Source organism: Baaleninema sp., assembly GCF_049974805.1.
Lineage (GTDB): Bacteria > Cyanobacteriota > Cyanobacteriia > Cyanobacteriales > Geitlerinemataceae > Baaleninema.
The window spans coordinates 1-47,843 of the sequence record NZ_JBNGCO010000026.1 but is presented as its reverse complement, the minus strand read 5'-3'; the positions used below and the strand labels follow the sequence as shown (position 1 = coordinate 47,843).

The 47,843-nt window shown below is 51.3% G+C and carries 39 protein-coding genes; 15 read left to right on the top strand and 24 right to left on the bottom strand.

Translation table 11 applies throughout. The features are described from left to right. The 3 genes from ACP5D4_RS07510 to ACP5D4_RS07500 all read right to left on the bottom strand — a co-directional run. A partial coding sequence (locus ACP5D4_RS07510) for a sulfotransferase family protein (protein ID WP_428011011.1) occupies positions 1-645 on the bottom strand: 645 nt, incomplete at its 3' end. 795 nt (positions 646-1,440) lie between these two features. Continuing rightward, the gene (metK, locus tag ACP5D4_RS07505) at positions 1,441-2,700 is read right to left on the bottom strand and encodes a methionine adenosyltransferase (protein WP_428011010.1); all 1,260 of its coding nucleotides are present in this window, start codon (positions 2,698-2,700) and stop codon (positions 1,441-1,443) included. 269 nt (positions 2,701-2,969) lie between these two features. Next, on the bottom strand, positions 2,970-6,536 hold the full coding sequence (locus tag ACP5D4_RS07500) for a DNA polymerase III subunit alpha (protein WP_428011009.1): 3,567 nt from the start codon (positions 6,534-6,536) through the stop codon (positions 2,970-2,972). A 240-nt stretch (positions 6,537-6,776) separates the two neighbouring features. Between ACP5D4_RS07500 and ACP5D4_RS07495 the strand changes: the two genes are divergently transcribed. Continuing rightward, positions 6,777-7,727 (top strand): lysophospholipid acyltransferase family protein, encoded by a 951-nt coding sequence (locus ACP5D4_RS07495; RefSeq protein WP_428011008.1) that lies wholly within the window; start codon positions 6,777-6,779, stop codon positions 7,725-7,727. A 206-nt stretch (positions 7,728-7,933) separates the two neighbouring features. Here the strand turns inward: ACP5D4_RS07495 and ACP5D4_RS07490 are convergent, their stop codons facing one another. Both ACP5D4_RS07490 and ACP5D4_RS07485 read right to left on the bottom strand, forming a co-directional pair. Continuing rightward, the gene (locus tag ACP5D4_RS07490; RefSeq protein ID WP_428011007.1) at positions 7,934-8,479 is read right to left on the bottom strand and encodes a M10 family metallopeptidase C-terminal domain-containing protein; all 546 of its coding nucleotides are present in this window, start codon (positions 8,477-8,479) and stop codon (positions 7,934-7,936) included. Then, positions 8,476-9,342, bottom strand: a complete 867-nt coding sequence (locus ACP5D4_RS07485) for a hypothetical protein (protein ID WP_428011006.1) — start codon at positions 9,340-9,342, stop codon at positions 8,476-8,478. Before ACP5D4_RS07485 ends, ACP5D4_RS07490 begins: the two co-directional genes overlap by 4 nt. Before the next feature lie 1,477 nt (positions 9,343-10,819). On the opposite strand from ACP5D4_RS07485, the gene ACP5D4_RS07480 reads away from it, so the two are divergent. Both ACP5D4_RS07480 and speA read left to right on the top strand, forming a co-directional pair. Further along, positions 10,820-11,362: a hypothetical protein gene (locus ACP5D4_RS07480; RefSeq protein ID WP_428011005.1), complete on the top strand. Its 543-nt coding sequence runs from the start codon at positions 10,820-10,822 to the stop codon at positions 11,360-11,362. A gap of 162 nt (positions 11,363-11,524) precedes the next feature. Continuing rightward, the gene (speA, locus tag ACP5D4_RS07475; protein WP_428011004.1) at positions 11,525-13,483 is read left to right on the top strand and encodes a biosynthetic arginine decarboxylase; all 1,959 of its coding nucleotides are present in this window, start codon (positions 11,525-11,527) and stop codon (positions 13,481-13,483) included. A gap of 341 nt (positions 13,484-13,824) precedes the next feature. On the opposite strand, the gene ilvN is transcribed toward speA, so the two are convergent. Further along, the gene (gene ilvN, locus ACP5D4_RS07470) at positions 13,825-14,343 is read right to left on the bottom strand and encodes an acetolactate synthase small subunit (RefSeq protein ID WP_428011003.1); all 519 of its coding nucleotides are present in this window, start codon (positions 14,341-14,343) and stop codon (positions 13,825-13,827) included. A gap of 97 nt (positions 14,344-14,440) precedes the next feature. On the opposite strand from ilvN, the gene ACP5D4_RS07465 reads away from it, so the two are divergent. After that, positions 14,441-14,851, top strand: a complete 411-nt coding sequence (locus ACP5D4_RS07465; protein ID WP_428011002.1) for a BON domain-containing protein — start codon at positions 14,441-14,443, stop codon at positions 14,849-14,851. 123 nt (positions 14,852-14,974) lie between these two features. Here the strand turns inward: ACP5D4_RS07465 and ACP5D4_RS07460 are convergent, their stop codons facing one another. Next, entirely contained in the window at positions 14,975-16,372 is a 1,398-nt protein-coding gene (locus ACP5D4_RS07460; protein ID WP_428011001.1) for a cation:proton antiporter, read from the bottom strand. Between the two features lie 262 nt (positions 16,373-16,634). On the opposite strand from ACP5D4_RS07460, the gene ACP5D4_RS07455 reads away from it, so the two are divergent. Next, a complete protein-coding gene (locus ACP5D4_RS07455) occupies positions 16,635-18,782 on the top strand; it encodes a transglycosylase SLT domain-containing protein (RefSeq protein ID WP_428011000.1) in 2,148 nt (715 codons plus the stop codon). 141 nt (positions 18,783-18,923) lie between these two features. Here ACP5D4_RS07455 and ACP5D4_RS07450 read toward each other — a convergent pair whose 3' ends face one another. The 3 genes from ACP5D4_RS07450 to psaK all read right to left on the bottom strand — a co-directional run bounded on the left by ACP5D4_RS07450 (position 18,924) and on the right by psaK (position 21,796). Further along, a complete protein-coding gene (locus tag ACP5D4_RS07450; protein ID WP_428010999.1) occupies positions 18,924-20,039 on the bottom strand; it encodes a hypothetical protein in 1,116 nt (371 codons plus the stop codon). 11 nt (positions 20,040-20,050) lie between these two features. Continuing rightward, positions 20,051-21,280 carry a site-2 protease family protein gene (locus tag ACP5D4_RS07445; RefSeq protein WP_428010998.1) on the bottom strand — a complete coding sequence of 410 codons (1,230 nt, stop codon included), beginning with the start codon at positions 21,278-21,280 and terminating at the stop codon, positions 20,051-20,053. A gap of 249 nt (positions 21,281-21,529) precedes the next feature. After that, entirely contained in the window at positions 21,530-21,796 is a 267-nt protein-coding gene (psaK, locus tag ACP5D4_RS07440; protein ID WP_428010997.1) for a photosystem I reaction center subunit PsaK, read from the bottom strand. A gap of 171 nt (positions 21,797-21,967) precedes the next feature. On the opposite strand from psaK, the gene ACP5D4_RS07435 reads away from it, so the two are divergent. Next, positions 21,968-22,606, top strand: coding sequence for a phosphoribosylanthranilate isomerase (locus tag ACP5D4_RS07435; RefSeq protein WP_428010996.1), 639 nt, complete (start codon positions 21,968-21,970; stop codon positions 22,604-22,606). An 18-nt stretch (positions 22,607-22,624) separates the two neighbouring features. Here ACP5D4_RS07435 and xseB read toward each other — a convergent pair whose 3' ends face one another. Both xseB and xseA read right to left on the bottom strand, forming a co-directional pair. Beyond that, positions 22,625-22,882, bottom strand: a complete 258-nt coding sequence (gene xseB / locus ACP5D4_RS07430; protein ID WP_428010995.1) for an exodeoxyribonuclease VII small subunit — start codon at positions 22,880-22,882, stop codon at positions 22,625-22,627. A gap of 2 nt (positions 22,883-22,884) precedes the next feature. Further along, positions 22,885-24,111, bottom strand: coding sequence for an exodeoxyribonuclease VII large subunit (xseA, locus tag ACP5D4_RS07425; RefSeq protein WP_428010994.1), 1,227 nt, complete (start codon positions 24,109-24,111; stop codon positions 22,885-22,887). 233 nt (positions 24,112-24,344) lie between these two features. Between xseA and recA the strand changes: the two genes are divergently transcribed. Then, on the top strand, positions 24,345-25,433 hold the full coding sequence (recA, locus tag ACP5D4_RS07420; protein ID WP_428010993.1) for a recombinase RecA: 1,089 nt from the start codon (positions 24,345-24,347) through the stop codon (positions 25,431-25,433). A gap of 37 nt (positions 25,434-25,470) precedes the next feature. Here recA and ACP5D4_RS07415 read toward each other — a convergent pair whose 3' ends face one another. Together ACP5D4_RS07415 and ACP5D4_RS07410 are read right to left on the bottom strand one after the other, a co-directional pair. Next, entirely contained in the window at positions 25,471-26,910 is a 1,440-nt protein-coding gene (locus ACP5D4_RS07415; protein WP_428010992.1) for a GTP-binding protein, read from the bottom strand. A gap of 138 nt (positions 26,911-27,048) precedes the next feature. Then, entirely contained in the window at positions 27,049-28,317 is a 1,269-nt protein-coding gene (locus ACP5D4_RS07410; RefSeq protein WP_428010991.1) for a hypothetical protein, read from the bottom strand. A 353-nt stretch (positions 28,318-28,670) separates the two neighbouring features. On the opposite strand from ACP5D4_RS07410, the gene tgt reads away from it, so the two are divergent. From tgt to ACP5D4_RS07395, 3 genes are all read left to right on the top strand, one after another. After that, positions 28,671-29,786, top strand: coding sequence for a tRNA guanosine(34) transglycosylase Tgt (tgt, locus tag ACP5D4_RS07405; protein ID WP_428010990.1), 1,116 nt, complete (start codon positions 28,671-28,673; stop codon positions 29,784-29,786). Between the two features lie 89 nt (positions 29,787-29,875). Beyond that, positions 29,876-30,013 (top strand): photosystem II reaction center protein K, encoded by a 138-nt coding sequence (locus ACP5D4_RS07400; RefSeq protein ID WP_017659909.1) that lies wholly within the window; start codon positions 29,876-29,878, stop codon positions 30,011-30,013. Positions 30,014-30,314: 301 nt separating this feature from the next. Further along, positions 30,315-31,874, top strand: a complete 1,560-nt coding sequence (locus tag ACP5D4_RS07395; protein WP_428010989.1) for a hypothetical protein — start codon at positions 30,315-30,317, stop codon at positions 31,872-31,874. 9 nt (positions 31,875-31,883) lie between these two features. On the opposite strand, the gene ACP5D4_RS07390 is transcribed toward ACP5D4_RS07395, so the two are convergent. Together ACP5D4_RS07390 and ACP5D4_RS07385 are read right to left on the bottom strand one after the other, a co-directional pair. Then, entirely contained in the window at positions 31,884-33,032 is a 1,149-nt protein-coding gene (locus tag ACP5D4_RS07390; protein WP_428010988.1) for a tetratricopeptide repeat protein, read from the bottom strand. Beyond that, positions 33,013-34,446 (bottom strand): ATP-binding protein, encoded by a 1,434-nt coding sequence (locus ACP5D4_RS07385; protein WP_428010987.1) that lies wholly within the window; start codon positions 34,444-34,446, stop codon positions 33,013-33,015. Before ACP5D4_RS07385 ends, ACP5D4_RS07390 begins: the two co-directional genes overlap by 20 nt. A 251-nt stretch (positions 34,447-34,697) precedes the next feature. On the opposite strand from ACP5D4_RS07385, the gene ACP5D4_RS07380 reads away from it, so the two are divergent. Together ACP5D4_RS07380 and ACP5D4_RS07375 are read left to right on the top strand one after the other, a co-directional pair. After that, positions 34,698-34,874: a hypothetical protein gene (locus tag ACP5D4_RS07380; RefSeq protein ID WP_428010986.1), complete on the top strand. Its 177-nt coding sequence runs from the start codon at positions 34,698-34,700 to the stop codon at positions 34,872-34,874. A gap of 105 nt (positions 34,875-34,979) precedes the next feature. After that, positions 34,980-35,180: a hypothetical protein gene (locus ACP5D4_RS07375; RefSeq protein WP_428010985.1), complete on the top strand. Its 201-nt coding sequence runs from the start codon at positions 34,980-34,982 to the stop codon at positions 35,178-35,180. A gap of 145 nt (positions 35,181-35,325) precedes the next feature. Here the strand turns inward: ACP5D4_RS07375 and ACP5D4_RS07370 are convergent, their stop codons facing one another. After that, positions 35,326-35,685, bottom strand: coding sequence for a hypothetical protein (locus tag ACP5D4_RS07370; protein ID WP_428010984.1), 360 nt, complete (start codon positions 35,683-35,685; stop codon positions 35,326-35,328). Positions 35,686-35,723: 38 nt separating this feature from the next. Beyond that, a complete protein-coding gene (locus tag ACP5D4_RS07365) occupies positions 35,724-35,954 on the bottom strand; it encodes a hypothetical protein (RefSeq protein WP_428010983.1) in 231 nt (76 codons plus the stop codon). 390 nt (positions 35,955-36,344) lie between these two features. Between ACP5D4_RS07365 and ACP5D4_RS07360 the strand changes: the two genes are divergently transcribed. Further along, positions 36,345-37,565, top strand: a complete 1,221-nt coding sequence (locus tag ACP5D4_RS07360) for a response regulator (RefSeq protein ID WP_428010982.1) — start codon at positions 36,345-36,347, stop codon at positions 37,563-37,565. Positions 37,566-37,686: 121 nt separating this feature from the next. Here the strand turns inward: ACP5D4_RS07360 and cobS are convergent, their stop codons facing one another. After that, a complete protein-coding gene (gene cobS / locus ACP5D4_RS07355) occupies positions 37,687-38,493 on the bottom strand; it encodes an adenosylcobinamide-GDP ribazoletransferase (RefSeq protein WP_428010981.1) in 807 nt (268 codons plus the stop codon). A gap of 237 nt (positions 38,494-38,730) precedes the next feature. On the opposite strand from cobS, the gene ACP5D4_RS07350 reads away from it, so the two are divergent. Next, the gene (locus tag ACP5D4_RS07350) at positions 38,731-39,189 is read left to right on the top strand and encodes a hypothetical protein (protein WP_428010980.1); all 459 of its coding nucleotides are present in this window, start codon (positions 38,731-38,733) and stop codon (positions 39,187-39,189) included. A 65-nt stretch (positions 39,190-39,254) separates the two neighbouring features. Here the strand turns inward: ACP5D4_RS07350 and dtd are convergent, their stop codons facing one another. The 3 genes from dtd to ACP5D4_RS07335 all read right to left on the bottom strand — a co-directional run bounded on the left by dtd (position 39,255) and on the right by ACP5D4_RS07335 (position 41,450). Continuing rightward, positions 39,255-39,731, bottom strand: a complete 477-nt coding sequence (dtd, locus tag ACP5D4_RS07345) for a D-aminoacyl-tRNA deacylase (protein WP_428010979.1) — start codon at positions 39,729-39,731, stop codon at positions 39,255-39,257. A 233-nt stretch (positions 39,732-39,964) separates the two neighbouring features. Next, positions 39,965-41,074 carry a CobW family GTP-binding protein gene (locus ACP5D4_RS07340; protein WP_428010978.1) on the bottom strand — a complete coding sequence of 370 codons (1,110 nt, stop codon included), beginning with the start codon at positions 41,072-41,074 and terminating at the stop codon, positions 39,965-39,967. Between the two features lie 94 nt (positions 41,075-41,168). Next, the gene (locus ACP5D4_RS07335; RefSeq protein ID WP_428010977.1) at positions 41,169-41,450 is read right to left on the bottom strand and encodes a hypothetical protein; all 282 of its coding nucleotides are present in this window, start codon (positions 41,448-41,450) and stop codon (positions 41,169-41,171) included. Here ACP5D4_RS07335 and ACP5D4_RS07330 point away from each other — a divergent pair. Continuing rightward, complete coding sequence (locus ACP5D4_RS07330; RefSeq protein WP_428010976.1) at positions 41,437-44,001, top strand: HEAT repeat domain-containing protein; 2,565 nt, start codon at positions 41,437-41,439, stop codon at positions 43,999-44,001. The genes ACP5D4_RS07335 and ACP5D4_RS07330 overlap by 14 nt on opposite strands. On the opposite strand, the gene ACP5D4_RS07325 is transcribed toward ACP5D4_RS07330, so the two are convergent. Together ACP5D4_RS07325 and cas6 are read right to left on the bottom strand one after the other, a co-directional pair. After that, positions 43,998-46,076 carry a S8 family serine peptidase gene (locus ACP5D4_RS07325; RefSeq protein WP_428010975.1) on the bottom strand — a complete coding sequence of 693 codons (2,079 nt, stop codon included), beginning with the start codon at positions 46,074-46,076 and terminating at the stop codon, positions 43,998-44,000. The genes ACP5D4_RS07330 and ACP5D4_RS07325 overlap by 4 nt on opposite strands. Before the next feature lie 440 nt (positions 46,077-46,516). After that, complete coding sequence (gene cas6, locus ACP5D4_RS07320; protein ID WP_428010974.1) at positions 46,517-47,605, bottom strand: CRISPR-associated endoribonuclease Cas6; 1,089 nt, start codon at positions 47,603-47,605, stop codon at positions 46,517-46,519. Positions 47,606-47,843: the final 238 nt, after the last annotated feature.

The following is a 47,843-nucleotide window of genomic DNA, read 5'->3' as shown; positions in this document are numbered from 1 at the left end:
GTGTTTTTCCGTCGTCGCCACAGCGCGATTCCACTGTTGGATGCACTTATCCATATCGAGATAGGAGTTGATATGGGTTTGGGTGGCGCCGATATCCTCGCCGAGATACTTCTGTGCGGCGTCGTAGAGCGAAGCGACGACATCGATGCCGTTGCGGACGATGTGAATAAAGCGAGCGTCGGGGAGATAGTGCTGAATGCGATCGATATAGTACAGGTGATACGGCGTTTTTTCGAGCCAGACGCTTTTACCGCGATCGATCGTCACCCGGTCCATTAAGTGAACGAACCCATTCACCCATTCCCGAGACGAGGAAGACTCTCGAGGCATCAACGACAACAAGTCTTCGCGATCGATATCGGCGAGGAACTGTTGCATTCGCTTGGCAACTCGGTGGCGATAGCGTTTCGGCAAGATATCTCTAGCCAGTAGCCAACTGTCACGCCAGTCGGCGACAGTCTCGCGAATCCCCTCGGGAGAAGTTCCAAAAATTCGGTGTTCGACACGACCGAACGCTTTCATGAAAAACAGTGTTTCGGGAAACGAGGTGACGTCAGGATGAGCGGTCATTAACGCCTGTAACAATGTCGTTCCCGAACGGGGGCAGCCGAGTACAAAAACTCGCCCTTGAATGGCTTGGCTCATAGTTTTTTCTTAATTTTTATAGGGTTTTTGTCAAATGAACTGGGGTCAAAATCGGAAAAATACAAGTTGAATTCAAAATTTGACAAGATTTTCCTGGTCTCGAAACGCAACTCTGTTCGAGGGACTTTTTGAAATTTGGTTTTTTCTGAATTGCCAAACACTTGCCAAATATTCTAGCCAATCTCTTCAAAAAAAAGCAAGAGTTTTTTGTTGCAAATTTTTTAAATGCGATTTTCCTTGTTTTTAAATCCCGAAAAACTTCACCCCAAAAACTTAACCCACTTCTGTCGCTTTGGCTGCTAAACCCTTACAAATCCACGACAAACGCTATTTTATGGCGACTCTATAGTGTTTGTCGGTACGGCTTCTAACACCTGTTGTCCAGGTTCGAGACCCCCTCTGAAGGGGGGCATCTCAACAATGTAAATTTATCAGATCGGAGTCTCTGCACTGTCTCTGCACTGAATTGAGCTGTTGTTGGGTTTCGCTATCGCTCCACCCAACCTACGGCAAACTCATATTTTTACAAAAGTGAGATGCACTCCCTCTGAAGTCCCTTTTATGTTATAAAAACTAAAACCCTAAAAAGTTATTAATAACTATAACTTGATAGAGAATCCGCATCTCAAACAGCCGTTTCGCCGAATCCTACAAAAACCTCTGTGTTCTCTGTGCCTCTGTGGTGAGCGCGTGTTCAAACCCAGCTTATCGAAACGATGGGAAACGCCAAAAAAAAATCAGCCTGAAGCAACGCTCCAGACTGACAAAAACCGAAAAATTCAGCGAAATCGGAAATTAGGCAGAGGCCGACACCGCCGGACTGAACGCCTTTTTCAACACCTCGACTTTATCCAAGCGTTCCCAAGGCAGATCGAGATCCGGGCGTCCCATGTGGCCGTAAGCCGCCGTCTCTTGGAAAAAGCGGCCGTTCCGTTCCCCGGGAAGGTTGCGTAAATCGAAGGTTTGGATAATTCCAGCCGGACGCAACTCGAAGTTTTCCTTAACCACTTCGAGCAGTTTATCTTCGTCCACCTTACCCGTACCGAAGGTTTCGATGAAGATGCTCGTCGGTTGCGCGACGCCGATGGCGTAACTGACCTGAACTTCGCATTTTTCCGCCAGTTCAGCCGCGACAATGTTTTTCGCGATATGGCGACAAGCGTAAGCGGCGCTACGATCGACCTTCGTGGGGTCCTTACCGGAGAAGGCACCGCCACCGTGACGGGAGTAACCGCCGTAAGTGTCGATGATAATTTTACGACCCGTTAAGCCGGAATCCCCTTGAGGACCGCCGATGACGAATTTTCCGGTGGGGTTGACCAAGAAACGAGTGCGATCGTCGGGTTTCACGTCGATATCCGAAAATACCGGCTGTACCACCGCCGTCCACAAATCGGCTTGAATTTTCTCCCGCACCGACTTCTCATCGCTAAGATGGTCGATCGTGGGCGTGTGTTGCGTCGAAACCAGAATCGTATCGATACCGATGGGTTTGCCATCTTCGTAAATGACGGTGACTTGGGTTTTCCCGTCCGGACGCAAATAGGACAGTTCCCCAGTTTTGCGAACCGCCGCCAGACGGCGAGACAGACGGTGCGCCAAACTAATCGGCAAAGGCATGAATTCGGGGGTTTCGTCGCAGGCGAACCCGAACATCAACCCTTGATCTCCAGCACCCACTTCGTCGAGTTCGGCGTCGCTGGCTTCTTCCCGGCGTTCGTGGGCAGCGTCCACCCCCTGGGCGATGTCGGACGATTGCTCGTCGAGTGCCACGAGAACCGAGCAGCTATTGGCAGAAAAGCCGTTTTCGGCGTCCGTGTAGCCGATTTCAGCAATTTTCTGCCGTGCGACTTTCACGTAATCCACTTTGGCGTTCGAGGTGATTTCCCCGGTAATTAATACCAAACCGGTGTTGACCACCACTTCCGCCGCGACGCGACTGCTGGGGTCTTGTGCCAACAGCTCGTCGAGAATGGTATCGGAAATTTGGTCGCAGATTTTGTCAGGATGTCCTTCAGTGACGGACTCCGAAGTAAAAAGATAGCGGCGAGACAAGGACTCTTCCTCCTTCCATCGTAATAAGCAGCAAGGCTTTGGGCAGCAGGGCGAACGCTAACCGCACGCTCGATCTGCTATAGTATCAGTTTTATCCGCCCTCTAGGTCTCCACACCACCCTGACCTGGCGTCGTTCTTGGGCATTGATAGGGAACGGGGAACGGGGAACAGTGGTAGGGTGCTGTGACGCGGGCGCCCAAAGGTCGCTGAAAGTCGCTCAATCCCATCTCTTCCTCTCCCTATTTCCCCCTCTCCCCCTCCGTTGAGGTTACGATCGCGCCAACGCATAAGGTCGCGCGGGGAATCCGGCGACGGTTAAGGCTCCAACCGCACGTTCGCAGTCGGGGACTCGGAACTGCGCCCCCAACCGGACGAATTGGCGTTGGTGTCCGCTGGCGATAACGCCGATGACGGGAACTTTGGATTCGGTATTTTCGCCGACTTGGGTGCGAATCACGTCCCGCAGGCGGTTGCGTTCTTGAATGTCTCCGGCTTGTTCCGGGGTTAGCTTCACCATCACCATCTGCACCCGTTCGATGATTTCGGCGTCTTCGATAATTAATTGGGGGCGATCGTCGCGACGCTCGATTTTACCCCAGACGATGAGTCGCGCGTCTTCAGTCAGCATTTGGCCGATGCGTTCGTAGGCTTTGGGGAAGACGACGCCTTCGGCACCTCCGGTGAGGTCTTCGACTTCTACGATCGCCATGCGATCGCCTTTTTTGGTGATAATCGGTTTGAGGCTGCTCAACATGACGATGGCGCTGACGGTGGTTTTTTCCGGTCGATCGCCGAGTTCGTTGAGGCTAATCGGCGCCAGGAGTCGGGAGCTTTTCTGAATCGACTTGAGGGGATGGTCGGAGACGTAGAAGCCGAGAAGTTCTTTTTCCAGTTTGAGTTTTTCCATCGGCTCGAAATCAGGAACCTGGGGCGGTTCGGGGAGTCCGTCGAAACCGTTTTCGTCGCGGGTATGGTTCTCTTCGCCACCGAGTCCGATTTGGTCGAAGAGGTTGAACTGACCCGTCGCCCGGTCTTTGGCCCGGGATTGCGCCCAATCCATGACGGTATCGAGGTATTCCATCAGTTGTTTGCGATTGGGGTTGAGTTTGTCGAAGGCGCCGCATTGGATGAGGGCTTCTAAGGCGCGACGGTTGACGGCGTGGAGATCGACGCGATCGCACAAATCCGCCAGGGATTCAAAGTCGCCGTCTTTGTTTCGGGTTTTGAGGATGCAGTCGATCGCCCCTTGTCCGACGTTTCGCACCGCCGAGAGTCCGAAGAGAATGCGTTTTCCGTCCACGGGGGTAAAATCGACGTTCGATCGATTAATATCGGGCGGTTCCACCTCTATACTCATGTTGGTACAGGTGGCGATATATTTTTGAACTTTGTCTTGGCTGCCGCTGTTGGCGGTTAACAGGGCGGCCATGTATTCGACGGGATAGTTGGCTTTGAGATATGCCGTTTGATAAGTGACATATCCGTAAGCCATTGAGTGGGATTTATTAAAACAATATTCAGCGAACTTCACCATCTGCTCGAAGAGGGCTTCAGCAGTTTTGCGATCGACCCCATTTTTCGCCGAACCGTCGATAAAAATACCGCGATGTTTCTGCATCTCCGCCATCTTTTTCTTACCCATGGCGCGACGCAGCAAATCCGCTTCTCCCAAGGAATACCCCGCCATATCTTGAGCGATTTTCATAATCTGCTCTTGATACACCATAACGGCGTAAGTTTCCTGAAGAATCGACTCCAACATGGGATGGTCGTATTCGATCGCCTCCAAACCATGTTTGCGGTTAATAAACTTAGGAATCAGCCCCGCATCCAGCGGACCGGGACGATACAACGCCAAAATCGAGGAAATATCGTCAATACAAGAGGGTTTCAAATCCCGTACCACCTGACGCATTCCCGAAGATTCCAGTTGGAAAATCCCTTCTAACTTCCCTTCTGCTAACAGTTTGTAGGTCTTTTGAATATCTTTTGGAAGTTTGTGGTCTTCGCTGCGGGCGGCGATCGATTGTGCTTTTCGTTCCTGAGAGGCTAAATCGTCCGGGTCGATGCGATATCCTTGAGTTTGCTCGATGAGATCCAACGTTTTTTGAATCATCGTCAAGTTTTTCAAGCCCAAGAAATCCATTTTCAGCATTCCCATGGATTCCAAATCTTCCATCGGATACTGAGTCGTAACCCCTCCTTCTTTATTATATTGCAACGGCACAATTTCATCAATCGGATCGGCAGAAATAATCACCCCCGCCGCGTGAACTCCAGTCGATTTGTTAGTCCCTTCAATGCGAATTGCCATATCGAGCCAACGCTTCACAATGGGGTCGGTATCGTAGGCTTTTTTAAACTCCGGTTCCGGCGTATCGTCGGAAATCATTACTTTTAATTTCTCCGGCTTACCCCGAGAAACCGGAATCATTTTCGCCATAACATCGGCTTGTTTGTAGGGAATATTCAACACCCGCGCCACGTCTTTTAACACCGCTTTCGAGGTCATGCGGTTAAAAGTAACAATTTGCGCGACCTTTTCTTTTCCGTACTTTTGCGTGACGTACTGAATCATTTCGTCCCGCCGTTCGATACAAAAGTCTGTATCGATATCGGGCATAGACTTCCGTTCTGGGTTCAAAAATCGCTCGAACAGTAAGCCGTGGTGAACCGGATCGATGTTCGTAATTCGTAGCGAATAGGCCACCAACGACCCCGCCGCCGAACCCCGTCCGGGTCCGACGGGGATGTGGTTATCTCTGGCGAATTTAATGTAATCCCAAACCACGAGGAAGTAGGTGGAAAAGCCCATTTGCTGCATCATTTTTAGCTCGTATTCGAGCCGTTCTTTATATTCGGGCTTCAGTTCGGCGTGACTTTTGGCGTTGAGTCGATCGAGCAATCCTTCCCAGGTGACTTTTTCCAGGTAAGTATCGGCGGTATGGCCGGCGGGAATGGGAAAATCGGGAATTCGCGTGTCGCCAAAGAGGTCGTAAGGTTGGACTTTTTCGGCGACTTCTAAGGTGTTGTGGATGGCTTCTTGAATCACCTCGTCGCTGAGGTGATCGCGAAATAGTTGCGCCATCTCTTCGGCGGTTTTTAAATATTCCGTGCCGCTATAGCGAAGGCGTTTGTCTTCCGTGATGAGTTTCCCCGTTTGGATACATAACAGGGCGTCGTGGGCTTCGACGTCGTTGCAGGAAATATAGTGAGAATCGTTGGTGGCGATAATTTTAATGTCCAGTTCTCGGGCGATTTTGACGATTTCCACGTTGACCACGCGGTCTTCTGGAGACCCGTGGTCTTGAATTTCTAGGTAAAAATCCTCTCCGAAAACCTCTTTGTACCACTTGGCAATCCGACGGGCGACGTCGGGTTTGTTTTTGAGGATGGCTTGGGGAATTTCGCCCCCCAAACAGGCACTCGTGACGATGAGTCCTTCTTTATATTGTTCGAGGAAGTCTTTGTTAATGCAAGGACGGGCGAAAATGCCTTTGCCTTGGTATCCTTCGAGGTGGGAAATGGTGGTGAGTTTGACGAGGTTTTTGTAACCCTGGTTGTTTTTGGCGAGAACGACTTGGTGGTAACGAGGGCGTCGTTCTTGTTTGGTGATGTCGCCGTTGATGACGTACATCTCGTTGCCGATGATGGGTTTGATGCCTTTGCCACGACAGAGTTTCACCAGTTGCGCCGCGCCGTACATGACGCCGTGATCGGTGAGGGCGATGGCAGGCATTCCCAATTCTAAGGCGCGATCGATCAGCGGTGACAGTTGACTGGCGCCGTCGAGGAGGCTGTAGTCGCTGTGGATGTGCAAGCCGACGAAAGACATAAGCGGTGGTTCGATGAAACTCGTGAGGGAACGAGATCCTATGGTAACGCTGAGATGGGTTCGATCGTGCCAATGTTGCAACTGTCTGCGAAGGAGGGGGAAAGGAGCGAGATCGCCCGTTTGGGAAGGGTGACACTGGGGCAACTGTGCGAAATTGAGGAGATTGGGGGGGCAAACTCTCGTAATCTAAGGTTGGAATACGCCATTTTAAACAAACCCATCGCCCGAGGAAACTTGCAAATGACCGTTGCGACGAAGCCTAAAGAGCGTTCTTCTGAATCGTTACCGGAATCGTTACCGCCGTTGACGCCGGATACAGTGCAGCGGGCCCGGGAAGGTTGGGAAGCGGCGATCGATCGCGAGGTGCGCCAAGCCACGGAAGAGGCGTTCGATATTACGCAAGAAATCGGTTTAGGGAAACCGCCTCGACGGGCGAACGGACATCTGCGACGCTGGATTTTGCGATGGCTGGTGCGTTTGCTGTTCCGAGTCAAGGTGGAAAACGCCCATTTGTTACCGGAAGGGCCGGTGTTGTTGGTGGCGAACCATCTCAACCATATCGATCCGCTGTTGATTTTAGGGGAAATTCCGGCGTCTCCGTATTGTTACGTTCTCGGCGACGCGCGATCGCTCTACAACGCCCCTTGGAAACGGGCAATTTTGCAGTGGGCGCAAGGAGTGATTCCCCTCAACCGCTGGTGGAAAGAGGAAAAAGCGGTGATTGCTGGGGCGAAATCGGGACGGGAGGATTTGGCAGAGTTGGCGGAGAAGATTCAGCAAGACGTTCCCGATGGGAGTTCGATCGAAATGTTGCGTCAGCTCGATCGATCCGTGCAAGCGGTGTTTAACAACGGCGATTCGCTGTTACTGTTCCCGGAAGGAAAGCTGGGAACCGAAGAAGGAAAACTGCTTCCCCTCAAGCGAGGCGTCGCCACTTACGCCCTGAGATCGGGGGTTCCCATCGTTCCCATTGCTTTAATTGGTACCGAGGATTTATATTTCCGCAAAACCCTGACGCTGCGTTTTGGGGAGGCGATCGCGGTTCCCCAGGCGAAACGGCCGAAATCTCGCCAGGTTCAAGCGGTTATCGAAGCGGTTCGAGAACGGTTAGAAGCACTGCTACCGCCGGATTATCGGGAACCGGACGAGTTGAAGCTGTTTGGGTCTTTTCTCAACCATATGTTTTGGTAGTCGCGGCGATTCTATTGGGATGCGATCGCGAAAAACCCCTTCTGCTTCAGGAATCGTGAAGCCAGAAGGGGGCAAACCTCAAGTGTCGATCGCGCAAGGGTCCGCGACCCGAACGCGATCGACTATCCGGTGCGTTACCACAGGAAATTATCGGGGTTTTCGAGGGTATTGGCGTTCACGCCTGCACCTCGGACAAACAAGGACATTTACCATCCACGGAGACCGGAGCCATCGGGATCGATCGAAACCAAAGTTCCGAAAACTGTATCTGCAAAGCGGAGGTGCGTTTCATCGATTCCGAGATGGCTGAGATCGATGCGATCTCGACCGAGGGCGAAATCCGTGAGAATATCCAATCCATCGTCCGGACTGGTATAAACAAAGCGATCGAAACCTTCGCCTCCCGTCAAAACATCCGTACCTTCCCAGTCAAACAAGTTGTCGTCTCCGTTCGTTTCCGTCAGCCGATCGCTTCCGGAAGTTCCCGTAATATCGGGAGCGATCGAGCGACTTGCGAAGAGCGAACCATCTGCCACTCCTTCACCGCCGTGGATAGTTTCGTGGGTTTCGTCGCCAACGGTCGGCATTTCACCCCCTTCATCGCCACCACCGTTTCCGGGGCTTTCTTCATCGTCGGGGCCTCCAACTCCCGGAGTTTCGCCGACATCGTCTCCACCCGGCTGCGGGTCATCGTTGAGAATGGTTCCGATACCTTGATTATCGTTAAGATCGGCATTCGTGGCATTACTCAAATCGACAAAGAAGGTTTCGTCCGATTCAAAGTCGGTATCGCCGAAGATTTCGATGACGATCTCTTTCGTTGGTCACCCCCTACAAAGGTTAACGTACCACTTTGCGCCGTATAGTCTTCCCCTGCCAACGCGGTATCGTCATCTAAATTTGCCGTGTGAAAGGCTAACTCTGCACCGGGTGCTACGTCGTGAACCAGTTGCAATATTGCCCGACCTTCGTCGCTTCCAGAGGATAAGTCCCTCAGAACGTTTACGGGGGTTGTATTACCGAAAGGGTTGCCCACGCCGGGAAGATCTCCGGAAACAACGTCTTTATCTGCATCGCCTAGAAAGTCGTAGCTATCTGAGAGAGCGCCAACGGTTACACCGCTTCCGTCTACGCCAAAGGTGTTGCGAGCGATATCCGATCGCATGGAAATATCGCCTTGACTGGTGGTCGCGCCGATGTTGGTGACGGGTCGGTAAGCGGGTCGGGCAAATTTTAAGGTATTTAGATTTTCGAGGTTTTCTAGGGCATCGATCGGTAATAAGCCGTTGGCGATTCGCCCAAAGGAAACGGAATTTTGTAATCCTAGGGCTTCGAGATCCCTGATGAGAACCTCTGTTTCTCCTGATGCGACGGCTTCGATCGCCACTACGGGAACATCGGCTGTGTCTTCGATATCGTCGCCGACTTGGATGAGCGGGTTACTCGGCTCGAAATCGTCAGATCCGCCTCCTTCTATAAAGTTTTCGTATTCTTGGGAGAGTTCCGTTAAGTCCGATCCGAGTTTGAAGAGCGATTCGTCTTTCGTCGATAAGGGACGAAACGGACGATCGCTAGAAATCGGACTAAATCGATCTCGTTCTTGGTGAGAATCCATGTTTTTCTCCTACTTTTTATGCGGTTTGAGCTATAGCTGAGAGGTATGATTTTTGGGTTCGATCGACTGCAAGCGCCACAAATTAGCAACGGGAAACTTATTCTCGTCTATTGAGATAGAGGAGAATTCATATTTCGAGTATGGATTTTTTGGGCGAACGCTATCGTCGAGGCTTCTCGGAATCGAACGGTTGGGTTCGAGTCAGACAAACCCCCTCTCTTCTCTTTTCTCAACAAAGAAGATGATAATTTTGGGTTGTATTTGGCAAATCAGGCAATCCTTCAAGAGCTTTTCTCGAGAGTTTAGAGATGAACTCGAGAAAAACGGTAAATAGGGCAGTGAAAGTCAGTCGCTTTAGATAATTCTCCGATTTGGCTGAGTTCGGCGGCGTTCTTGATTCGCACAGTTTATGGCATCGATCGAACCCTTTCACGAGAGCGCTCGAGAATCAAACCTCGCGCTGAATTCGACAAGGCTAAGGCTAGAAAATTACAGAGAAGTTTAATGAATTGTGATTCAAAAATGCTTGAACGAACGGTACAACCTCCTAAATCAATCTCGCCAGCTTTTCTATCCTTAACGGGATCGCGGCACGATCGAGCGAAGTGATACTTCGTTATCTGAAAGTCTCTTCCTTTTGAGGGAACTACAACTCTGTATTAACTGATAACCTCCGTAAATCTACTGAAGTTTTTACGAAATGCAATATTAGTTATAAAAATAAATATTTAGAATAATATAGTTTTTATTAATCAATATCGATCGTGCCGTACCCATCGAAAGCTTTGAGATGTCAAAGAGGGTTAAACAGCACAATATTTTTTTGAGATGGATTAAAATCAAGAAAAATGGGTTTTATTTGTCAATATTAACTTTAAATAAACGATAAAAACCAAATATCAATATTTAAAAAGGCTTTTCGATGGAAGTACTACAATAAAAGTAGAATAGGTGTCTCGGCTGTGGCAGTCAGGACGTTTTCGGCTGTGGAACGCTGCCGATCGTCGAACGTATCGACAAGCCTCAACAGTAGAAACGTGATAACGAGACCGCAAGGACTAGCTCGAAAAATGCCACGGCTCGATCGATCTCGATCGCTTGAGATTCGACGATCGCCAAAGGGAAATAGTTGCAAGTGAGTGGGGATTCCACGTCGCCACTTAAGGATCGCCCTGCGCGATCGCACGACGGCGAAAGGCGGTACCGATTCTCGGTTAAACTTTCGATAATCTGTCCGAATCGCCCGTCCGGACGTTCCGCACAACTTCATGAAATCTTTAGCGATTACAATTTGCGATCGACCGAAAACGGGTTTGAAATCCCCAAAACTCCCTGACCTCACGGATTCTCCGTAACTTTACGGGCGAAGCGATTCTGTATTTTTTCAGAAAAGGGGATCGATCGACGGCCCATTTACGTAGGAAATGGGGTAAAAACGAATAGAGGCACATCGGATTCGGGCAGTAGGTGGGTCGCCATGCAAGCCAATCATAATCAGTCTTCTCAAAAAACACGGGCGCTCTCGATCTCGCTTCCACTTTCTCTATTGCGAAGCGGACAAATTCTGGCGCTGACGCCGGACTCGAAGGGCGGTTTAATTCTCCAAAAAGGCTTTTACGCCGATTGGATTCCTCCCGGTGCCCTCGTCGGTGGCTATTACGACATCGACTGTAGCCGCGTCTACGTGGCGGGAAAAATTCGCTTCCACGCCCCGGAAAGCCGCCAAGGGCGATCGAAAGCCCTACAAATTCGCATGGGACAAATCTCGCAACTACAAGAGATTATCGGCGATCCCTCCTCCTTCCGACGCGCCTATAAAATTCTGCGTCACCTCTCGCAATGGCTGTCCTATCGGGATATGCGTCAAATTCCCCACGAACTGATCGCGCAACTTGTCGGCGTCAACCCCAGTACGGTGAAACTCTTCTGGAACCGCTATCTCAGCGCCGTTCAGCAGCGTCGCGAGGGAAACACCAACAGCCCTGAAACCGAGTCGGTGACGACGAGTATTTTGATTTAACAGCGTCCTAAGACTTTTCCAGGGAAGGGGGAACGGGGAATAGGGCACAGGGTTTTTTGACTCCCTTCCCATCATCTCATCACCTCGTCATCTCATCACCCCATCACCCTCGACTGAATACGATACACTGTTGACTCGACGGCCTCGTGAGGAGATAGGGATATGGTCGGGTCAACGCCCCAAGCAACGCCTCAAACATCGATCGCATCGATGGAAGAAAACGGACATTACACCCGTCAATGGTCGATCGAAGATAGCGAAGAACTCTACCGCATTCACGGCTGGGGCGAACCCTATTTCGGAATTAACGCCGCCGGCCACGTTACCGTCTCCCCCCAGGGCGATCGCGGCGGTTCTTTGGACTTGTACGAACTGGTCGAAGCCCTCAAACGCCGCAACCTGGAACTCCCGCTATTGCTGCGCTTCCCCGACATCCTCGAAGACCGTATCGAACGGCTCAACGCCTGTTTCGCCAAAGCCATCGCCCGCTACAACTACCCCGGCGTCTATCGCGGCGTGTTTCCCGTCAAGTGCAACCAACAACGCCACGTCATCGAAGATTTAGTCCGCTTCGGAAACCGCCATCAATTCGGACTCGAAGCGGGTTCCAAACCCGAACTTCTCATCGCCCTGGCCGCCCTCAAAACCCCCGGTTCCTTACTCATTTGTAACGGTTATAAGGATCGGGGTTACATCGAAACGGCTATGTTATCCACCCGCTTGGGCCATCGTCCCATTATCGTCCTCGAACAACCCGAAGAGGTCGAACTCGCCATCGCCGTCAGCCAACAGTTGGGAATTCAACCCATCCTCGGGGTTCGGGCGAAACTTCAAGCCCGGGGAATCGGACGCTGGGGCGGTTCCAGTGGCGATCGCGCCAAATTTGGCCTCGATATCTCGGAAATCGTGGCGACGGTGCAGCGGTTGCGCGATGTGGAAATGCTCGATTGTTTGCAACTGCTGCACTATCACATCGGTTCGCAAATTTCCTGTATTAGCGCCATTAAAGACGCCATTCGCGAAGCTAGTCAGATTTACGTGGAGTTGGCGCAACTGGGCGCGAACATGAACTATCTTGATGTGGGCGGCGGTTTGGCGGTGGATTACGACGGCTCGAAAACCAATTTCTACGCCTCGAAAAACTACAATATGCAAAACTACGCTAACGATATTGTGGCGGAGGTGAAGGAGGCGTGCGAGGAGAAAAATCGAGCTGTCCCCACGCTCATCAGTGAAAGCGGACGCGCGATCGCTTCTCATCATGCGGTGTTGGTGTTCGATGTCTTGGGAAGTAGCGACGCCCCGAACGCCGTTCCACCGCCGTCTCAGGAGAAGGAACATCTGATTTTACGGAACTTGCGGGAAACTTACGCTTCTCTTCACCAGGAGAATTTTCAAGAAGCCTATCACGACGCGATTCAGTTTAAAGACGAGGCGACGAGTTTGTTTAGCTTCGGTTATTTGAGTATTACGGAACGGGCGAAAGCGGAACAGTTGTATTGGGCTTGTTGTCGGAAGGTTTACGAAATCGTGCGCGATCGAGACGACGTTCCTAAGGAGTTGCAGGATCTCGAGAAAACCTTGGCGTCGATTTACTATATGAATTTGTCGATTTTTCAGTCGGCGCCGGATAGTTGGGCGATCAATCAGCTTTTTCCGATTCTCCCGATTCACCGTCTCCACGAGGAACCGACGCAACGGGCGACGTTGGCGGATTTAACCTGCGACAGCGACGGGAAGATCGATCGCTTTATCGATCGACTCAACGCCAAGTCGATTTTAGAACTCCATCCCCTCGAACGAGATCGACCCTATTACCTCGGAATGTTCCTCGTCGGCGCCTATCAGGAAATCATGGGAAACCTCCACAACCTCTTCGGCGATACGAACGCCGTTCACGTTCGCTTGACTCCCAACGGTTATCAACTCGAACATTTAGTCAAAGGGGATACGATGACGGAGGTTTTGCAGTACGTGGAGTACGACGCCGACGATCTCCTCGAAAGTATTCGCAAGTCCAGCGAAGCGGCCTTACAATCGGGAAATATTTCCATTGAAGAGTCTCAATTGTTACTGCAAAATTACGAGCAGAGCCTTCGCAGTTATACCTATTTGTCTTAGGGATTAAGCTGGGTTTCAGACATTCTTGGTGTAGGGTGCATCTCACCTTTATCAAACCCTGAAAAAACACGAAGCTCTGGGTAGGTTGACTGCAACGAAGGGGAACCCAACAATAAATCCCCAGCATCTTGGAGATGCCGGGGATCTTATACAGTAATTTACTTAAATGGAATGTTGTGGGAAATCATTTAATATTGCTTTTTTTATAAAAAATCATTTAACAAATAATTAAAAGATTGTCAATATATATTTAACAAAATGTAACGTTCGTTAAAAATTGAATAAAAAACAACATTTCCCAAAAAAACAGTCGGGTAGGCAAAGCCCCCCGACGCCAAGCCTTATACCTTCGTTTCCGACAAACGCAGAAACTCCGTATTCACCCCAGACTCGCGAGTCAGGGCAATCTTACCAGTTCTGGCCACCTCGCGGATGCCGAACTTCTGTAACACCTGAACGAACGCCACCATCTTACCGGGGTCGCCGACGACCTCAATAATCAGCGAATCGTCCGCCACATCTACAATCCGCGCCCGGAAAATCTGAGCCAGTTCCACAATTTCCGATCGCGTCGAACTCGAGGCGTTGACCTTAATCAACATCAGTTCCCGTTCCACACAGGGAACGTCGGTGATGTCCTGAACCTTAATGACGTTAATCAGCTTGTAGAGTTGCTTGGTGATTTGCTCGATGACCTGGTCGTTGCCGTTGACGACCATCGTAATGCGAGAAATCCCGCCCTGTTCTGCCGAACCCACCGCCAAACTTTCAATGTTAAAGCCTCGACGGGCGAACAATCCAGCAATCCGGGTCAGCACCCCCGCCTCGTCTTCAACCAAAACTGAGAGCGTGTGTTTCATTGTTTTTTGCTTAAGAATGCCATAGAGCCTGGATCGATACTTTTATCATATTGGGCGTATCGACGCTGAAAAATTAAAACATTAGGAGAACTTTTTTATGGGTTGGTTAAGTCGAATTTTCGGGCAGGAAGACGAACAAACCGCTTACGAGTTTCCGCCGATGCCCATTAAAGAAGCCGTCGAACAAGCCGGAGGCGCCTTAGCCGAAGCCTCCATGTCCCCCGAAGAAGCAGCAGAACCGCCCGAAGAAGGCGGTCCGATTCCTCCGGAACGAGTGGGACTCGATGGAAAATACGACCAAAGCGGGTTAGCCAAGCGGGTGGTTCGCGCCTTCGACCTCGACCCCGATACCGACGATATCGAAACAGTGTGGGTGGCGCAACTGGGCAGCAAAGTGGTCTTGAAAGGAACTGTTCCGTCCCAAGACGATCTCGATAAACTTGTCAGTATCGCCAGTGAAGTCGAAGGCGCTACGGAGGTGGACGCTTCTGAAGTCGAAGTCGGCTGAGTTGGGAGATGAGGAGATGAGGAGATGAGGAGATGATGAGATGAGGAGGTGAGGGAATTTCAGATCGTCCCATCATCAGGTTATCCCATCACCTCATCACCCCATTATCCCGATCGCACCACGCTAACCTTGGGCTTCTTCGACGGGTTTGGCATCGCGTTCGAGAACGACTCGTAACAAGGGCGGTGCGAGGAACGTCGTCACGATGACCATCACCACGATGGCAGCTTCTAAGGCTTCAGACAAGGCTCCACTGGCGGAACCCACGGCGGCGAAGACTAAGCCGACTTCGCCTCGGGGAATCATCCCCACACCAACGGCGAGTTTGTTGGTATCCGGTTGGCCGAAAATGGTATATCCGGTGATGATTTTACCGATAATCGCCACGACGATGAGGAAGGTTGCGATAATCAAGCCTTCTCGGTTACTGGGAACCGCCGGGTTGAGAACGGCTAAGTCCGTGCGGGCGCCGACGACGACGAAGAACACCGGAACCAGCATATCCGCCACAGGAATCACTTGTTCTTCGATTTCGTGTTGTTTCTCCGTTTCGCCGAGAATCAAGCCGGCGGCGAAGGCTCCGAGAATCGATTCGAGTTGAATGGCGGCGGCGACGTAGGAGAAGATAAACACCACGATGAGGGAGGCGATGAGCAACGGACCGCGCGTTTTTAACTCTTTAACGAGGGAGAGGAAATAGGGAGCTAACAAACGTCCGAGGAGAATCGAACCGATGAGAAATACCCCCGCACTGACGGTGAGGTAGAGAATGCTGGTGACTTGCACTTCTCCGGTTTTGACGAGGCTGGCGACGACGGCGAGGACGATAATGCCCAAAACGTCGTCGAGAACGGCTGCGCCGATGATGATTTGACCTTCTTTTGAACTGAGTTTGTTAATTTCAGCGAGGACTTTCGCGGTAATGCCGATACTGGTAGCGGTGAGGGCGGCTCCGGCGAAAATGGCGGGAATGGCGGCGACGTGGAAAATCGTCATCAGTCCGGCGGTTCCCATGGCAAAGGGTGCAGCGACTCCGACGACGGCGACGATGGCCGCTTGCGGCCCGTATTTGAGCAGTTCGCCGAGTTCTGATTCTAAGCCGATTTCAAACAGGAGGATAATCACCCCAAGTTCGGAAAGGATGTTAATGACCTCGCTTTCTGCGTGGAAGGAGGCGGCTAGGGTTTGGGGTGTGATGTCGCTGGTGGCTTGAATGAAGCGAAATACTAAAGAATCAGTGGCTTCTGCTCCGGTTTCGGGAAAAACGATTAAATTTAACACCGAAACCCCGACGACAACACCGCCGACGAGATCGCCGAGAACGGGGGGTAAATTCAGGCGGGAGAAGATTTCGCCGCCGAGTTTACTCGCCAGATAAATGACGACCAAACTTAAAAGAACGCCGCCTAAAACCGTTGGCCCGTCGGCTTCTGCTTCGACGGCGGCTTCGGTTGCAGTGGCGAGAATTGTGGGGAAATCGCCCACACCGATTAGAAAGTTCAATGGGGGTGATAATGTCATCTTTAATTCAAAGTCGAATCCGTTTTTTCAAGCGATACCTTGTTTAATGTACTAGGAATGGTGAGGGAATTGACAATTGACAATTGAGAATTGATAACGAATGGTTGTTTGGTTATCTGTTTGTGGCGGTACAGGGAAGGTCGTTAACAGGTTATCGCTTCGCCTCGTCTCCCCCTCTCTCCCTCTCTCGATCTCCCTTTCTCCCCATCTCCCGAACGGGTTGCTACAATTTGCCAAGGAATAGTCTGGGGTAGGGCGATCGATGTTGAAACGAAGGAAAACGGGATGGATTTTGGTGTTGGGCTTGGGCGTCTGCGCTCTGTTGACGGGGGCGGTGGTCTCGAAGATGCGCGTTTCCGCCAGTAAGCCGGACAGTGATGAGGTCACGATCGATCTCGAGGATTCGAGGGTTCTGCAAGCTCTGGCTCTCCCGCCTGGGGAACGTCAGGTGAGGTTGGAAGCGATCGCTAACGGAAGCCCGGGACTCGATCGCGCTCGCGCTCGTTATGTTCTGGCTGTCAACGCCATCGACGCCAACACCCCGGAGGCGGCGTTGACGTATTTGGAGAATTTGGAAGCGGAATATCCCCGTTTGGCGGGATATGTGCTGCTTCAACGGGCGAAGGCGCAAAAACTCGCTGGAAATCCTGAGTCCGCCCGGGAAACGCTGCAAATCCTGGTTTCGGAGTTTTCGGACGATCCTGTGGTGGCGGAAGCTCTGTTTGAACTGGGACAGTCGGATTCGCAATATTTCGATCGCGCGTTAGCGGATTTTCCGAGACATCCTCGCAGTGGCGAAATCGCTTTGAAACGCCTCGAAGCCAATCCGACGGATTTCGAGATGTTGAGGTTGCTTTCAACTCATCTGTACTTGAAGAATATTACGGAACTGCTCGATCGACTGGTGGACGCCCACGATTCTCGCCTGACGCCGGAGGATTGGGAACGGGTGGCGTTTGGTTATTGGGAAAAAATCACTTACGGGAAGGCGGGGAAAGCTTATGCGAAAGCCCCGGAAACTTCGCGAAATCTCTATCGCACCGCCCGAGGGTTGCAACTGGGCGGTTTTAAAAAAGACGCCCGCCAAGCTTATCGCCGGTTAGCGAGTACGTTTCCGGAGGCGAAGGAGACGGCGGAGGGTTTGTTGAAGCTTTCCCGCATGGTGGAACCGGATGAGGCGCTTCCGTTACTCGATGGCGTTATTGCGGGATTTCCCAATCGCGCCGCTGAAGCCCTGTTGGAGCGATCGAAAGTCTTGGTGCAACTCAACAGTTCCACTTCGGCGCAACAAGCCCGTCAGTCGGTGTTGACGCAATACAGCGATTCGGACACTGCTGCTGAAATTCGCTGGGAAAACGCCCAAACTCAAGCGAGTTCGGGGAATTACGCTAAGGCGTGGGATTGGGCGCGTCAAATTGTGACGGAAAACCCGGACAGCGATCTCGCCCCGGAAGCGGCGTTTTGGGTGGGGAAATGGGCGCAGAACCTCGATGAAGCCGATGACGCGCGGGCGGCGTTCGAGTACGTTTTGAACACTTATCCTGAGTCTTATTATGCTTGGCGTTCGGCGTCGATGTTGGGCTGGAATGTGGGGAATTTTACGACGGTTCGATCGATCTCTCCGGCGATCGCGAATTTGCAGGAACGTCCGGAATTGACGGCGGGTTCGATGGCGACTCGAGAACTCCACGCTTTGGGCTTTGAGAAAGCGGCTTGGAAACGCTGGCAGGTGGAATTCCCCGATCCGATGAATCCTACGGTTGACGAACAGTATACCGACGGTATTTTACGTCAGAGTGTGGGGGATTATATCGACAGTATTTTTATGCTGACGAGTTTGGGCTGGCGCGATACGCCGGAGGAATTGGCGAGATATGAGGCGTTGAAATCCGATCCGGCGTATTGGTATGCGGTTTATCCGTTCCCGTTTCAGGAGTCGATTTTGAGTTGGTCGAAACAACGGGATCTCGATCCGTTGTTGACGGTGGCGTTGATTCGTCAGGAGTCCCGGTTTATGCCGGAAATTCGCTCGATCGCTGATGCGGTGGGGTTGATGCAGGTGATTTATGAAACGGGGGAATGGATTGCGGAGCAAAATGATGAACCCGCCCCGAAGGATTTAGAAAATCCTGATGATAATATTCGTTTGGGTACGTTATACCTGGATTATACCCACGATGAATACGATAATAATACGTTGTTTGCGCTGGCGAGTTATAATGCTGGTCCGGGCAATGTTGATGATTGGATTTCTCGTTTTGGGTTTTCTGACCCGGATGTTTTTGTGTCTCAAATTCCTTTTCCGGAAACGAAGGGATATATTAGTTCGGTGATGGGAAATTATTGGAATTATTTGCGGTTGTACAATCCGGATATTAAGGAAAAATTGGAAGGGTTGTCCGGGGATTGATTCTTTGGAGAAATTCACTACCGAGACACAGAGGACAGGGAGAATTTTGGCCCGGAAAAGCTAGAAAAGCGAGATCCCAAAGCGAGATCCCCGGCATCTTGGAGATGCCGGGGATCTGACCTCGAAAGGTTGATTTATTGTTCAATTTTGCGGTTCGAGGAAGCTAAAGGCGGTTTGGGCGAGTCGATCGCTAAATCCGACTAAAAACGAAAGGACTAAAATGGTGGGATCGGCGAGGGGAAGGGGGGTTTCGCTGCCGAGGCGATCGACCAATACGGACAACCCGGCTTCTAATATCAGATAGCTGGCACCACCGAACAAGAGACCCTGTATCGGGCGCATCCACATCCATTTGGCGGTTTCTCCGAGGCGGCGGAAGGGGCGGTGAAGGAAGCGATAGACGATCGCGGTCAAGCTGCCGAACAAACTCCAGATTAACACCGGCCAGGGAACGCCGAGGAGGGGGAGTTTGCGATCGCCGAGGGATTCGACGAGGAAGCCGTCACCCCACAGCCATACGAACAGGACGATAAAGCCGACAACTCCCACGCTATAGACGATCGACAATACGGTAACGGCGACGGGAACGGATCGATCGTCGAGGACGAGACGTTCGATGACGCGCTGGCGCTGTTCGATTTCTAACATTAAGCCGAGGGCGGCTTGTCCGGCGTCGCTGAAGAGGTTTACCGCTTGGCGAGAGAGGGCGTCGGCGGGAAGTTGTTGGGAAAGGCGATCGATCTCCGATCGCTGCATTTCGGCTTCTTCTTGCAAGGTTCGATCGCGCATTCGATCGATCGCACTGGCTAAGCCGCTGCGTTCTCCCGTCGCACCCGAGGCTAAATGCCAAAACAAGGCTTCAACGCAGCGTTGTTTGACGCGAATTTCGTTGTTGACAGCTTGTAACTGCTGCCACAATTCCACGGTTTCGCCGTCGCCGCTGCGAAACTGGCGTTCGATTTCGTCGAGTTCTTCGAGATAGCCTGGGGCGGCGGATTGGGAGGAGTCACCCGAGGCGCTGTCGGGGGATTGGCGGACGCGATTTTCTAGGGTGGCGGGTTCGCGGAGGGCGCCGAGATAGAGGAGGGCGGCTTCTACGGGAACCAAATCAGTGGCGATCGCTCTCAGTTGCGCCAGGGTATCCGAGAGGTTGGGAACATCGGCGTCAGAATCAGTCGGTTTTTTCCCCGACGCCGAGGGGGAGGCGAACCAGGGTTGACGGGCGGTTTCGGATTCCCAATAGTCGGCGTTAGACATGAGACGGGGGGTTAGGAGTCGCTAGTGGTATTGGAAGCGATGTTGTGGAGGGGGAAACCGGAGGGATATTTTCCTTCGGCTTTGATGCGATCGATCTCCGCTTTGGGAACGCTCATCCCCATTTTTTCGGCGACGGTTTGCACGATATCGCCGCGATCGACAATTCCGGCGATGGCGTCGGCGGGAGTGAGAACCATCAAATCTCGCAGCTTGTGGCTTTCCATGACGGAAATGCTGTTGAGAAGGTTCGTGTTTTCCCGCACGGTGACGAGTTCTTCGAGGGGATGGGCGATGTCGGTGAGGGTTTTCCGTTCCCACTCGGCGCGATCGATAAATCGCAAGTCATCGACGTTTATCGCCCCGCGATAGCGCCCTTCGGAGGCGGCGAAATAGGCTTGGTGTTTGGCGTCTCGGTTGTCGTACAGTTCGCTGAGGAGATAGCGATCGGTAAACTCCCGAACGGTCAGGTGAGCGTCTACGACGCGGAAGTGGCGCGTCATGGCGTCCGAGACGGGGGTGGTACTCAGAACTTGTTGAACGGCGGTGAGTCGATCGTAGGCGCTGGCGTTTTGCAGGACAAACCAGCCCAGGAGGGCAATCCAGAGACCGCCGCTATATCCGGTAAAGGTGAGAAACAGTCCGAAGGCGATCGCCACTCCGCCGAGAAGCGATCCCGTTTTCGCGGCTGCGCGTACTGCTTTGAATCGATCGCCTGTCATTTTCCACACCAAGGCTTTGAGAACTTGTCCGCCGTCGAGGGGCAATCCTGGGATGAGGTTAAACACGCACAGGACAAAGTTGATTTGCGCCAGGTTTTCTGTTAACACACGGATCGGGGTATCGCCTTCCGGTAAAAACCACGCCACCAAGCTTAAGAGGACAAAGAGTCCGAAACTCACAGAAGGCCCGGCGATGGCTACTTGGAAGGCTTGGGCGGGGGTTTTGGATTCTCGATCGATGGCGGCGATTCCGCCGAACAAAAATAAGGTAATCGAGTTAACCTTAATGCCCTGAGACAGCGCCACTAAACTATGACCGAGTTCGTGTAAGAGAACTGAGCCAAACAGCAAAAGAGAACTGGCAAATCCCACGCTGTAGGCTAAGGTTTCTCCCCAGTCGGGATAAATTTCTTGCCATGCAATCCCTTTGGCTAAGGTAAACAAGGCAACGATAAACAGCCAGGAAGAATGTATGTATAACGGAATTCCAAATAGCGATCCGACTCGCGTTCCTGATTGCATGAAACGTTCCTGAATTTTGCTTGACGCCCTATGGTTCGACCCCACAGCTCACGCGGGACGCGCCGTCGGGGTATGTCTTTATTTTAATCTCTTTTTTTCGGGGGTTGCCGCTCGAGCCTTGGTTTAAGGAAGTTTAAAGACGCCATCGGGAAGTTATGACGGGGGCGATCGCAAAAAAGGGGAAACGATACTGTCTCGTTTCCCCCCCTCTCTCTATGAGAGTCCAAATTGAGAATTCCGATGGGTGACTTACAGCGCCCCCGTTCCCCCCAAGCCGAGGATGATTCCCGCGCCCAGGATGTGACCTAAACTCGCGGTCGCCAGCAGTTCCGCCCAGCCGAAGCCTTCAAACAAACCGGGAACGTTCACCGGAAGCGCCGGACCCACACCCCGCTGTTGGATGGCAAAGCGTCCGATCGCCACCGCAAATAGGTTACAAAGAATCATAATAATGCCAACGTTGACCGACCAGGGGGAACTCAATCCCGTTGCAGCAGCAATTAAATCAGCGTTCATCAAAACTTGGCTCCTTTTAAAAAATTCACAGAACGTTTCACGGAATTGTAGGAATTATAAAGAAAGCCCCGGCCGACTGCTCGAATTGTTGAATTTTTTAACACTTAATTAAATTTTTAATACGAATTGTTCTAAAATTGGCTTCGATATGATAGAAGTCAAAAAACTATAATGCGGGTCAAAATTTGCGGGATTACGCAACCGGAACAGGGTGCAGCGATTGCCGAACTGGGGGCGACGGCGTTGGGCTTTATCTGCGTGTCGGCTTCGCCTCGCTACGTGGCGATCGACCGTATTGTTGAAATTTGCAAGGCGCTATCCCTTCGGGAAGCCAGGGAGATCGATCGAATTGGCGTGTTTGCGAAAACGAGTGTAGAGGAGATTTGTCGGGTGGTTGAGGCGACGCCGCTGACGGGGGTACAGCTCCATTCGGACGAATCCCCGGAATTTTGTCAAGGGGTGCGATCGCGCCTTCCCCAAGTGGAACTGATTAAAGCGTTGCGGATTCGCAGTTCCCAGGATCTCGATCGCATCTCTGATTATTGCGAGGTTGTCGATGCGGTGTTGCTCGACGCCTACGACTCCCGACAACTCGGCGGAACAGGAAAAACCCTGAATTGGGAGAGTTTGCAGAACTTTCAGTTTCCCTGTCCCTGGTTTCTCGCCGGAGGACTCAACCCCGATAACGTCACCTTGGCTCTGTCTCAGTTAAACCCCGACGGCATCGATTTGTCGAGCGGTGTCGAGCGATCGCCGGGAGATAAAGATATGGAGAAAGTGAAGCGATTGTTCGAGATAATTAATAATTGAGAATTTCTCATCACCCCATCACCCCCTCATCCCCTCATCTCTATAATCAAGGGGTTCGATCGACAAATCTAACTGCTGCTGCTTCTCGTAGAGGAATCGATCGCACTGATTGAGTTGTTCGGAAGCCGTGGCGAACTGCTCGAAGACTTCCTCGAGTTGCAAATCTCCCGATTCGATGCGGCTGATAATCGATTCGATGTTGTCTACTGTGGCTTCGTAGTTCCAAGTCTCTTCCATCACGACCTCTTCCCACTGCGGCGATACACGAGTCTCCAATATTACGGATCGAGTTTCGTTACTTTCACCTTAACCTGACCTTGCGCCAGTTGCAGCGTCAACACCCGGCCGATTTTCGTCTCCGCAGGCGATCGCAGGATTTCGCCGTCGCTTCCCCGAACCACCGCGTATCCTCGCTGTAACACCGCCTCGGGATCGAGAACTGCCAGTTTTTCCCGTAATAATTGATGGTGTTGTTGCGCTTGTTGGAGACGATAGCGTACTGCTTGGCGCAATTGGCGATCGAGCCGTTCGAGCTGTTGGCGTTCTTGCTGGAGTTGGCGGCGTACCGGAACCCCACTCAACCGCTGGCGCAATTGCTGAACCTGCGATCGCGCCTGTTGCAGTTGCGCCACCACCGCTCGATGTAAGCGAAACTGTCGATCGCGATGTTCGTCGCACAACACCGCCAGTTCCGGAACCACTCGTTCCGCCGCCGCCGTGGGGGTATGAGCGCACCAATCCGCCGCCAAATCGGCCAGAGATTCGTCTCGCTGGTGTCCGATTCCGGTGATGACGGGAATCGCACAGGTGGCGATCGCTCGAACCACCCGTTCGTCGTCGAACGCCGCTAAATCTTCCGTCGCGCCCCCGCCTCGCGCCAAAATGAGAACTTGAGCGCGTCCGTCTCGAGAGACGCGATCGATCGCCTTGACGATGGATTGGGGAGCGCGATCGCCCTGTACCAATGTCGGCGACAGCAACACCCGCAACCCCGGATAGCGGGAAACCAGGGTTCGTTGGATATCGCCCCACGCCGCCGCTTGCGGGGAAGTGACGACGGCGATGGTGTGGGGATGGCGGGGGAGCGATCGCTTCCGTTCCGCGTCGAACAGTCCTTCCGTTGCGAGGCGGTTCCGCAACCGACGGTAACGCAACGCCTGGAATCCTTCTCCGACAGGGAGAATTTGCCACACGCTCAGTTGATAGCGTCCCTGTTTGCGATACAGTCGCAGGCTTCCCAAAATCAGCATTTGTTCCCCCGCTGTCGGAAACGCCGTCAGTCGGGAGATCTGACTTTTCCACACCACGCAGGTGATGCTGCTGTTGTCACCGGGATCGGCGAGAGTGAAGAAAATACCGGAAGCGTGTTTTTTGGCGCTCGAGACTTCCCCCACCACCCACAAACTTCGTAATTGGGGGTCCTCTTGCAGCGTCGTTTGAATGTAGTCCGTCAGTCCAGCCACGGAAAGAGCGTTTTCGAGAAATTGCGGGCGATCGGAAGTCATATTTTTTTGAGAGGGAGCTTTTACAGCGAGCCGCGAACCGCGAGCCGTAAAAAGCAGAAGAAAAGGGGGGGGGAGAAAGCTTTACAGCATAAGGGTTTTAGCCGTATGTGCCTGCGGCGACTCGCGTTTAGGAATTGTGTACTAGAATAGGATATCTGCTGCGAAATCGCGCTCTCGCATCCCTAGTCAACGCAACATCAAGGCAACGTAAACGCAACTCGATCGAGGCAAGCATGGCGACTCAAATCACCCAAAATTCCGACAAGCAGAAAGCCCTAGATATGGTTCTCAACCAAATCGAACGCTCCTTCGGGAAAGGGGCGATCGTGCGGTTGGGCGATTCGACTCGCATGAAAGTCGAAACCATTCCCAGCGGTGCGCTGACCCTCGATTTAGCCTTGGGGGGCGGTTTACCGAAAGGACGGGTCATCGAAATTTACGGTCCGGAAAGTTCGGGGAAAACCACCGTTGCGCTACACGCGATCGCAGAAGTGCAAAAATCCGGCGGAATCGCCGCTTTTGTCGACGCCGAACACGCCCTCGATCCCACCTACGCCGCCGCCTTGGGCGTCGATATCGAAAATTTACTCGTCTCTCAACCGGATACGGGAGAGATGGGGTTAGAAATTGTCGATCAGTTGGTGCGATCGGTCGCCGTCGATCTCGTCGTCATCGACTCCGTAGCGGCGTTGGTACCTCGGGCGGAAATTGAAGGCGATATGGGCGACGCCCACGTAGGGTTACAAGCTCGATTGATGAGCCAAGCCCTGCGGAAAATTACCGGAAACATCGGAAAATCCGGCTGTACGGTCATTTTCCTCAATCAACTGCGTCAGAAAATCGGCATCAGCTACGGAAACCCGGAAACCACCACCGGGGGAAACGCTCTCAAGTTCTACTGTTCGGTTCGTCTGGATATTCGCCGCATTCAAACCCTCAAGAAAGGGTCGGAAGAATACGGAATTCGGGCAAAAGTGAAAGTGGCGAAAAACAAGGTCGCGCCGCCGTTCCGTATTGCTGAATTCGATATTCTCTTCGGTCAAGGTATTTCGCAACTGGGCTGTTTGCTGGATTTAGCAGAAGAAACGGGCATCATCAAACGTCGCGGCGCCTGGTACAACTACGAGGGCGACAATATCGGTCAAGGTCGCGATAATGTGGTTCGCTATTTGATGGAAAACCCGGAATTTGCGGCGAAAATCGAGCTGAAAGTTCGCGAAGAGTTAGCGATGGGAGCGATGGTTTCTTCAAATTCTGTTGGAAAACACGAGGAAAGTAACGGCTCGGGTCAGTCTGATAAATCCGACGATTCTGAGGAGTAGATGATGGTGCGATCGCACCATCATCCCGATCGCACCATCATCCCGATCGCACCACCAATTTCTGCTGTAACTCCTCTTTAATCTGGCTGAGAATCGAGGTTTCGTCCAGGGAATCCAAAATCTGACGGACGACGGCTTTCGGACCTTCTGGACCCCAAGAGGCTCCGTTGGCGAAATAGGTTTTCGCCACTTGACCGATTCCATAGGTGGAAACCCCGGCGACGCTGGCTTGAGTCACCGCCACTGAAACGTAACCGCCGAAGGCGAGGCCGCCTGTGACGGGGGTAGCGACGCCAAACACGCTTTTCAAGCCGCTCAATCCCAAGTTCGCCAGGAGTTCGCTGGCGCTAATTCCCCCCATGCTGAGGGCGATTTTTTGCAAAAGATCGATCGCCCCGGTTTGGGTCATGGGAAGTCCGTACAACCGCGAGAGGGACAGCAACAACGCTACGTCAATGGTGGCGGCGGTGAGAATGTCTACCACGGTAACGGGGTTGAGGGCGATCGCCAGGGATTTCGCCATCACCGCGTTCCAGATAATCTGATTGGCGCTGCGATCGCGAATGTCCATTTTACGCCGGACGACTTGTTCGTTCACTTCGTCGGCGTAGAGCATACTGTTGAGGGCCACGAGAGACTTTCCTTCGCGAACGAGAATATCGAGGATTTTCAGTTTCAACTCGTCCACTTGGGGCGTTCCCGGTTGCAGCGTCACCCCGGTACTTCCGTCGGAACGGCGCACCGCAGTCGCCACCAACGGCGAAGCGGCGGCCATGACGATGCGATCGAACGTCAACAGTTGACGTACCCGTTTGTTGCGAATTTGGTCGTAAATGGCATTGCGATCGGCTTCGGGATACTGGTCGATTTTATTAAACACCAAAATCAACGGTTTCCCCGCCTCCCGCACCTGCACCAAGGCGTCGTATTCCACCTGGGTTAAATCGCCGGAAATGACGAACAAAATCAAATCGGCGCGTTTGGCGATGCGATGAGCCAGTTCGGCGCGAGTTTCCCCATCGACTTCATCGAGTCCCGGCGTGTCCACCAGTTCGATGCGGGAGGTTCCCACGCTGGGAAGCGACACCTGTAAAACGTCTTCTAACCCCTCGCCCAGGCTGTCCCGCGTCAGCGTCCAATCGACGCTTTGGCTGGCTTGGGTGACGCCGTGCAACGGTCCGGTTTCAAAGACGGGTTTCCCCACGAGGGCGTTGAGGAGGGAGGATTTACCCCGTCCCACCATTCCGAAGGCGGCAATCTGTACCACATCAGACTCGAGTTTGTCAAGGGTCGATTCTAAGCCGCGAATCTGTTCTTCGAGTCCTGTCCGTTCGCGATCGCTCAAATCGAGTCGATCGACCAACTCGTGTAACGCCTGTTTGGCCTGTTTGTAGTGCAGTTCGGCTTGAATGTCGGAAAAACTAAAAATGGCTTCGTCGAGTTCTCGTTCGAAGTCTGATGAACGGGGAGACGACATAATCAGTGATGAGGGAAGAGTGGCGAGTGAAGACTGTTGAGGGTTGGGAAGTTCTAACCTCCTAACCTTCGAGAGAACGGCTCAGTTTTGGATCTCGTTTTGGATCTCATTTTGGAGCTTCTGCCTTCGATATTAAGCTTAAGAGGCTTGGCTCACCACCGACAAGTCTGCTGAGCCGAAGTTGGTACTCAGAGCGACTTGCAAGTTTTCCAGGGATTTGATGAGCCATTGGACGGCTTCTCGCGTCGATTGGTCGTAGTGATCGAACAAAATGGCAAAGCGTTTTTCCAGGTGCGGCCGCACTTTGCGGCAAATTAACAGGATTTTCAGCAGTAACGCCATTACGAACGTCGGCCCGATGTTGGACAGCAGGTCGATTAAGACGTAGTGATTGGGATTTTGGGGGCTTTCCACCACCAGGAAGTTTAACAACTGGCTACAGGTGCGAATAATCAAGAAGTCTGTTGGTTTTTGGTTGTCGCACTGCGGCAGTGTATTCATCAGATGTTGGTACAGTTTTTCGTAAAACTGCCGTTTGCCGTATTCTTCGTCAACGGTGGTGATGAGATACTCGAACAGGTCTTCTTTAAACTCCCGGTAGGTGCGGGTTTGGCTGGTGTGGGTGCGGAAGTTCTGCGCCAAATCTTTATAGGTATAAGAGCCTTCAGCCCGTCCAGCGAACTGCTTGACGGCTAAGTAGAGTTCCCGATCTTCGAGTAACGTCGGGTTGCGAACGGGTTTGATGATGCGCTGGTTTTTCAGCAATTTGGGGTTTTGACGCGCCAGTTGCGCCCGTCGCACCTTGTATGTGACGTACTTTGACAGGTGAATTTCGTACTGTCGCTGTTTCTTGGCTTGAAGCTGTTGGATGGTTTGTTGGTGTTCGTAGCTGCTGCTGTCGCTGAGCAAAGAATGGTTGTAGAGGTAGGGATACCGCCCGATGAGGGTACTGAGGGGGCGCTGTTCGGGGGGTTGGCTGCGGTCTTCGGTGCGATCGACCACCTGAACCAGCCGTTGAAGGGTAACGAACTCTTCGCTTTCTTTGAACTGGCCCAATAAAAGCTGCAACCGTCGAGCTTCCCGAGAGTGCATCCGACGCTCTCCGGAGGTATCGATGGTGCTGACGAGTTGGGGAATCGCCGCCTGGGACTTGCTGTCCATCTGCCAGTGGTTGATGAGAATGTGGCAGCAGCGGTTGAGGACGCTGTTAAATTCCCGTTCGGCTTCGTCGATTCGAGAAATTTGGCGAACGATTGCTGCAATTTCGGGATCGGGATATCCCGATCCTTGTACGAACAGGGACCGAAAGCGATCGAGTAGCCGGTCGGGCTGCTCGACTTTTACTAAATCGAGCAAATGCTCGTAGAGCGCTTGCTCGGCCACATACAAATCGTCGGATTTAGCCATGTTTGGTTAGCCCCCTTCGACCTCAGCAGCAGGACTGTAGACGAGACCTACTCCGAGTCGGTTTTCGAGACGGTTGCGCGGTTGGGTCACAGCAATCCCCACGATATTAACTTATCATGCTTGTTTGTCGATCGCCGACTGTTGAAGAAAAAGTCTCCGAGGTCGATGGACCGGAAATATTTAAGACTTAGCTTACAGCTCGCTCCCTTAAACTATAGCAATTTGTTGAGAGCTACGGCGACTGTCGGTCTCCTTCTTGTAACGAAACCTCAATTTAGCCCCGTTCGAGACACCCTGGGGCTTTCGCGATAAGATAGTTTTTTTGTAAACTTTCGTGGAATTCAGACTAACTTTTGAGCGATCGATTTAGTTATCACTGTCAAGCCCAATGTCCGGACACGGGAGCGCGGGCGGGAGTGTTCGTCACCCCTCACGGTATCGTCGAAACGCCCCGTTTTATGCCCGTGGGAACCCTGGCCAATGTCAAAACCTTAACGCCCGACCAATTGCAATCGACGGGGGCGCAGATGGTGCTGGCCAATACCTATCACCTACACCTGCAACCGGGAGAGAACATCGTGTCCGGTGCGGGAGGGCTGCATCGGTTTATGGCCTGGGACGGTCCGATTTTAACGGATTCGGGCGGGTTTCAGGTGTTCAGCCTCAGCGAAATGCGATCGATTACGGAAGAGGGCGTCACGTTTCGATCGCCCCGCGACGGTTCGATGATTCATTTAACGCCGGAGAGGTCGATCGCCATTCAAAACGCTCTGGGGGCGGACGTTATTATGGCTTTCGATGAATGTCCCCCCTACCCCGCCTCGCCGGAGGCGGTGGACTTAGCCACCCAACGCACGGAACGCTGGCTCCGTCGCTGTATCGACGCCCACAAGCGCCCGGAAGACCAAGCCCTGTTCGGAATCGTTCAAGGCGGAGTCTACCCAGAATTACGGGCGAAGGCGGCGGCGTCTCTGGAACAGTTGGATTTACCGGGATACGCCATCGGCGGCGTCAGCGTCGGAGAACCACCGGAACTTATTGAGAAAATCGTTCGCGCCACGACGCCCCTACTACCGGAATACAAGCCTCGGTATTTAATGGGAGTGGGAACCTATCGGGAAATGGCGCAGGCGATCGCGGCGGGGATCGATTTGTTCGATTGCGTGATTCCCACCCGGTTGGGGCGACATGGGGCGGCGTTCGTCCAAGGAGAACGCTGGAATCTCAAAAACGCCAAGTTCCGCGAAGATTATCGCCCCCTCGATGAAAGCTGTTCCTGTTATACTTGCCAGAATTTTACGCGGGCCTATCTCTGCCATTTGGTGCGTTCTCAGGAACTGCTGGCCTATACGTTGCTTTCGTTGCACAATGTAACGGAACTGGTTCGCTTCACTCAACGCATTCGTCAAGCTATTTTGGACGGACGCTTCGCTACGGAGTTCGCCCCTTGGCTGTCTGCCTCTGCTTAACGTAACGTTACATTCCCAGGGAAACGAAACACTTATGTTAATATTTGTTTGGATTATGAGAAAACTTGTCGATCGAAGGATTTAACAACATGGAAGCAGCTCTGCTTTTTGCCAAACTGCCCGAAGCGTATCAAATTTTCGATCCCCTCGTGGACGTTCTTCCGATTATTCCGGTGTTCTTCCTGCTGTTGGCGTTCGTTTGGCAAGCCGCCGTGGGTTTCAGATAAACCGTTGGTTTTGGCAATTTTTCGGTGTTCGAGAGAAGCCCGTTCGCGAGAACGGGCTTTTTTAATGGGGAGGAGTTTCAGAGAGACCAAGCTTTTGTCCGGACACTCGCGATCGAACCGGGGATTAAGTATTAATACTGATGTAGCGGAAGGTGTGGGAACTGTAGAGATCTACTGCGAAGTCGCCGTCTAGCAAATTCACGGGTTTGGACGGTTGAGAGTTTGAAGATTCCCAGTTTCTCGTGAGATTCACGCTACAGACGTGACTCGAACCTATTCGATCGCTTTTGGAGAAAGGGCTATGGACAGTCTTCCAGAAAATTCGGGTTCTCGGGATAACGTTATGTTTGAAGGTGGAGCGATCGCCTGTCCTTCGTCTGGGGAAACACGGCGATCTGTCTTAAAAGAGTATTGTCGATCGAAGTTTTGGTGGATTGTTTGGCTGGTCATTTTAATGGTTTCGGGCTTGGGAATTGTAGGCGGTACGCTTTATCAGTCGCGTCAAACCACCGACAAAGAGCAAGTTTCAGAAAAACTGGCTTTTTCTAAGGTTTTATTCGATCTCCATCAATTTTACTCGAGCTTACAGGATATTCACCAAAGAACTCAACGCTTGCAAGCAGATCTTCTTGCTGATTATCACAATTTTAATAATAGCGAAAATTCATCGGCCAACCCCCTGGAAAATGGAGATAGCACATCGAAAGAAAATGCTGTTTCAGAATTTGAGAGAATATCAATATTTGATTCCGATTTTGATTCCGATTTCTGGTTGTCTGACAAGCATCAAAAAATAGATGGATTTATGATTTTTTTGAATCGGGCTATTTCGGGCAATGATAACTCTAGTATAATCGAAGAAAAACACCATGATTTAAAAGATATGTATGAAGCCGCGCATTTGCTTAGAAGTCGCGAAAGATCCTCTTACGCAAAATCGATAAATCTATCCCAAAAAGACATCTTTTTGCAGTCAATATATAAATCCTTTTTTGACGAGAACTTTAAAGAAAAAGAACTCAAATATATAGACACAAAATCCCATAAATACCTCGAAAAATTCCAATTACTACAAGAAATGAGCGAACGAGATCGCAGCAGTCTCGAGAAGTATGAAATAAAAATAAAAAACGCTCGAGTTTTTTTATGGATAGCCGCGATTAGCTTTGCTGTCAACTTAAGTATCGGCGTAACGATTTTACTGATTCACGAGTTAAACTTAGAACAAGACCGCAATCTCGAACGAGTCGATAGCAACATCAAAAACGCACGAGAAAAGCTCGAAAATTATAGCTGGGATATGGCCAGTGCCAATCTCGAACACTATTATCAAAGAAATCTCGTAGAATCCAAAGCAATTTTTTGGGTGAGTCTTATCGCAATATTCTCAGGATTTATCGTCATTGTATTGTCCTTGATGTTAGAGTTCGGAAACTCTTTGAACGCTTTATATATCGATGAGGTGACTCGAACGGAAACGCTGGAAAATCCTAGAAATACTGTCGTAGCAACGCCGCATTCTAATTTAGAAGAACGGGCAGAAGAAGGAACAGAAATTACGGCAGAATCTTTCAGTCAGGGAGGTGGGCTAAAAAGTCCCCCGAACAGTAGTCGCTTGGGCATTTTAGCGGGAATTCTCGCGAATTTTATCGGCGCGACGTTTATCGTGATTTACCGAATTACGAACCAGGAAAGCGCCCGGTATTCGCAGGCGTTGGAGCGGATTAACGCGGTGGGGATGGCCATGGAAATTCTCAAAAGTACGCAGACGGAAGAACATTCGGTGGAGGTGGTGCGAGCGAAAATCGACTTGGCGACGAAACTGGTGGAAAACTCACAGCAGACGGGGGATTCGACTTAAACGGCGTTTCTAGTTTTGCAATTGAGCCAGTAAGCTTTTGCATTCGTCGGCGAGGGGAATTCCCAATCCTAGGGAAATGGTCAGGGCTTGTTGATAATAGACTCTCGCCGATTTGAGATCGCCGAGTCGATGGTAGAGTTCTCCGAGGTTTTTCAAGCCTTCGGCTTCTCCATGTCGATCGCCAATTTCTTGGGCGATGTCGAGGGCTTCTTCTAGGGCGTCGCGAGCCTCTTGGTAGCAATTGAGTCGGATGTAGGTTTCTCCTAAATTAGAAAGAGCGATCCCTTCTCCTTCGCGAAAACTAATTTCTCGGGAAATTTCAAGGTACTGACGCTCGCACTGGAGGGCTTGAGGGTAATCTCCCAAAGCATAATAAGCGTAGCCGAGATTTCCCAAGGCTTGGCCTTCTCCGAGGCGATCGTTCATCTCCCGCGCGATGTCGAGATCTCGAGCGTGTTGGGTGATGGCGGCGGCGTAATCTCCCAAGGCGTGATAGGCTAACCCCAGGTTGCCCAAGGCTTGGCCTTCTCCGAGTCGATCGCCGATTTCGCGAGAGAGTTGTAAGGTGCGTTCGTGATAGTCGATCGCCCGCTGGTACTCGCCGAGATAGTAATATTCCAACCCTAAATTTCCTAGGGCGATGGCTTCGCTTTGTCGGTTTCCGAGAATCCGCGCGATCTCTAAATGCTTTTGGTGACAGTCGATGGCTTTTTGGTAATTTCCGAGATAGGAATAGGCGGTTCCCAATCCCTTCCAACAGATGAGATCGAGTTTGAGATCGCACTTTCCGAGTAACTGTTCGTACAGTTCGATTTGTTCGCGATAGTAGCCCCACACTTCCAGTTGTTTGTGAAGTTCGTCGCCAGTGGGGGTGTTCAGGCGCAACAACAGAATTTGTTGCGCCCGTTCCCAATCCTGAATTTCGCACAAATGGCGAAAGGCTTCAATGTAACCGCGCACGAGATCGAGGTTGGAGGCGTCTGGGGCGGGGTTGTAGCGGCTTAACCAGTTAAGAACTGCTCGGTAATGGGTTCGTTTCCAGCGAGGGCTGATGGATTTGAGCCGTGCTGCTTGCAAGCCGAGACGATGGAGAATCCCATCCCGAAAAGAAGCGGATGTGAGGTCCTCGGCGTCTGACTTAGCTGGGCGATTCTCCATCGTCGAGATCGAGTTGCTGTAAGTGTTTGAGTGCAACGCTGCGGATGAGGTTGTGCTGTCGGAGTAAAATGCGATCGTGTTCGACAATTTCTTCCACGAGATAGCGATCTCGGAGCGTTTCGAGGGCAAGATTACGGGCGAATTCGTCGCACTCCCAATCTTCGAGATGACTCAGCCAAAAGTCTTCGGGTACAGCAGTTCGATAAACCGAAGCTTCGCAAAGCAAGAGATAGGCGTTGCGAGCTTCTCGTTCGAGGCGGGCAAAGGTTCGCTCGAGTCTGTCTCGCACTTTTAGGCGTAAATGCCGCGTGCATTGGTGCAGTTGCCATCGATCGCTTGCAGAAGCGGTTGCACCAGTTTTTGCCTCCGCGATCGCATTTTCGACTTCCTCTATTTCTCGTCCGTACTTCTTCCAGTACGCTACCACATTTCCACTGAAAGGAGCATTGGTAATTTCACCTGCAATAACTCGTAACGCGAGGGGATGTCCTTCGTAGGCCGAACCGATCCGTTTTAGATACGGTCGATCGGATTGACTCACTTTTAGCTCAGTTTTAGCAAAGAGCGCCAACTGCTCCTCCTGGGTCAGCCCGCTGACGAACTGACAAGTCCAAAACTTTTCATAGCGGGGCGGCAGCTGTCCGGGGAAGTCTTGAGAGGTGAGAACGAAGCGACTCGCGCAAGACTCGGCGGCTAAGATGCCCTCGAAAAACTGCGCCCACCAGGGGTCTTGGAAATCGCTCCATCCCTCCTCTTCGTTTCCGGTGAGGATCAGTTCGAGTGAGTCGATAATGAGGAGGTACGGCTGCTCGATAAATCGATTGATCGTGCGTTGTAAAAGCTGCTCCGTATCTTTACAGTCGTCTACGGGAACCCCCCAGCCTTGCCACCAACGAGTTGCCACGCTGGCGAAGTCTGTGGCTTGACGTTCGTTTTCCAGGTTTTCACGGAGAAGGGACTGCCAATCGCCTGCCATCCAATCCTCGTGTAAGGCGACGGCGATACGCTCGGCGAGGGCGGTTTTGCCGATTCCGGTAATACCGAGCAAGACCAGAATTCGACAGGATTGGCACAGTTGTTGGCTCAGTTCTTCGACGAGGGCTTCTCGCCCGACCCAGGCTTCATCATAGGCGAAGAAATCAACAACTGGCTTTTGAATGTGTGGGTGCGGACGGTCGGCCAGCGGCGTTTCTGCCGTCTCTGCTACTTCTTGCCAGTTTGTCCCCACCGCCTCGCAGATGGCGATAAAGGTTTGCGATCGAATCGGTAATCCCCGCCAAAACCGTTTCAGCGTCGCTCGCGAAGTCGAAGCAGCATCGCACCAGTCATCGGAAGACTTCAGCCATCCTTTGTACCGACGGGCGCGATCGACCAGTTCTAAGCCTTGGCGAGAGGGTTTTAGCGTAGCTGCCATAGAGAGTGAAACCTCCGAAACGTTGGTAGCAGTTTAGTTCTGACTCATTTTTGGCTGAGTAGTTGACAGAGCTAAAAATGAGCCTATAATGGACTTATCCGAAGTGAGATACGCTTTCAACGCTCGTAAGAAAAAGCTTTAAGAGCGAAAAAAGCGCCTTTTCGAGCCTACCAAGTTTTGGCTCATTTCAACAGAAAGGCTTCAAAACTTCGTTTTTTTATCCTTCGTTTTTTTATCCAAGGAAACCAGCCATGCAATCTCAAACCCCCGTTCAACAACCCACCTACTCCGCTCAGCAACCGGTTTCTAGCCCCATGCCCTTCGGGTTCCCGATTCAAGTTCCCGAAGCGGGAGCATCGAGCGGCATCCTGCTCATGCTGACCTTCTGCGTGTGGTTGTTGCGCCAACAACTGCTCGATAGTAAATAAACGCGATCGCACTCGTCTTTTAGATTTTAGCCGATTTTTGGCTCACTTTCTAGAGCCGTTTTTTTTGGAACTATCATCCCATCGCAACATCAGAGGACATCTACCATGGAAAGCCAAATTCAACAAACCCCCGTCGCTGAAACCCCGCTACAGCAAGCGACTCCCCCGCCAACCGTTGCGACTCAACCGATCGTCATGCAAGTGCCGAGTGGCGTTCCCGTTCAGGTTCCCGAAGCTACGCCGTCGAGTAGTGTGCTGCTGATGCTGACCTTCTGTGTTTGGATGCTGCGCCAACGCATTGCTTAACGGCTGACTCGGCTCGCTCACAGGAACCGCACTCGCCATTTGTCCACTCTTCAAGGCAAGACGGCGGGTGCGGTTTCAGGTTTTTCGGCGAGTCCGGCGTCCGCCAGCGATCGCATTCTTGAAGCTTTCGGTCTGGGAAATGTCCCTAGTCGTCGTCGGTAAACGGAAGCGTCTCGAATTTGCCGTTTCGTCCCCGCTGACACAACAGTTCGTTGTTTCGATCGGGTTCGTAAATACAGTTAAACTGTTGATCGAACGATCGCAGGTCGTCTTTGTACTGACCGGGATCGAGGTTCAGTTTGCGGCGAAACTGACTCCACGATACATCTACGACCCGGTTTCCACAGGTCATTTCCACTTCGCCGCGTTCGAGTTCTAACAGTTCGGCGTCTTCGATTTGGTCAACGCGACAGCCATAGGCTTGGCGGCGTCCACACCCGACAGTTAACATCGCCAGGAGGACGACGAGGGCGAGGGGGGCGAATCGATTCAACCTGCGTTTCACGGAGCTTTATGGAGAGAGCGGGATAGTTCGCTCCTGTTTTAACATGACGATCGCCCGTTCAACCAACTGCGGGTTCCGAAGGACTCACAGGGGCAGGCCGCCACCTTTGAGCTAATGCCCAAACTGCTGAAGCTGACGGCGGCGTTCGTCGCTGGACCGCCTGCTGCGATCGTGTAGTCCGAGGCTACGAGCTTTTCGTCCGGCTGGGGGAGGCGTTCGCTAAGATAAATAACATCTAGGGTGGTTAAGCCGACAAACAAACCTTGCATAGGCGATAGTTACATCGAATCGAGCCTATTGAAATCTCGATCGCATCTCTAAAACGGTATGTAACGATATTGAGCGAAAACATCACGAATTGTAAATTTTTAATAAGAAAACAAAAGCGATCGTTTTTTGTTTGCCCATAAAACTGTGAAGCTGCATAAGTTACAACGCGAAAAAACAACAAAACTTTACCCCTTTATCGAAATGCAGGATCGCTCAACCGAATCTAAAATATTAGCCAATATCGCTCAATTTAGACTAGATTATTTAGTGAAACAAAGGAAGGGTATTTCTGGTAATTATTCTAAAACGGTCGTTCGACCAACATAAACTTATACGTCCAGACTTTTTGAGAGATCGCCCTTTCCCAAACCGCCAACTCGCGGAAGACCATGACACCGAATCCGAGTTCCCGTTCCGATTTCCCGTCCTCGACCGATACGAATCGTAGCCATTCCGAACTGAAGATGCCCAGTGCGATCGAAGCGATTTTAGTCAGTAGTCAAAAGCACTTTTCAGGTCGGTTGGAAATTGTCGCCCCCGCCTCGAAAAGCTGGGATTTGTACTTTCGCCTCGGACGAATTGTCTGGGTTGGAGGTGGAACGCATCCTCATCGACGGTGGCGGCGGGCGCTCTCCCAGGCTTGCCCCCAACTGGATTTGAGCCGTTTGAACGTTCGTAAAACGGACAAACAAACCACGTGGGAATATCTCGTACTTTCGGTTTTACTCAAACGCCAGCAGATCGATCGCGAGAGCGTGCAAGCGGTTGCTAACTACTGTACCATCGAAGTACTGTTTGATATTTTGCAAGCCTGCCAATCCCAAACCCTGACGGGAATTGCCTACGCCGAAGAAACCCTGACGGAGTCTCTGGCTCTGCTGAAAGTGGCCGACGTGCTTACCGAAGCGCGAATTCAATGGGAAACCTGGGGTGAAGACGGCTTGAGTAGTTATTCCCCCGATGCTGCACCGACGATACGACATCGCGAACAGCTTCGCAGTTCGGTATCGGACAAAGCCTATCGGAAACTCACTGTATTAGCCAACGGTCGCAGTACGCTGCGGGACTTAGCCGTTTCCCTCAAGCAAGACTTACGCCGTTTGACGAAGTCGTTACTTCCCTACGTTAGGCGGGGATCGATCGAATTCGTGAAAATTCCCGACTTGCACGACTCCCAATCGAATCCCACTGACGATAGACTCAAGGGGCAAAACTTCGAGGGCAAGTCTTCTGAAGACGCGCCCTTGATTGCTTGTATCGACGACAGTTTACAAAACTGCAAAATCCTTGAAGTCATCGTTCGCGGTGCCGGATATCGTTTTATCTACATTACCGACCCCCTCGAAGCGTTACCCACGCTCATCAAACGCCAACCGGATTTAGTGTTTTTAGATTTGATGATGCCCGTGATCAACGGTTATGAAGTCTGCGCTCAAATCCGTCGAGTATCCGCTTTAGAGAAAGTGCCAGTGGTGATTTTAACCAGTCAAGATGGATTGGTCGATCGAATGCGAGCCAAAATGGTAAAAGCCTCGGGTTTCCTCTCAAAACCGGTCGATCCGAGTAAAGTCTTAACCACCATGGAAAAGCTGTTAAAAATTGAAAGTTGACCGGGAACCGGGTAGGGTGCGTGACTTGACCAATCGGGTATCGAAGGGGAAACCGAGAAATCGTCACGCACCGATCCCTCATCATCTCATCATCCCCTCATCTCATTATCTCATCATCTCATCATCCCGAAGCGGCGGCTAAGGCGGTTAACAGACACAGCACTCCGGCTTCGGTCCATTCCACCACCGCCCCGTAAGTGTCGCCGGTGTGACCGCCGAGTTTGGCGTTGAACCAAGCTCCCGTTAAGATAGCGATAGCACTGCCGCCTAAGAGCATACCGACGCCGAACAACCAGCGATCGGGGTGTAGGAGGAGTTGAAACAAACTTAAGGCGAGCAAGGCTAAACCCCCTGGAATTAAGTCCAGTGCCGATCGAATTGAGGCTTTATGGATGGCACCTTTTCCAGAAGGTCTCAGATAGGGATAGCGCACGATCGCGACCACTTGTCCCCACCGCGCCCATCCGAAAGCTGCCATTAAGGCAAAGGTTCGATCGACGGATAAATCGGCTAAGGCTGCTGTTTTTAGGAACGCGATCGCAATTCCGGCCATGACGCCAAAGGCGCCGACAACGCTATCTTGCATTGCAGTTAACCGACGTTGGGGGTCAGGCACCGCAAGGCCATCGGCCGTATCCATGGCACCATCGAAATGGAGACCGCCGGTTAAGGCGATCCCCGTTAAAATAACGGCGACGCTTCTCGTTAAAGCGGGAACGCCTAAGCCTCCTAAAATCGCGTCGATCGCGCTTAAAATACCGCCGAGAAACAGTCCCACCAAGGGCGCTAAACGGGCAATTCCGTTAAAGTCGAGTTTCCAGGTCGGCGGTATGGGCAAACAGGTATAAAATGCGATCGCAGCTAGGGCGACTTGAGTTTGGCGAACCCAAAAACGCACGCGCAGCCACGAAAATCGACGATCGCTCATAAAAATTTGCAAATTCAGTTATTTGACGGATATCCGAACCGAGTTATCTATGCCAAGATTGTATCGAGACATCGATCGCGCTCGTTTTTTGAACCCAGGCTCGAGCCATCCTGTCGTCTCGATCGCAGCTCGATCGCTACATCCAGCTTTTAAGAAGCATCACCATCTCAGTTAACCTCGCCGTTAACGACTCTCGAAGCTTGCGAAGGGAAATCGTCCATTAACCCAGTCAGTTCCATGCTTGACCGTTCATCCGACACCCGAATCCCCGCCCCCTGCATCATCGAGACCGGGCTGATTGTCAACAAACGCGATATGCAGCGCGTCCTCGGCGACCTCCATCAGGTGCGTTACCTCTACCTCCAAGACGGCGAACCCCACAGCCGGGGCGAAGCCTATGTGGTGGAAGTTTTTTCCGACCCCCAACAATCGACGATTCTGGCGAATCGATCGCTGTATCTTAACGTGGCCAGCTTCGATTATTTGGAACTGAAACGGGGCGACGGGGCGAATACCTATTTCGACCTGGTTCAAGAAAGCAGACAACTGCGACTGATTCCGGTCACGTCGCCATTGGTCGATCGATCGGAATCGGAGTTCAGCGACGATACCCTCGAATCGGTGTTGGCTCAAGTCATTTCCGCTAAACTCGACGCCCAAATCGACGATTTAGACGACTTTTATCGGGAAGAGTAAGCAGAGAGACAAGGAAGACAAGGGGGACAAGGAAGAAACTGTCAACCGCGAACTGTCCCCATTCTTCACGCTTCACTCTTCCCTGAAATAGCTTCGCGTTCTAAAAGTAGCGTCACCGGACCGTCGTTGTCGATCGATACCTCCATCATGGCACCAAACTCGCCGGTTTCCACCCGCAAACCGCTTTGTTTGAGTTTCTCGACAAACTTCTCGAACAACACTTTAGCCGAAGTCGGTTTGGCGGATTTATCAAAGGAGGGACGACGCCCCTTCCGACAGTCGCCATAGAGCGTAAACTGACTGACCACCAATAACTCGCCGCCGATGTCGGTGACGGATTTATCCCAACGACCGTTTTCTTCACCGTCGGAATCGGGAAACAAACGCAGTCCTAAGCATTTTTTCGCCATCCAATCTAATTCCGCTTCCGTGTCCGTGTTGGCGATTCCCACTAACAGGTTGAGTCCGCGATCGATCTGTCCGACCAAACGCCCGGACACGGTAACTTGAGAGGATTTCACCCGTTGTAAAACAACACGCATTTACAGTGAACAATGAACCCGTGAACAATGAACCCGCGAACAGCAGTCGGGTGCGTGACTTGACAAATCGGGTGTAAATTGTTAAAGGAACCAATCGTCACGCACCGACAATTTACACCGCCAACAGACAAGGGTGCGTGATTTTAAACATCGGGGGGTCGAATCTGAGACCGAAAAATCGTCACGCACCCACAATGTAGACTTATCGCTTCAGCGAACCCCTCAAACGGCGGTTAAAAGCCGAATCCTTTACCGCTGTTGCTCGAAGGCGTCGTTACGCAGTTTTCCAACTGGGATAAGAGCCTGTCGCGATCGAGGTTTTGTCCGATGAGAACCAGTTGGGTTTTGGGATCGTTTTTCCACTCGTCGTCTTCGATGGTGAATCGCTTCCCGCTGAGGTGGAAAATGTGACGTTCGGGGCTTTCGTCGAACCAGAGAATTCCCTTGGCTCGGAAAATGGTCGAGGGGAGTTGGTTATCGAGAAAATACTGAAACTTCCGAATCGAAAAGGGTCGATCGCTCTGAAAAGATACGGAGACGAAGCCGTCATTTTCTAAGTGATCGGAATGATGGTGGTGGTGATGGTGGTCGTGATGATGGTCGTGATGATGGTCGTGATGATGGTCGTGATGATGGTCGTGGTGAGCGTCGTGATGGTGATGATGGTCTTCTTTCGACTCAGCGGCGTCGAAATACTGGTCTGACTCGAACAATCCCACGCTCAAAATTAAGGGAAGCGGAACTTGAGAATGGTTGGTGCGTAAAATGCGAGCGTCTTTTTTCATGTCGCGAATTCGCACTTCTAAGGCGTCTACGTCCGCTTCATCTACTAAATCCACTTTGTTGAGTAAAATGGTGTCGCCGTAAGCGATTTGGCTGTAAGCGGCTTCGCTGTTGAAGAGGTCGAGGCTGAAGTTTTCGCAGTCTACGACGGTGACGATGGAATCGAGGCGCGTCAAATCCCGCAGTTCTGTCCCCAAAAAGGTCAGCGCCACGGGAAGCGGGTCGGCGAGTCCTGTGGTTTCCACGACTAGATAATCGACGTTATCGGGGCGTTCGAGAACTTTGTAAACGGCTTCGAGTAAGTCGTTGTTAATGGTGCAGCAGATGCAACCGTTACTCAGTTCCACCATGTTGTCTTCGGTGGAGACGATGAGTTCGTTATCGATGCCGATTTCGCCGAATTCGTTAACGAGAACTGCCGTTTTGATGCCTTCTTGGTTGCTGAGAATGTGGTTGAGGAGGGTGGTTTTACCGCTTCCGAGGAATCCGGTGATGATGGTGACGGGAAGTCCCAGTTTGGGGGCTTCCATGATTCGGTCTTGTTTGTCTGCGGTTTGCATAGCGTCGTCGTCAGTGTCCGTAAGCTGGATGTGGCAGCGGTTTACCGCCCATCGGTCTGAGAATGAGTCCTATTTCCGGGCAACTGCCATGTTGTTAGTGTAGCTCGATCGCGGGAGCGCGATCGCCGGGAAGCGCGATCGAGGTGGGGGACGGTGTTTCGCCAGATCTCGTGGATTGGGGAAAGACTGGGTTTCTCGCAACGGTTGACCCTGGAGAGGGGATGAAGAAACGTAAAGTTTTTTGGCGAGATTGTTGGATTTCCAGGGTTTGTCTGGGGTCGATCGTTATCATGGAATTGTCGATCGAGTGAGGTGGGGGTTTGAGGTTCGATCGCAGTCGATTTATGCAGGTTTTTAAGGCGTTGGCAATTGCCATTTCGCTGCCAATGCTTTGGGCGGGGAATAGTTGGAGTCAAGAAGAAAGTCCAGAGGGGATTGAGTCAGTCGATGCTGTGATTCGACCCTATATCCAACAGTTAATTGACGAGAATAAGGATAACAACGAAGATGCTCGCGAGGAAATTCAAAAGCTGGGAGACGCGGGCGTTGAAGCACTCGTCGAGATTTTAGACACAGAAAATACTAATCCCGATATTCGTCAACAAGCCATTATTGCCCTGAGAAAAACCAATTTAGATGCGGAAAATGCCGTCCCCCTTCTGGTTGAAATTTTAGAAAACGATGCGAATGGAGAAGTTCGGAGTTCCGCCGCGTATTCTTTTTATTTTTTGGAACCGGGGGGAGCCGCACAAGACGCGATCGATCCCCTCGTAAAAGCACTTCAAGATGATTACCAGCATACTCGTTTAAATGCCCTCATCTCACTACAGCATATCGCCCCGACTCAATTCGAGGTTGTCGAAGGGTTTTTAGTCGCTTTACAAGATGATAACTACACGGTTCGTTCGACAGCAACTCGATATTTAGGGGAGTCTTTGAGTGCGATCGAATCTCCTCTCGAACTCAAAAAAACAAGGAGAAAATTGGAGGAAACCTTAAACAACACATCAATTTGGTCGGTTCAGTTAGGTATCGCAACCGCTTTAGCGAGTAGTGGGAAAGACTTAAAAACGGCTGTTCGGTTTTTCACTGAATTACTGGAACATCCCCAAAAAAACGTTCGTCAGGAAACCCTTTCCTATCTCCCCAAAATCGCCAAAACTTTACGGGAAAACACGGTCGTTCTAACCTGTGGCGAAAAACAAGAGGTAGAAGAGGGAATCAATCAAATGTTCTCTTACATTAAAGATAACCAGGAGAGTTTAAATCAGTTAGACGGCAATCTCGATTCAATTATACAAGAGCTTGAAAATACCGCTCTAAATGTTCGGATATCTAGCCGAAACTGCTTCTCTAATACTTTACAAAAATGGATTTCAAACTATCCAAAACTATCGGCAATTGTTATCTATTGCTTGTCCTTGTCGATACTCTGGTCTCTCCTGTTATATTTATATCCAATTGCACTCCTCAGAATTAACGAGTCTTTAAAAAAATATGCAGATTTTTCCCTCCCGAAATGGCTGGGAGGATTTAATTTACCGACTCGATTCGCCTTATTGGTTGGATTTTATAACTATCATCCCAGAGTGTTAGATGCCTGGGTCAAATCTTACATCAATACCGCTCGAGAAGAATTCAACCAAAAACAAACCGTTCGACAGCGAGAAATTCATATTTCGATTCCCGTTGTATTCAACGGTAAAACCATCCCAGAGCTTTCCCCTCAAGACTTAAAGCCCGGATTTAAGCAACCGAGAGAATGTATTCTAATTTGGGGCGAAGGCGGTTCGGGAAAAACCAGTTTGGCTTTGCAATTGGCGAAATGGGCGATGTCGGACGATATCGAAACTCGGCTTTGCAAACATCAAATGCTTCCGATATTAATCGAACAGGATTTAGATTTTGAAGTCCCGGATGGAAAATCGAGGTTAACCACCTTAATTCGGGGGTTGTTATGCGATTTGATTAATTCTCCCAAAGCCATTTCCGAAGAGTTTCTCGAAGAACTCCTTCGACAGCAACGGTTGCTCGTCATTTTAGATGGTTTCTCTGAAATGACTCAGAAGACTCGCCAGCAAATTCATCCCGAACTTCCCAGTTTCCCGATTAACGCCTCTATCGTCACATCCCGTATTGAGGAGGAATTGGGGAAAATTAACCGAACCACGATTAAACCGTTGCGAATTCAAGGAAATCGCCTTTCCTCGTTTATGGAATCCTATTTAACGAAAATTGGAAAACGGGATTTGTTTAGCGATCGAGAATTTTTTGAAATTTGTAGCAAACTCTCTGAACTGGCGGGAGATCGAGGCCAAACACAACTCACTGTTTTATTAGCTAAAATGTATGCCGATCGCGTGGTTGCTGCCAAAGCCAGTACGCACATTGATTATATGCACGGTATGCCCAATACTGTAACCGATTTAATGTTACAGTATTTAAAAATATTAAATCAAAGTATCATCGAACATCCCCTAGAAAATCGTATTGTTTATCGCCATGCGAAACGGATCGCCTGGGAATGCCTCAAACACAGCTATCAACCGACGAGTGCCAATCGGGAGGAGGTTTTAAGCGTTCTCGGAGATGATAAAAATGCCAAACTTTACCTGGATTATTTAGAAAACCGACTGGGAATTATTAAAACTATCGATCCCGGTGAAGATCGTATTTGTTTTTTGCTCGATCCTCTGGCAGAAAATCTCGCGGCTTTATACCTTGTGGAACAGTACGAAAGCAATCCCAAATTATGGCATGACTTTTTGAATTCCCTCGACGATAAGTCAGTGCAGTCTGAAGCCAGTCCAGAATTTTTGGCATCTGTATATGATTGCTGCTTGACTCAATCCGAGAATTGCAACATTCCGTATACGGTTCTGGAAAACCTTAAAGCACGGATTAATTTTTCGGCGGCTGAAAATTAGGGAATGGCTACGCAATTGCCTGTTTCGTCATCGATATGGAATCCTTGAGGACATTCAAAAAACGCACCGTTTGTCCTGAGAAAATTCTGTGTGTTTCCTAAAGCTTCTAACCAGAGTTTCTGTAGCTCGTGCTTTTTATCGTTTTCAGGGAGTCCCTGGATGGTTTCTTGAGCCTCAAGAATTAGAAAATTTAAGACTTGTTCGGGATATCGATTCAATTTAATTAATCCTTCGGCGGCCAACAGTCTGAATTCGATATCTTGGCTTTCGTCTTTCAGGGTTTTCATAAGATGAGATGCGGCTTTTGTGACGGGCGATCGAACGACGAAATTACTGGGATCGATCGCCAGCTCGTACTCCCCAGAAATCTCCTCAATTTCCTGAAGTGCCTTATCCAACGCCCACAAAATTTCTTCGTAGTGTTTTCTCAGTTTAGAATCCATTTTCCACTCCTGTCTTTGAAATTGAAACTTATCTTGAAACTTATCTTGAAACTTATCTTGAAACTTATCTTGAAGCTTATCTGGCAATCCACCAACCCCCCCAGAACGACAGTCGCCGGACGAATCGCGCCACGCCTCCTTCAAACCCTCCCGTCGAACCGCTTCTACCGCCTGCAACGCATCCACTAAGCCATATCCTGTCGCTAAGTCGAACCCCACTCCCGCCGCGTTGCCCCCCGTATTACGATGACAGCATCCTTGCACTACGTCTCGGGCAGTTTCTTGTAAAATTTGGCGGACGCGATGAGGCGACAGTCGGGGATTGATTTGTTTCATTAAGGCGCAAATTCCTGCCACCTGCGGGGCAGCCGCCGAGGTGCCGCTAAAGGCTGCCCAACCGTCGGTTTGTCCGGTGGCGTCGCCGTCGGGGTGTTCTGTAACCCCCAAATTCCGATCGATCGAACATCCCGGTTCCACGGGCAACATAATATAAGCGGCTCTTGGTGTTTTCCCCACCAAACCGCAAACGTCCGGAACGGTGCGATCTCGATAAATATGACTTTTGAAACCGCTGGCGTAATCGCTGGCTTCGAGGGTGCCATCGGGATGTCGGTAGACGCCACCGACTGAAATCACGTCGGGATGTTGCCCCGGAAGAGCCCAATGTCCGTTTCCCGCCGCCGCTACCACGATGATGCCTTGGTTGACGGCATCGGCGACCACTGCCGCCAAAGCTTGATGAAATGCCGAAATGGGATGGTATTTCTGCGGAAATCCCCAACTACAGGAAATGATATGAGGCGGTTGGGGTAAGGCGAGGGCGGTTTTGAATCCCGCTACGGCGTTGACAAGGCAGGTTTTCACCATCGTCAATTCCACGTCGGGGGCTAGGGCAAACAAATTCGCTGATTCTCCCGTTCCGTGACCCTCTTCGTCGGTGTCGGGGTGCCAGACGCCGGGACTCAAGACGACTCGACTGCGATAGCCGTATTTTTGAAAAAAAGGATGGCGATACCAACCGGAATCTACCATCGCCACCCGCACCTTTTTCCCGGTAATGCCGTTTTGATGGACGAGGGTGGCGTTGAGAGCCTCGGCGACAGCGTGAGGGACTTTCAGATGCCAAAAGGAAGACTGGGGGGGGTCGGCGTCGGGCAGGTTTTGCGAGTCTAAAAAATCCTCTAAAAAATAGATGGGTTCGTTGATGGCTACGCCGTCTAGGGTCTCGGAAAGAGGACTGGACGCGGTTTCAATTAAGCCGGAAATGTCGGTGTCTGGGGTGTCGAAAAAGGTGGCGGTTTCTTCGACACCGCCGGATTTCAGCATCCATCGTTCTTCGGGGACGATCTTGGTGTTGAAAAAGGTTTCGTAGGTTTTTGCGGGGGCGGCGATGGAAATGGTGAATTTTCCCAGGGACAGGACTTGGAAATTGGCTCGTTTGAGTTGTTGTGCCGCCCATTGGATTTTGTTGGGGGCGGAGCGAAATCGATCGACGTTTTTGTGGGTGATGAGTTCGGTGGTGTTGAAGAGGGAAAGGCCACTGTCGGAACGGACTGAGGCTTCGGCGTACAGGAGTGGGGGCAGTTTTCGATCGATCGGCTCGGTCGATCGATCTCCAGGTTCGACGGGCATTTCTCTTGTTCTCCTCAATCGACCTCGATAGCGAGATAAGAATTCCTTCGGTTAATGGTTTTTATAGATGTTGCGATCGATTGTATTTTATACTCTTTTTTTAACTTGAAATATCCGGTTTTGATGGTGTTATTTGTTATTTTTTGATTCAAAAAATTAATAAATATTACATTTGTATAAATACAGTAATTACAGAAAAATAACTTTTTTTATATTAACATATTGCAACCGCAAGCCGTCAAAGTATTGCAACAGAAATTTACATTTTAGCGAAATTAGAACTGACGCAGAAACTCGGTGTTTTAACGAAATTCCATTAGGGCGAAAAACCGGGTTTGTTGACCGACAAGTGCGTAACTCCTGTAATTGGAAACCAGCAATTCACAGACCATCGTATTTGCTGAACCCCCATTTCTGACAATCTCCTCCCGGTGTGGCGGCTATTCCAACTCCCGCAAGAAGCGACGGGTGACTTTAACATAGCTTTTTACCGTATCGTAGGGCATTTTTAAATCGTCGGCGATGTCTTGCAAGCATTCCCCCAGTTCCCGACGCGCCAGAATCGTAGCGCGGGTTTTGCAGATTTTTTGAGCGCGATTTCCGTCGGGGCGTTTTTGGAATTTCAACAAGAGTTCCGTGAGCTGTTCGATGCGTTCGGCGAGACGGATTTCTTCGCTTTTCAGTTCCACGGTGGGTTCGGTCCATCCCAAACAGGTTTCCCCCAAACCAAAGGGGGTTTTGTGGCCGGTTCCGCAGTAGGGGGCGAACTGGGCTAAGGCGGCGAAAACTTGGACGTAGTGGGGGGTTTGGTGGCCGGCGGTGGCGGATACCGCCAGTTCGATCGATCCCGTAAATCCGGTGACAGACCCCCGTTTTCCGGCGGCGACTTTGTGGGATTGGATGTTGTGGCGGCGGATGACGACGTGGGTATCGACCCAATCGAGGAAGCCTTCGCTCTCGACGGGAATTCCCGAGAAGTCGTTCCAGCGACGCAGGTAGCTGTGGAAGAGATTTGTCGGGACGGGAAGGGGGACGTGATGACCGCGATGGCGGAAGCTGGTGGGGGTGAGGAAACTCAGTTCCACGGAGGAGCCGTCGGTGCTGTCGAAGAGGGTTTGGTAGGTGGTGGGGGGACGGTAAATGTCGATGGATTGGATGTTGAAGGTGGCGGCGCGAAGTGTGAGGGTCTCTGGTGGGGTTTTCAGCCAGGTTTCGGCCCACTGTACGAGGTCGCGGTTGAGGAAGGTGAGAGTCCAGTGATAGGTTCGATCGCGCTGGACTTCGAGTTGGCGTCCGACTAGGGGAAGTTCGCCGTTGAGGAGGGAGAGGGAGAAGGCTTTTTCGGACTCGCCGTCGTGGAGATAGGTGGAGAGTTCGGGATCGCTTTGGCGCACGGTGTCGAGGAACCAGGCGTGTAATCCGACGCTGTATTGGGGGAACAGCTTGGCGGTGCGTTGGGGTTGTAACTGGAAGCGAAGGCTGACGAGTTCGGTGTCGTCGTTCCAGGTGGGGGAGGTGGATGCGCTCAAGGGTCTTTGGGGGGAATGGTCTGCTGTGTGGGTTATTTTACGGCGTTTGGCGATCGTTGGAGGGGGTCGAGGGGGGTGGTGTTACGGATTCTCTTCACCTCTTCATCTCTTCATCTCTTCGTCTCCGGATGGGGGCGGTGCGTGACGCAGGAAGTCCATTTTCTGGACTTCGACCAGATTTTTACCGCTTTGTAGAACCTACTCAAACCTGGACAAACCCGGTTAAATGTCTACTCTA

Bases quoted from the DNA above. Each gene is read 5' to 3' on its own strand.
- ACP5D4_RS07460 (WP_428011001.1), bottom strand. From the start codon at position 16,372: ATGACATTATCACCCCCATTGAACTTTCTAATCGGTGTGGGCGATTTC.
- psaK (WP_428010997.1), bottom strand. From the start codon at position 21,796: ATGAACGCTGATTTAATTGCTGCTGCAACGGGATTGAGTTCCCCCTGG.
- ACP5D4_RS07390 (WP_428010988.1), bottom strand. From the start codon at position 33,032: ATGGAGAATCGCCCAGCTAAGTCAGACGCCGAGGACCTCACATCCGCT.
- ilvN (WP_428011003.1), bottom strand. From the start codon at position 14,343: ATGAAACACACGCTCTCAGTTTTGGTTGAAGACGAGGCGGGGGTGCTG.
- ACP5D4_RS07485 (WP_428011006.1), bottom strand. From the start codon at position 9,342: ATGGATTCTCACCAAGAACGAGATCGATTTAGTCCGATTTCTAGCGAT.
- ACP5D4_RS07375 (WP_428010985.1), top strand. From the start codon at position 34,980: ATGGAAAGCCAAATTCAACAAACCCCCGTCGCTGAAACCCCGCTACAG.
- ACP5D4_RS07365 (WP_428010983.1), bottom strand. From the start codon at position 35,954: ATGCAAGGTTTGTTTGTCGGCTTAACCACCCTAGATGTTATTTATCTT.
- ACP5D4_RS07380 (WP_428010986.1), top strand. From the start codon at position 34,698: ATGCAATCTCAAACCCCCGTTCAACAACCCACCTACTCCGCTCAGCAA.
- ACP5D4_RS07455 (WP_428011000.1), top strand. From the start codon at position 16,635: ATGTTGAAACGAAGGAAAACGGGATGGATTTTGGTGTTGGGCTTGGGC.
- ACP5D4_RS07350 (WP_428010980.1), top strand. From the start codon at position 38,731: ATGCTTGACCGTTCATCCGACACCCGAATCCCCGCCCCCTGCATCATC.
- ACP5D4_RS07465 (WP_428011002.1), top strand. From the start codon at position 14,441: ATGGGTTGGTTAAGTCGAATTTTCGGGCAGGAAGACGAACAAACCGCT.
- ACP5D4_RS07415 (WP_428010992.1), bottom strand. From the start codon at position 26,910: ATGTCGTCTCCCCGTTCATCAGACTTCGAACGAGAACTCGACGAAGCC.
- ACP5D4_RS07385 (WP_428010987.1), bottom strand. From the start codon at position 34,446: ATGGCAGCTACGCTAAAACCCTCTCGCCAAGGCTTAGAACTGGTCGAT.
- xseA (WP_428010994.1), bottom strand. From the start codon at position 24,111: ATGACTTCCGATCGCCCGCAATTTCTCGAAAACGCTCTTTCCGTGGCT.
- ACP5D4_RS07495 (WP_428011008.1), top strand. From the start codon at position 6,777: ATGACCGTTGCGACGAAGCCTAAAGAGCGTTCTTCTGAATCGTTACCG.
- ACP5D4_RS07400 (WP_017659909.1), top strand. From the start codon at position 29,876: ATGGAAGCAGCTCTGCTTTTTGCCAAACTGCCCGAAGCGTATCAAATT.
- ACP5D4_RS07445 (WP_428010998.1), bottom strand. From the start codon at position 21,280: ATGCAATCAGGAACGCGAGTCGGATCGCTATTTGGAATTCCGTTATAC.
- ACP5D4_RS07395 (WP_428010989.1), top strand. From the start codon at position 30,315: ATGGACAGTCTTCCAGAAAATTCGGGTTCTCGGGATAACGTTATGTTT.
- dtd (WP_428010979.1), bottom strand. From the start codon at position 39,731: ATGCGTGTTGTTTTACAACGGGTGAAATCCTCTCAAGTTACCGTGTCC.
- ACP5D4_RS07435 (WP_428010996.1), top strand. From the start codon at position 21,968: ATGCGGGTCAAAATTTGCGGGATTACGCAACCGGAACAGGGTGCAGCG.
- ACP5D4_RS07480 (WP_428011005.1), top strand. From the start codon at position 10,820: ATGCAAGCCAATCATAATCAGTCTTCTCAAAAAACACGGGCGCTCTCG.
- ACP5D4_RS07360 (WP_428010982.1), top strand. From the start codon at position 36,345: ATGACACCGAATCCGAGTTCCCGTTCCGATTTCCCGTCCTCGACCGAT.
- ACP5D4_RS07340 (WP_428010978.1), bottom strand. From the start codon at position 41,074: ATGCAAACCGCAGACAAACAAGACCGAATCATGGAAGCCCCCAAACTG.
- ACP5D4_RS07335 (WP_428010977.1), bottom strand. From the start codon at position 41,450: ATGGCAATTGCCAACGCCTTAAAAACCTGCATAAATCGACTGCGATCG.
- speA (WP_428011004.1), top strand. From the start codon at position 11,525: ATGGTCGGGTCAACGCCCCAAGCAACGCCTCAAACATCGATCGCATCG.
- ACP5D4_RS07410 (WP_428010991.1), bottom strand. From the start codon at position 28,317: ATGGCTAAATCCGACGATTTGTATGTGGCCGAGCAAGCGCTCTACGAG.
- ACP5D4_RS07450 (WP_428010999.1), bottom strand. From the start codon at position 20,039: ATGTCTAACGCCGACTATTGGGAATCCGAAACCGCCCGTCAACCCTGG.
- ACP5D4_RS07325 (WP_428010975.1), bottom strand. From the start codon at position 46,076: ATGCCCGTCGAACCTGGAGATCGATCGACCGAGCCGATCGATCGAAAA.
- ACP5D4_RS07500 (WP_428011009.1), bottom strand. From the start codon at position 6,536: ATGTCTTTCGTCGGCTTGCACATCCACAGCGACTACAGCCTCCTCGAC.
- recA (WP_428010993.1), top strand. From the start codon at position 24,345: ATGGCGACTCAAATCACCCAAAATTCCGACAAGCAGAAAGCCCTAGAT.
- cobS (WP_428010981.1), bottom strand. From the start codon at position 38,493: ATGAGCGATCGTCGATTTTCGTGGCTGCGCGTGCGTTTTTGGGTTCGC.